The organism is Actinoplanes sp. NPDC049118, from assembly GCF_040648555.1.
GTDB lineage: Bacteria > Actinomycetota > Actinomycetes > Mycobacteriales > Micromonosporaceae > Actinoplanes.
Genome location: NZ_JBEZDY010000002.1, coordinates 306,335 through 364,005, shown reverse-complemented (window position 1 = coordinate 364,005; position 57,671 = coordinate 306,335). Strand labels below are relative to the sequence as shown.

Here is a 57,671-nt window from a genome sequence, read left to right as displayed (position 1 = left end):
TTTGTGCCACTCGCCGGGCCTAGTTGGGTGATTCGGCCCACCTCCGCTGCATCGCCTGGCACACACACCGCCGCATAAGCCCCCGTCCGGCACACACCCGGCTCTGAGTCCACGCTCCGGCACACCCCACCCGGCGATCGACCGCACCCAGCCTTAGGGACCACGCCCGGTCCGCACCCAGCCTTAGCACGCCCGGTCCGCACCCAGCCTGAGCACGCCCGGTCCGCACCCAGCCTGAGCACGCCCGGTCCGCACCCAGCCTTTAGGAGCCGCGCCCTCTCCACGCCGGGAACTCAGGTCTCGTTCGGCGCTTTGGGGGCCGTCAGGAAAGCGAGTCGGTGGCTTCGTCTGCCAGGGCGTCTGGGTCGATCTGGTCGGCGAACTCGGCCGCCTCGGCGTCGCGGGCCGCCAGGGCGTCCTTTACCGCACGGATTGCCAGGCCTGCCGGGTAGCCCTTGCGGGCGAGCATGCCCACCAGGCGACGGAACACCTGGTCGGGGGTGCCTCGCGCCGACCGCAGCTTGCGGTCGACCAGGGCGCGCGCGGTGGTGGCCTCCGCGTCGTCGTCGAGCGTCTCCAGGGCCTCCGTGGCCACCTCGGCATCCACCCCGTGCCGGCGTAGCTCGTCGGCCAGCGCCCGGCGGGCCAGCCCTCGGCCCTGATGGCGGGTCGACACCCACATCCGGGCGAACGCGGCGTCGTCGATGATGCCGACCTCGTCGTAGCGGTCGAGGACCTCGGCGATCACCTCGTCGGAGATCTCCTTGCGGGCGAGGGTCTTGGCCAGCTCCGCCCGGGTGCGCGGGCGCACAGCCAATTGGCGTAGACAGATTTCGCGCGCCGTCTCAGACTCGCTGCGCGGTGGCTCGGGCGGCCGCTCCGCGGCCCGGCCACGACGATCGCGGCCTGGCGCTTTCCCGCGCTGCGCGTCACCGCCGAGCGGATAGCCGCCGGGCCGGCCTCCATCGAGCGGATGGCCGCCAGGCGCATCCTGGCCACGTTCAGGACGGCCGGGGTCGGCGAACAGATCGCCGTCGCCCGGACCGGATCGGCTTCCGCTGCTGCCGAAGGCACCACCGCCGCCCGAACCCGAGCGACTCCCGCTACTCCCGAATGCGCGGCCGCCGCGGCCCGCGTCGCGGGTGTCGTAGGGCGGTCCGCCCGGCGAGCTCCGGCGGCGCCGGCCCGTCACGTTGCCGCGTTCCGGGTCGTCGGGCCGGAGCTCGCCACCAGGGTGGTCATCTTCTGCGGGTCGGGGCGGGATCGCATCCCAGCCCCGCCCTGACCGCGCGCCACGTCGTCCAGCCACCCGGGCTCAGCCCTTCGCCGAAGCGAGCGGACGGGCAACCCGTGCGGGCCATGAAGCGGAGACCCTCGAAGCGGAAGCCCTCGAAGCGGAGACCCTCGAAGCGGAAACCTTCGGAGCCGAAGCCCTCGATGGTCTCGGTCCGTGGATTCGCGGCGAGGGGTCACCCGGCCCGTGCGGGCCGGGCGCATCGGATCGCCTCGTCGTCGGAGGTCGCATCGGTCAGAAGTCGACCGGGGGCAGCTCCGGACCGCCGGCGGCGTCACCGGTGGTCTGACCCACGCCGAGTTTCTCCAGGATCTTCTTCTCGATCTCGGCGGCGACGTCGGGGTTCTCCTTCAGGAACTCGCGCGCCTTCTCCTTGCCCTGGCCCAGTTGGTCACCGTCGTAGGTGTACCAGGCGCCGGACTTGCGGACGATGCTCTGCTCGACGCCGACGTCGATCAGCGAGCCCTCGCGGGAGATGCCCTTGCCATACATGATGTCGAACTCGGCCTGCTTGAAGGGCGCCGCGACCTTGTTCTTCACGACCTTGACGCGGGTGCGGTTACCCACGACGTCGGTGCCGTCCTTCAGGCTTTCGATGCGGCGCACGTCGAGACGCACCGACGAGTAGAACTTCAGCGCGCGACCGCCCGTCGTCGTCTCGGGCGAGCCGAACATGACGCCGATCTTCTCGCGGAGCTGGTTGATGAAGATCGCCGTCGTGCCGGAGTTGTTCAGGATGCCGGTGATCTTCCGCAGGGCCTGGCTCATCAGGCGAGCCTGCAGACCCACGTGGCTGTCGCCCATCTCGCCCTCGATCTCGGCGCGCGGCACGAGGGCCGCCACCGAGTCGATGACGATGATGTCGAGGGCGCCGGAGCGGATCAGCATGTCCGCGATCTCGAGCGCCTGCTCGCCGGTGTCCGGCTGGGAGACCAGCAGGGCGTCGGTGTCGACGCCGAGAGCCTGGGCGTAGTCGGGGTCGAGCGCGTGCTCCGCGTCGATGAAGGCCGCGATGCCGCCGTTGCGCTGGGCGTTGGCCACCGCGTGCAGGGCGACCGTCGTCTTACCGCTGGACTCCGGGCCGTAGACCTCGATGACCCGGCCGCGCGGCAGACCGCCGACGCCGAGCGCGATGTCGAGGGCGATTGAGCCGGTGGGGATGATGGCCATCTGTGTGACAGGCCGCTCCCCGAGGCGCATCACCGAGCCCTTGCCGAACTGCTTGTCGATCTGCGCGAGAGCAAGGTCTAGCGCCTTGTCCCGATCAGGTCCTGCCACCATGTCCGCCACCCCTGTACTCGACTTCCCAGGCGTCTTCGCCGAAGCGTTTCTGTTCACCACGCGGGTCACGCTAGACGTTGGGTCTGACAGAAAACGACCGCCCGGCCGTGAGCTGCGGATGACCTCGCCGCTGAGGACGATAGCCGAACAGGTGTACGACTACGAGTGACACGCCAGAACAAACGTACGAAAGGCGGGTCAGTGCAGGCGCGAAGGCACCCGATCGGGGTACTCGGCCACCACGGCGCGCCAGATGGTAGCGGTGTCCACACCCTGAGCGATGGACTGGTCGATCGTGCGTCCCTGCAACGCCGAGAAACTCTGATCGGTGGCAAGGCTCCTCGCATACGCGGGGCCGAACGCCTGCTCGAGGCGCTCCCAGAAATCCGTCAACCGCACGGGAAAAAGCCTACCCGCGGGCCGCGGGCCACCTCGTCGCGCACAACGCTGAGACACACATCACTACGCGAGAGAGACAGTGGACGCGGCGCCGACCCCGGCCCGCCCGCTTCGCCCCGGATCATCAACTCGTGCGGCCGCCTGGGCGGCCTGCGGGACGGCAAGGCCGGGTCGCGCGGGCGGGCCACCGCGCTAGGGGCGGGCGAGCAGGCAAGCGGCGGGGCAAGCGAGCGAACTAGCGGGCCGACGGGCGGGCGAGCAGGCCGGCGGGCCAACCCAGCGAGGGCAGGCCAATCAAGCGAGGGCAGGCCAGCCGGGAGGGGCGGGCGGGCTTCCCGTCTGCCCACAAACCATGGCGACCAGCACACTGTAGCGACAGACGCGCCGCGAGCGGCTGAGAAGGCTCGTGCGGGACGCATCGGGGAGCGGTTGGTGGTCCGCGTACCGCTCAGGCCAGTGCCGCCGCCGCGACCTTGAGGTCGTCGACCAGGCCCTGGTAGGCCGCGTCCCGGTCGTCGGCCCGCAGCACCGCCGACGGATGGATCGTCGCGAGTGCCTGGGCCTCGGCCGGCGGGAAGTCCTGCGGGCGCTGCGCCGCGGCCGGCCACGGGAGTAGTTCGCCGCGGGATCTCGTGACCCGGAACGAGGGTCCGAAGAGGGTCTTGGCCGCGGTCGCGCCGAGCGCCACGACCAGGTCCGGCTTGAGCAGCGAGAACTCGGCGACCAGCCAGGGGCGGCAGGCGGTGATGTGCGCCGGTCCGGGGGTCTGGTGGATGCGTCGCCGGCCGCGCAGTTCGAAGCGGAAGTGCTTCACGGCGTTCGTCAGGTAGATCACCGACGGGTCGATGCCGGCGTCGCCGACCGCGTCGCGCAGCAGCCGGCCGGCCGGGCCGACGAAGGGCAGGCCCTTCTGGTCCTCGATGTCGCCGGGCTGCTCGCCGACCAGCACGAGCCGGGCATGAGCGGCGCCGCGTCCGAAGACCACCTGGGTGGCGTCCTCGTACAGTTCGCAGCCACGGCAGCCGGGCGCGGCGGCCTTCAGCTCGTCGAGGTCGTGCACATCGGCGGGAATGAACCCCTGGGCGCCGGGCGGGGCCTGCGTCATTGCCATGCAGACGTTTTACCCCCTGCCGTCCCATCCACGCGCGGGGCCTCACCCGAACGAGCATGATCCGACACGCCGACACGACATGTGGGGTTGCGTGTTTGGAGTCGCACCTAGATATGGTGTTGCCCGCAGCTGGTTCGGCCGTCCCTCCAGGACGGCCGAGGCAAGAGGGAATCCGGTGGAAGACCGGAACTGCCCCGCAGCGGTGAGTGGGAACGACCGCCGTCATCAGCACTGGGCCCCGGCCTGGGAAGCGACGGCCAGTAGGAGACCGGAGACCGGTCAGGCCCGCGAGTCCGAAGACCTGCCAGCGCGCCGCACGCTCCGCGTGCGGCGGTCCGAGGCCGCGTGGGACGGCCGACGCCATTCAGGTGTGCGCGCACAGCCGCGTCCACCGGCGTCCTCCTGCGCGCCCGGAGACCACTTCGGAACGGGCTCGCGAGGAGAGAGAGTTCATGACGGTCACGCAGGAGCAGACTGCGTCCGATCCAGCCGTACCGGAGCAGCGCCGACACGCGATGCAGGTGCGCAAGCGCAACGGCGACCCCGAATCGGTCGACGTCAACAAGATCGTCAAGGCGGTCGAGCGGTGGGTCGCCGACCTGGACGAGGTCGACCCGTTGCGGGTGGCGACCAAGACCATCAGTGGTCTCTACGACGGCGCGACCACCGCGGAACTGGACAGGCTGTCGATCCAGACGGCGGCGGAGCTGATCGGCGAGGAGCCGCAGTATTCGCGGCTGGCGGCCCGGCTGCTCGCGGCGTTCGTCGACAAGGAGGTCCGCGGCCAGGGCATCGCGAGCTTCAGCCAGTCCATCGCCCGCGGCCACGCGGAGGGGCTGATCGGGGACGAGACGGCCGAGTTCGTGGCGAGGAACGCCCGCAAGCTCGACGACGCCGTCGACCCGGGCGGCGATCTGCGGTTCGAATACTTCGGCCTGCGTACGGTCGCCGACCGTTACCTGCTGCGGCACCCGCGGACGCGCCTGGTCGTGGAGACGCCGCAGTACTGGCTGCTGCGGGTCGCCTGTGGCCTGTCGACCAGCGCCGGCGAGGCGATCGCGTTCTATCGGCTCATGTCGTCGCTCGCCTACCTGCCGAGCTCGCCGACGTTGTTCAACTCGGGCACCCGGCACACCCAGATGTCGTCGTGCTTCCTCGTGGACTCGCCGAAGGACGAGCTGGATTCGATCTACGAGCGCTATCAGCAGGTGGCGCGGCTGTCGAAGTTCGCCGGCGGCATCGGCATCTCCTGGTCGCGGGTGCGCGGCCGGGGCGCGCTGATCCGCGGCACGAACGGCCGGTCCAACGGCATCGTGCCGTTCCTGCGCACGCTCGACGCCAGCGTCGCGGCGGTCAACCAGGGCGGCCGGCGCAAGGGCGCGGCCTGCGTCTACCTCGAGCCGTGGCACCCGGACATCGAGGAGTTCCTCGAACTGCGGGACAACACGGGCGAGGATGCCCGCCGCACCCACAACCTGAACCTGGCCAACTGGATCCCGGACGAGTTCATGCGCCGGGTCGAGGCCGACGAGGACTGGTCGCTGATCGACCCGTCCGACGCCCCGGAGCTGCCGGACCTCTACGGCGAGGAGTTCGAGGCGGCGTACCGGATCGCGGAGCGGAAGCCGGTCAAGACCGTCAGGGCGCGTGACCTGTACGGCCGGATGATGCGCACGCTGGCACAGACCGGCAACGGCTGGATGACCTTCAAGGACCCCTCGAACCGGCTGAGCAACCAGACCGGCCACCCCGGCAACACCATCCACCTGTCGAACCTGTGCACCGAGATCCTCGAGGTCAGCTCCGACGAAGAGACGGCGGTCTGCAACCTCGGCTCGATCAACCTCGGCGCCCACCTGGCCGGGGACGACGTCGACTGGGCGAAGCTGCGCGAGACCGTGCGGACCGCCGTGGTGTTCCTGGACCGGGTCATCGACATCAACTACTACCCGAGCGAGCAGGCGGCGGCGAGCAACCCACGGTGGCGTCCGGTCGGGCTCGGGCTGATGGGCCTGCAGGACGCGTTCTTCGCGTTGAGGCTGCCGTTCGACTCCGCCGAGGCACGCGAGCTCTCGACCCGCGTCTCGGAGGAGATCTATCTGACGGCGCTGGAGACCTCGGCGTCCCTCGCCGAGCGCTGCGGCCCGCACCCCGCTTACCCCGAGACCAGGGCCGCTCGCGGTGACCTGCAGCCCGATCTCTGGAACGTGACCCCCACGCAGTCCGCCCGTTGGGCGGCGGTGCGCGCGCGGATCGCCGACACCGGCCTGCGCAATTCGCTGCTGATCGCGATCGCGCCGACGGCGACGATCGCCTCCATCGCCGGCTGCTACGAGTGCATCGAGCCACAGGTCAGCAACCTTTTCAAGCGCGAGACCCTGAGCGGCGAGTTCCTTCAGATCAACACCTATCTGGTACGCGAGCTGAAGGCGCGCGGTCTCTGGACGTCGGCGGTGCGCGAGCAGATCAAGCGCGCCGAGGGCTCGGTCCAGGGCATCGAGGCGCTGCCCGCGGACGTCCGGGAGCTCTTCCGGACCGCGTGGGAGCTGCCGCAGAAGGCGCTCATAGACATGGCCGCCGCCCGGTCGCCCTACATCGACCAGTCGCAGTCGCTGAACCTCTTCATGAGCGCCCCCACCATCGGCAAGGTCTCGTCGATGTACCTCTACGCCTGGAAGGCCGGGCTGAAGACCACGTATTACCTGCGCTCGCGGCCCGCGACGCGCATTCAGCAGGCCACGGTCTCCGCCGCGCCGCCCGTGGCGCCGATGCTGTCGGCGCCGGTGCTCGCCGCGCCGGTCTCGGACGCGGATGCCCTGGCCTGTTCCCTCGAGAACCCCGAGTCGTGTGAGGCGTGTCAGTAGATGCTGCTCGATCCTGGAATGGACCTGACCCTGCGGCCGATGAGGTACCCGCACTTCTTCGACCGCTTCAAGGACGCGATCAAGAACACCTGGACCGTCGAGGAGGTCGACCTGCACTCCGACCTCGCCGACCTCGCCGAGCTTTCGGCCGCCGAGCAGCACCTGGTCGGCCGTCTGGTCGCCTTCTTCGCCACGGGCGACACCATCGTCGCCAACAACCTGGTGCTCAACCTCTATCAGCACATCAACTCCCCCGAAGGGCGGCTGTATCTCTCCCGGCAGCTGTTCGAGGAGGCGGTGCACGTCCAGTTCTATCTGAATCTGCTGGACACCTACGTGCCGGATGAGGCCGAGCGGGCGGCCGCCTTCGACGCGGTGGAGAACATCCCGTCGATCGCCCGCAAGGCGGACTTCTGCTTCCGCTGGATCGACTCGGTATTCGACCTGCGCGAGCTGCGGACCAAGGACGACCGGCGTGCCTTCCTGCTCAACGTCATCTGCTTCGCCGCCTGCATCGAGGGGCTGTTCTTCTACGGCGCCTTCGCCTACGTCTACTACCTGCGCTCGCGTGGGTTGCTGCACGGGCTCGCGTCCGGGACCAACTGGGTGTTCCGCGACGAGTCGATGCACATGGCGTTCGCCTTCGACGTGGTCGATCAGGTGCGTGCCGAGGAGCCGGACCTGTTCGACGACAAGATGGAACGGCAGGTCCGCGACATGCTGGCCGAGGCCGTCGAGTGTGAGGTGCAGTTCGCGGCGGACCTGCTGGAGCAGGGCGTCTCGGGTATGTCGCTTACTGACATGCGCACCTATCTGCAGCACGTGGCGGACCGCCGGCTCATCCAGCTCGGCATCGCGCCGCTCTACGGTTCGCAGAACCCGTTCGCCTTCATGGAGCTGCAGGACGTGCAGGAGCTGTCGAACTTCTTCGAGCGCCGGGTGTCGGCATATCAGGTCGGCGTCTCCGGCACCGTGAGCTTCGACGACGACTTCTGACGGTTGGGGCCGGCGCCGCCCGCGGCACGGCTGGGACCGGCAGCACCGCTCGCCGCACGGCGGGAGGTGGTGCCGGTCCGCACCGGCCGTCGAGGTCATCGCGACGGGACCGGCACGGTCGCGGGGTAGGCCGCGGCCGCCACGTCATCGGCGAGGCTGTCGATGGAGCCGTCCTCGATCTGGCTCACCGTCATCCGGATGCCGGGCGGCGCCTCGACGCGGAACAGGGAGCCGGGCGCCACCGCATATCCCGCGTCGCGCAGGGCCGTGACCATGCGGGTCTCGTCCTCCACGCCCACCCAGATATTGATGCCTGTCGAGCCGTGGGCCCGCAGGCCCCGTGCCGCGAGGGCGTCACGCAGCGCGAGGCGGCGGCGGTCGTAGCTCTCGCCCGCCGCGGCGATCTGGGCCGCGACGTCCTCGTCGCGCCACAGCCGGAGCAGCAGACGTTGCAGCACAGTGGACACCCAGCCGGTGCCGATCCGCATGCGGCCCACCACGCGGGCGATCGTCGCCTCGTCGCCCGCCAGGACCGCGATGCGCAGATCGGGTCCGAACGGCTTGGACGCCGAACGGACGAACGCCCATGACGTCGTCGCTCCGCCGAGGCTGTGCAGCGGCACCCCCGACAGCTCCGCGGCGTGGTCGTCCTCGATGAGCAGAACGTCGGGACCTGCGCCGAGGACCGCACGCAACTCCGCGGCGCGGGCGGCGCTGATGGCGGCGCCGGTGGGATTCTGCGCGCGGGCGGTGACCACGACCGCGCGCACGCCCTTGGCCAGGGCGGCGGAGAGCCGGTCGGGCAGCGGGCCCTCGTCGTCGACCGCGACCGGCACCGCGGTGATGCCGAGGGCACCCAGGAGATCGAACAGACTCGCCCAGCCCGGATCCTCGACCGCCACCGAATCCCCCGCCCGCAGGTGTGCCGTGAGCAGGCGCTCGATCGCATCGAGCGTGCCGCTGGTCACCGTGATGGCGGCGCCCTCGACCGGCACGCCGTCGGCCGCGAGGCGGGGGCGGGCCGCGTCGATGAGCTCCGGCATCGCGCCGGCCGCTGCATAGCCCATGGGCGGGCCGACCTCCTCCGAGACCGCGCGGAGGTGCGGAGCGAGACCCGGCAGCAGGCGGGTGTCGGGGTCGCCGGCCGACAGGTCGAGCGCACCGGGCGGCACCGGCAGGCGCAGCGCGGATCGCGGGCTGGCGACCGCGGGCCGGGTGCGGATGCGGGTGCCGCTGCGCCCGACGGACTCGACGATCCCCCGCTGGCGGAGCTCCTGGTAGGCCTTCGACACCGTGGCGGGACTGACGTGCAGCTCGAAGGCCAGGACACGGATCGGCGGCAGTCGCTGGCCCCAAACCCAGTCGCCCGCGCGGACGCCCGCCTCGATGCTCGCGGAAATCGAGGCGGCGGAGGAACCGGTGACCTGATACTGTCCTGACACAGAAGTGATTGTGTACTAGTACAGCATCGTTGGCAAGGAGGGTCCCGTGACCGACCTCTACCAGCCCACCGCCCGCACCACGGCGACCCGCAACCGTGACCGCATGCGATACGACCGCGAAGCGGCGCACGCCATCCTCGACGAGGCGTATGACTGTTCGGTGGCGTTCGTGGTCGACGGGGAGCCGCGCGTGCTGCCGACGCTGCACGTCCGGGTCGAGGACACCCTCTACGTGCACGCCTCGACCGGCGGGCGGCTCGGTCTCGAGGCACGCGCCGACGGCATCCCGGTCGCGGTGTCGGTGACGCTGCTCGACGGCATCGTCTACGCCCGCTCGCAGTTCCACCACAGCGCCAACTACCGGTCCCTGGTGGCGCACGGCTGGGCCCGCCCGGTGACCGACGACGCGGAGAAGCGCGCGGCGATGGTCGCCCTGGTGGAGAAGGTCGGCCGCGGCCGGGAGGCCGAGAGCCGGCCGCCGACGAATCGCGAGCTGGCGACGACCAGCGTGCTGGCGCTGCCCCTTGCGGAGGTCTCCGTGCGGGCGCGGACCGGTGGCGTCGCGGACGCCCCTGAGGACATGACGCTGCCGCATTGGGCGGGCGTGCTGCCCATCTGCCGCGTGACCGGGCCGCCCGAGCCGGACGCCGGCGTCGTCGTGCCGCCGCCCGCCTACCTGCCGGGGCCTGCGTCGCCGTGGCGCACCGCCGTACCGATGCGGGGCCGGCACGTCTCGCTGGAACCGCTGGCGCCCGGGCATGCGGACGGGCTGCTGGCGGCGATCGGCGACGACGAGGTGTGGCGGTTCCTGCCCAGCCTCCGTCCGCAGACCTCGGACGAGATGGCCGAGCACATCGCCGTCGCGGCCCGGCAGCAGTGGACGGGCGAGCGGGTCTCGTGGGCGCAGTGCGACCCGGAGACGGGCGAGGTGATGGGCATGACGAGCTACCACGACATCGACCCGGTGAACCGGGCCGTCGGCATCGGCCACACCATCCTGGGGCGACGGTGGTGGCGCACGGGTGTGAACACTGAGGCGAAGCTGCTGCTGCTCGAGCGGGCCTTCGACGTGCTGGAAGCGGAGCGGGTGTTCTGGTACACGGACGTACGCAACGAGCGATCGCAGCGGGCGATCGCCCGGCTGGGCGCCACCCGGGACGGGATGATCCGGCGACACCGGCTGCGACCGGACGGCACGTGGCGCGACACGGTGATCTTCGCGATGACGATCGACGAATGGCCGGCCGCGGCCGATCGGCTCCGCGCCCGGCTGGCGGCGGGCTGAGCGCTTCGAGCCCCGGCACGTCGCGGCGGCACGCTCAGACGACGGCCCCGCTCGCCGGCCGGGCGACCGGGCCCGACCGGCCGCCGGACCAGCGGATCCGCGCGGTGTGCAAGGCCACAGGTTTCTGTCCGCACGACCACTGCCGGACCGACGGCCGTGCGAACAGGATGGGGATCGTGCTGGGTATCACCGACTTCTGGACGTACGTGCTGGGCACCGTGGCGATCGTGCTGCTTCCGGGGCCCAACTCGATCTTCGTGCTGACCGTGGGCGCGCAGCGCGGGGTACGGATGGGTTATCGGGCCGCCGCCGGTGTGTTCGTCGGCGACACCGTTCTCATGGTGCTCGCGGCCGCCGGCGTCGCGTCGCTGCTCCGGACGTATCCGCCGGTGTTCATGGTCATCAAGTACGCGGGTGCGGCCTACCTAGCCTGGGTCGGGTTCGGCATCATCCGGAGCGGCTGGCGCAGGCTGCGCGACCGCGGCGCGGACCCGGCCGCCCGGGCAGCGAGCGGTCCCGCCGGCGAAACCAGCGGCCCGGCGAGCGGAACAGGCGGCCCGGCGCACGCAACGGGCGGCCCGGCCGGGATGCGGCGGCCCTTCCGGCGTGCGCTGGTCGTCAGCCTGCTCAACCCGAAGGCCATCCTGTTCGTGGTCTCGTTCTTCATCCAGTTCGTGGAGCCCGGATACGCGCATCCCGCGCTGTCGTTCCTGATCCTCGGCGCGGTGCTACAGGTGTTCAGCGTGCTTTATCTGACCGCGCTGATCTTCGGTGGGCAGTTCCTGGCGGGACAGTTCCGGCGGCGGCGCCGTCTCGCCGCGGGAGCCTCCACCGGCATCGGTGCGGTGTTCGTCGGCTTCGGCATCAAACTCGCCACGGCCAGCGTCGGCTGAGGCGCCAGGCCCGCCCGCCGATACCGGCATGAGCAGCGGACCCGACCTGTGAGCGCCAGCGAACGGCGGACACGACCGCATTGACGCCGGCGAACAGCGGACGTGATCGGCATAGGTGCCAGCGAACGGTGGGCATGACCGCATCAATACCGGCGAACAGCGGACCTGACCTGCATGAGCGCCAGCGAACAGCGGACCCAAACCAGCATCAGTACCGGCGAACAGCGAACCCAACCAGCGTCAGTGCCAGCGAACAGCGGACCCGACCAGCATCAGTACTGGCGAACAGCGGACCTGACCTGCGTAGGCACCAGCGAATGGTGGACGCGACCGGCGGGCCGACGCCCGCCGTCACCACGCAGGCAGGTCAGCGAGCCACTGACAGATCACGTCGGTCGCGGGCGACACGGGTCGTGCACCTCCGCGGGATGGACGGCGTCAGGAACTGCCCGAATGCGACGCGAGCGCCTCGTGGACCCACCCCTGCACCAACGAGTCCCAGTCCGTGGCCTCCGCCTCGGCGTGCTCCACGCGGTACCGGGCGTAGGTGTCCCGCCCCTCCGCCAGCAGCCCACCGCGCTTGTCGAACTCGAGGATCACCTCCGTGCCCGTCGAATCGGCCACGAAGGTCACTTCCACCTCGTCCATCGACTTCGCGTACTCCGCCGGGGCCACGAACTCGATCTCCTGATAGAACGGCAGCTCCTGGCGTACCCCATAGATGCCGCCGCGTTCGAGATCGGCGTGCCGCAGCCGGAATCCCAGGCGGTCGAAGGCCGCCAGGATCTGCTCCTGTGCCGGCAGCGGATGGATCGCGACCTCGTCCAGGTCGCCCTGGTCCACGGCCTTCGCCACCGACAGTTCGGTACGCACGCCCATGGTCATCCCCGCGAGCCGCTTGCCTTCCAGGTGCGTCACCGGCGTCTCCCACGGCACCGAGAGCCGGAACGGGATGTCCTCCCGCTCGCCCGCGGCCAGCGTGAAGTTGCCGGCGACGGAGGCCCGGTGGAATTCCAGCAGGGCGTCGCCGTCACCGGCCTCGACCCTCGTGACCAGGCTCAGCACGATGTTGTCGATCACCACGTCGTAGTCGCCGCCGGCGATTCTGACCTCGCCCGTCAGCCTTCCGCCTGGGCGGCCGGTGGGGTCGGGCAGGACCGTGTCCACCGTCGGGCCGCCCACCCCGAACGCCCGAAGGACCCTCCTGAAGACCAATCGACTGCCTCTCAGCGCATGCGCCGGCCGACCGGCACCGGATCCGTCTCGTCGTCGAACTCGCCGATCACCTGTTCCAGCAGGTCTTCCAGCGCGACGAAGCCGACACGCTCCGCCCCCCGGACGACTATCGCCAGCTGGACGCGGGCGGCGCGCATCTGTGTCACCGCGTCGGTGACCGTCACCAGCGCGTCCAGGATGAACGGCGGGTCCATCAGGTCCGCGGCCGTCGCGTCCCGGGCGGCGGTCGTGACGCGGACCGCGTCGCGGACGTGCACCACGCCGACGACCTCGCCGGTCTCCGAGACCACCGCGAGGCGGGAGCGCCCGCTGCTCAGCGACGCCGCCTCGATGTCCAGGGCCGGCGACTGCGGCGTCACCGTGACCAGTTGGTCGTCCGGGATCAGGACGTCGGCGACCTTGGTCTCCTGCAGCTTGAGCATGCTGGTCAGCAGCTCCGTCTGCTCCGCGCCGATCAGGCCCTCCGCCCGGGACCGCTCCAGCAGGATGTGCATCTCCTGCGGGCCGTGCGCCTGCGCCAGCTGGTCCTGCGGGTGGACGCCGAACGGCTTCAGGGCCGCGTTCGCCAGGACGTTGAGGCCGAGGAGCGCCGGGCGGACCATCCGCACGTACCCGCGGAACGGCAGGGCCAGCAGCGTCGCCGAGCGTTCCGGGTCGGTGATCGCCCACGACTTCGGCATCATCTCGCCGATGACCAGGTGCAGGAATGTGACGACGGTCAGCGCGAAGAGGAACGCGATGATCCCGCTCGGCACGTCCGACAGGCCGAGGTTGTGCAGCAGCGGATGCAGCAGGTGCTCGATGGCCGGCTCGGCCAGTGCGCCCAGGCCCAGCGAGCACAGGGTGATGCCGAGCTGGGCGCCGGCCAGCATGAGGGACAGCTCGCGGCTGCCGTCGAGGGCGGCGCGGGCGGCGCGGCTGCCCTCGGCCGCGGCGTGTTCGAGCCGGTAGCGTTTGCTCGCGACCAGAGCGAACTCGGCGGCCACGAAGAAGGCGTTCCCGGCCAGCAGGAGGAGTGAGAAGGTCACCGCCCAGGTCGTGCTCATCGGGATCTCCCCTCGGCGGCGGATCCGGCCGAGGCGGTGAGGCGTACGGAGCCGGGCACGTGCCGGCTCACCGAGAGCACGTCCAGCGCCGCGCCGGAGGGCAGCCGCACGGAGTCGCCGACCTGCGGCACGCGGCCGAGCTCGGACATCACCAGCCCCGACACCGTGTCGTATTCGGGGCTCTCCGGCAGCTCGACGCCGGTCGCGTCGGTGACCTCGTCGATGCGCCAGCGGGCCGGCACTATCCACGAGCCGTCGTCCTGGCGGGCCGGGGACGGCTCGGGCAGGTCGTCCTCGTCGCGGATGGGCCCGACCAGTTCCTCCGCGATGTCCTCGAGGGTGATGATGCCGGCGAAGCCGCCGAATTCGTCGACGACGCAGGCGAGCTGCCGGTGGTCGCCGCGCAGCCGGTCCAGCACGGCCGGCAGCCGCAGCGACGCCGGCACGAACAGCGGCGGGGCCATCAGCGACTCCGCCTCGACGGTCGCGCGTGCGGCCGGCGGCACCGGGAGCACGTCCGTGATGCCGACGACGCCGATGATCTCGTCGACGCCGGTGCCGGCGCGTACGGGAAAACGCGACCGCCCGGTGTCGAGCAGCGCGACGACCCGCGTCGCCGGGTCCGTTGCGCGGACGGTGACGACGTCCACCCGCGGGACCATGACCTCGGACGCCGTACGGCGGCGGAAGTCGAGGCCGCGGTCGAGCAGCGCCGACAGCTCCGGGTCGAGGTGCCCCTCGGCCCTGGACTCGGCGATGATCTGCTCGAGGTCCTCCTCGGTGGCGCCCTCGGGGAGCTCCTCGATCGGCTCGATGCCGACCCGGCGCAGCAGCCCGGCCGCCGCCTTGTCGAAGAGCTTGATGATCGGCCCGAAGACGGCGAGGTAGATCAAAGTCGATCGGCCGAGCGCCTTCGCCAGGGCCTCCGAGCGGACGATCGCGAGGTTCTTGGGCGCCAGCTCGCCGAGGACCATCTGCACGACGGTGGCGATGAGCAGTGCCAGCACGAACGAGATCGGCCGGCTGACCGCGGTGGGCACGCCGGCCACGCCGAACAGGTCGGCCAGGCCCGCACCGAGGAACGGCTCGGCGACGTAGCCGACGATCAGCGCGGTGACGGTGATGCCGAGCTGCGCGCCGGACAGCACGAAGGAGAGGCGTTCGGTGACCTTCAGGGCTCGTTGCGAGGCCTTGTCGCCGCGTTCGGCCTGCTGGCGCAGGCGGCCGCGGTCGACGGCGACGTACCCGAACTCCTGGGCGACGAAGTAGCCGGTCACCGCCGTGACCAGGATGACGAGCAGTAGACCGACCAGGATCAACATGGCGGTTCCGAAAGAACAACAAGCCGGGCCGGGCCCGGCCGGATACTGCCGATCATGCGAAAAAGATATCAGCGATTGCTGGACACCCGCTGTGAGAAACCCGGGCGAGGGTACGGCCCGCGCAGTACCCTCGCCCGGCGCACGATCAGCCCTGCGTGATCAGGACGTTGTCAACGGCCGCCTCGACGAGGCTGGCCGTGCCGGTGTCCGCGGACTCCACTTGCAGCCGGATGGACTGCCCGGCGTACGCGGAGAGGTCGACGGCCGCGCTCTGCCAGGAGGCGGCCCGGTTGGTGGCCGCGCCGGCCTGGTTGAACACCGTGGTGGTGGTCGTGCCGGAGATCACCCGGACCCGGAAGTAGTCGCCGCTGCTGGAGTTGTTCAGGTGCGACAGGTACCAGGAGAACGACAGGCTCAGGTCGCCGCCGGTGGGCAGCGTGATCGCGGGCGACCGGATGGTCGTGGCGCCGCCGTCGACGTCGTTCGCCCCGGCGCTGGCGCCGGCCGTGGCGCCGGTGACCAGGTCGTAGGTGCCGCTCACCGCGGTGCCGAGCTGGGTCGCCACGCCGGAGCTGGTCGCGGCCGGGTCACCCCGCTCGAACAGACCGGAGGTTGCGGTGTCGGTGGCCCCGGCGTTGCGGGTCCAGGCGGTCGCGGTCTCGAACGTGTCCGAGTAGACGGTCTCACCGGGCGGCTCGGTGGTGCCGCCGTCGGCCAGCGTCCACACCGCGTACGCGATGGCGTCCGAGTTGCGGTTCAGCGCGGTGTCGTTGATGTTCGAGGTGGTGTCGCACGACGCGTGGTAGCACGGGTCGAACGTGCTGGCGGTGCCGCCCCAGAGGGTGACCTGTGCCGCGGTCTTGCGGCCCTCCGCGCCGGTGAAGATGCCGCCGGCCGGGATGCCCGCCGCGATGAACGGACCGTAGTCGCTGCGGCCGTCGAAGTCGGTGCCGCGGGTCGGCACGCTGATCGACGTGAAGTACGCCTCCAGCGTGTCCTCGATCTCCGCGGAGCCCGCGGGGCCGGGGCCCGAGCCGGTGCCGTCGGAGTTGTCCCCGTCGTACAGGAAGTAGCCGGGGTTCGGCGAGCCGACCATGTCGAAGTTCAGGTAGCCGGTGATGGCCGCCTTCTGCGCCGAGCTCAGCGAGTTCACGTACGCGGTCGAGCCGCGCAGGCCCAGTTCCTCGGCGCCCCACCAGCCGAAGCGCAGGTGCCGGTCGGGCTGGAAGCCCGAGCGGGCGACCTCGAGGGCGACCTCGAGGTTGGCGGCCGAGCCGGAGCCGTTGTCGTTGATGCCGGGCCCGGCGGTGACGCTGTCCAGGTGCGCACCGATCATCAGGGTGTCGGACGTGTCGCCGCCCGGCCAGTCGGCGATCAGGTTGTAGCCGGTCGCGCCGCCGTAGGTGAACGACTGCTGCTGCGTCGTGAAGCCGGCCGCGTCGAGCAGGCCCTTCACGTAGGTGACGGACGCGAGGTAGCCGGGCCGGCCGTGCGCACGGTTGCCACCGTTCGCCGTGGCGATCGACTGGAGCTGTGTCAGGTGGGCCTTCACGTTCGCGACCGGAATGTCCGGCGGGGCCAGGAGCGCGGCCGGGGCCGCCTCAGCCGGGGCAGCGAAAAGCGCGGCGAGCAGGGCCGTCGCGCCTATGAAGGGAACTGCTCTCACGGGGGTCCTCCGCGGGGGCTCGAGGGTGCGCCGTCGCCGAGGGTGTAGCGGCGGCCACGCCGAGCATTGCAGAGAGAACAGTCTATGGACTCATATCGGTTGAGCCATAATTCAGCCGTCTGTGTAAAACGTGCTCTGGATCATGCCCCATTTCTCGAAATTGCCCGGCCAGTCCAGTTCGCGGGTCATCAGGCCGATTGCGTACGCCTTGCCATCGTTCGCCGCCCGCCACCGGGTCATCGCGTGCATCCGCCCGCCCGCACGACCGTCGTATGTGTACTCCCAGTCCGCCGCCCGGGCCAGGCCGGGCACCCGGTCGATCCGCAGCTGCCGGTACCCCGGCAGGTCACCCGCGGTGCGCAGCCGGCTCGCCTCCTTGCGGCAGGCCTGCACCGGGTCGCCCTGCGGGCTGCGTGCGGGATCGACGCTGAGGATCCGGACGCTGCCCGGATCGCGGAAGCAGATCGTCGTGCCGATGGTCTCGTAGGTCCAGCCGTCCGGAACCGCGATGTGAAAGCCGGAGGGGTCCGCGAAATAGGACCAGCCGTCGTAGAGCGCCCACCCGCCGCGCAGCTTCCGGGCGCCCGGCAGGGGCGTAGTGGGCAGACCGGCGCGGACCGCGCTTTCGCAGTTGACCGGGCTGAACCCGCCCGCGCCGCCGCCGGTGCCGGAGGACGTCACGACGCTCGGCGTCTCGCTGCCGGCAATGCCGGACTGCGCCTGCGACGGGTCCGCGTCGCCACGCAGCGTCATCGCGGCGGCCACTCCGCCCCCGGCGAGCATGACCATCGCCACCACCCCGGCCATGGCGAGGCGCCGCCGCGGACGAGGCGTCACCCGCGACGGCGCGTTGCGCTGTGCCGGAATGTGCGGCCCGCCCGGGTGCTCACCCTCCGGCTCCGCGGCGGGTCCGGGCGGATCGACCACGCCGGGCCGGGCCGCGGCGGGCGGTCCCCGCTCGGCCTGCGGCGCGGGCTGGTCGTCGGGCGCCCTCCTCGGCGAGGGTACGGCCGCACGACCGCTCGTCGGCTGCGCGGCGAGCACGACGGCGGCCTCCGCAACGACCACGCGGAGCAGCACCGCCGCCTCGGCTGCGGTCAGCCGCTCGACCGGTTCCCGCCGCAACAGGCCGGTGAGGATCGGCGCCAGCGCCCCGGCCAGGCGCGGCGGATCGGGATCCTCCGTGGCCAGGGCCATCAGCGTCGCCATGGCGTTGTCGCGCGCGAACGGCGAGCGGCCCTCGACGGCCGCGTACAGGGTCGCGCCGAAGGACCACAGATCGGACTCCACCGTGGACGCGCCGTCGCGGGCGCGTTCCGGCGAGACGTACTGCGGCGAGCCGACGACCAGGCCCGGGCCCGTCACCGAGCCGTCGTCGACGAACGTGGCCAGGCCGAAGTCGGTCAGCACCACCCGGCCGTCGTGACCGATCAGGACGTTGTGCGGCTTCACGTCGCGGTGCAGCACGCCGGCCCGGTGCGCGGCGGTGATCGCCTCGAGCACGTCGAGGCCGATCCGGGCCGCCTCCGCCGGCGCGAACGGACCGTCCTCGCCGAGTACCTGGTACAGCGAGCGCGACGGCACGTACTCCATCACGATCCAGGGCAGGTCACGGGCGTGCACGACGTCGTAGATGCGGACCACGTGCGGGTGGTTGAGGCGGGCGGCGCTGCGGGCCTCGCGCAGCGTACGGGTGCGGAGCCGGGCCTTCTCGTCGTCGGTCATCCAGTTCGGAGGAACAAACTCCTTGACCGCGACGTCGCGGTCAAGCATCTCGTCGCGGGCGAGCCAGACCCGGCCCATGCCACCGGAGCCGACCGGCTCGAGGAGACGATACCGACCGGCGATGAGCATTCGCCTGACCGCCATCAGCCTCCACCCGTCGCTTCCTGACCAGGATAGTCACGGCGCACTGCCGGGGGAACGCCGATCACCCGGCCACCGCGTAGACCACCAGGTTGTCCTTGTACGACCGCAGGCTCCGATCGAAGACCCCGCCGCAGGTGATCAGACGCAGCTGCCGGTCCGGGGTGGGGCCGTAGACCCGGTCCGTCGGGAAGTCCGTCTTCGGATACCAGGCCGTCGTGGTGACCGTGAAGCTCACCGTACGGCCGCCGCGGACCACCTCGATCCGGTCGCCGGCCCGGAGCTCGCGGAGCCGGTAGAAGACGGCCGGTCCGCGCTTCGAGTCGACGTGACCGGCGAGGACCGCGGGGCCGAGGTCGCCGGGGGCGGTGCCGTCGGCGTACCAGCCGGCCTTGTCGCCGTCGCGGGGCGGCCGCAGCTCACCGCCGGCGCCGAGGCGCAGGGTCTCCAGGGCGGTGTCGACGCCGATCGCACCGACCCGCAGCCGGGTGGGCGGGCCGCGCAGCTCCGGGGCCGCGGTACGGAACGGGTTGGAAGCCGCCGTCGCCGTCTCCCCGGCCGGCCGGGGCACGACCGGGGCCGGGCTCGCGGAGCCGGGAGCGCGGGCCGTCAGGCAGCCCGCTGCCACGACGAGACCCACCAGCAGCGGGACCGCGAGCGCCCGGACGACGCGCAGCGCGGAGGCAGAAACCGACATCGGGTACGCCGTCAGCCGTCGCGCGTCTGCCGCCTGAGCGCCGCCAGCACCGCGCCGGTGAGCGCCGCGGCGAGGCCCGCGAGAACCAGCGTGGCCGGCAGCGGGGACCGCGGCTGGCTGCCGCCCGCGCCGGTGGCGACGCCGCCCCGCGGCACCTTTCCCTGGCGGGCGGCATCGATGTGCAGCTTGGGCTTCAGGCCGCCGCCCTTGTCGTCGAGGACGAGCAGGGAGTAGACGTTGCCGGCGCCGAGCGTGCACGGCAGGTCGCTGGTCCGGCCGCCGCCGCTTGGCGTCACCCGGACCGTCCACCTACCTGGGTTGACCTCGCGGTATGCGGTCGTGGTGGCGAACTGGACGGCGTCCGCGATGGACTTGCCGTTCGCGCCGCCGACGTCGAGGACCGGCGCCTTCACCGACGCCTGGATGATGCGGATCTTGGACTCGCCGGCGTCCGGCAGCCTGAGGTCGTCCTTGAGGACGCGCAGGCCGAGATCGGCATAGCGGCCGACGCCCGCGACCGTGTACGCCGCGCCGTCGGCGACGGTGACCTGCGTGGTCAGCACCGGCGGGGTGCTCGCGGCCGCGCCGGCCCGGCGCATCGCCACCGAGTACGTGCCGGTGGGCAGGCGCAGGTAGTCGGACATCGCGCCGTACGCGACGCCGTCGAACTTCTGGTCCTTGACCGCACCCGCGTCGGACTTGAGGTAGACGTCGACGGCGGGCGTGTCCGGCGAGAGGTGCGCCAGTCGTACGTAGCCGTCGCCGGCCGCCCGCGCCGGGGTGGCGGCCAGGAGGACGGCGGCGGGCAGGGCGAGCGCGGCCGCCGCACCCGCGAGGCGCCGTACGGGGGAAACGTGGTTGGACACGGTGCCTCCTGTCGTTCGGCCTCGGCGGCATCGTCGGTGGCGGCCGTCGATGCGTGTTTACGAGCCCTCAATGTGCCGTACGTCACCGGACGACCACCATGGTCCGTCCGGTCACGCGAAAGCGCCTTTCCAGTGCCCGTCCTGTGCCATGACGTCTGGTTGATGCCCGTCTCGATGGTCGGCCTGCCCGTGGGTTCGGAACCGTCACACGGACGGATGTTTCGCCGGGCCGCCGGTTTCTGTCACACCCCGGGAGCACCATGGGATCCGTGCCAGACGTGCTGGAGCAGTTCGGCCTCGCGACCCGGGAGTGGTTCCGGGCCGCCTTCGCCGCGCCCACCGCCGCGCAGGCCGGCGCGTGGCGGACCATCGGCGCCGGGCGCAACGCGCTGGTCGTGGCGCCGACCGGATCCGGCAAGACGCTGGCGGCGTTCCTCTGGTCGATCGACCGGCTCGCACACGAGCCCGCACCCGCCGATCCCCGGCGCCGCTGCCGGGTGCTCTACGTCAGCCCGCTGAAGGCCCTGGCCGTCGACGTCGAGCGCAACCTGCGCGCGCCGCTGACCGGCATCCGGCAGGCGTCCGGCCGGCTCGGCCTGCCCCCGCCGGACATCACCGTCGGCATGCGGACCGGTGACACGCCGGCCGAGGAGCGGCGGCTGTTCTCCCGCACCCCTCCGGACATCCTGATCACCACGCCCGAGTCGCTGTTCCTGCTGCTCACCTCGGCCGCCAGGGATTCGCTGCGCGGTGTCGAGACGGTGATCATCGACGAGGTGCACGCCGTCGCGGCGACCAAACGCGGCGCACACCTGGCGCTCTCCCTCGAGCGGCTCGACGCCCTGCTGGGCCGGCCGGCACAGCGGGTCGGGCTGTCCGCGACCGTGCGGCCGATCGACGAGACGGCCCGCTTCCTGGTCGGTGCCGGCGACGTCGAGATCGTGCAGCCGCGCAGCGCCAAGACGATCGAGGTCTCGGTGCAGGTGCCAGTCGAGGACATGACCCGGCTGGACGAGGTGCCCGACGACCCGGACGATCCCGGTGCGGCGCGGCATTCTCCGTCCATCTGGCCCGCGGTCGAGGAACGCGTGCTCGACCTGATCTCCGCGCACAACTCGACGATCGTCTTCACCAACTCCCGGCGCGGCGCGGAACGGTTGTGCGCCCGCATCAACGAGCTCGCCCTCGAGCGGGCCGAGCCGGGTGCCGCTCCCCCGGCGTCGCCGCGCCCGCCGGTGTCGCGGCCGCCGGCGCAGGTGATGGCGCAGTCGGGCGAGGCCGGCGGCGCGCCGCCGGTCATGGCCCGGGCCCACCACGGCAGCGTCTCGCGGGAGGAGCGCAAGCAGATCGAGGAGGCGCTCAAGTCCGGGCAGCTACCGGCCGTGGTCGCCACCTCCAGCCTGGAGCTGGGCATCGACATGGGCGCGGTCGACCTGGTCGTCCAGATCGAGGCCCCGCCCTCGGTCTCCGCCGGGCTGCAGCGCATCGGTCGCGCCGGGCACCAGGTCGGCGCCGTCTCCCGCGGTGTCGTCTTTCCGAAGCACCGCGGTGACCTCGTCTCCTGCGCGGTCGTCGCCGAGCGGATGAGCGAGGGCGCGATCGAGGAGCTGCGCTATCCGCGCAACCCGCTCGACGTGCTGGCCCAGCAGATCGTGGCCATGGTCGCGCTGGACGCCTGGCAGGTGGACGAGTTGGCCGCGCTGGTCCGCCGCGCGGCGCCCTACGCGGAGCTGCCGGACTCCGCCCTGCACGCCGTGCTCGACATGCTGTCGGGGCGTTACCCGTCGACGGCCTTCGCCGAGCTGCGGCCCCGCCTGGTCTGGGACCGCACGACCGACGAGCTGACCGGTCGGCCCGGCGCCCAGCGCCTCGCCGTGACCAGCGGCGGCACGATCCCCGACCGCGGCATGTTCGGCGTCTTCCTGGCCGGCTCCGAGCGCGCGTCCCGGGTCGGCGAGCTCGACGAGGAGATGGTCTACGAGTCCCGCGTCGGCGACGTCTTCCTGCTCGGCTCGACGTCCTGGCGGATCGAAGACATCACGCCCGACCGGGTGCTGGTCTCCCCCGCGCCGGGCGCACCGGCCCGGATGCCGTTCTGGAAGGGCGACGCCCTCGGCCGCCCGGTCGAGCTGGGCCGAGCGATCGGCGCCCGGCTGCGCGCGCTGACCCGCGCCGGGGACACGGCCGCGATCGAGTCGCTGCGCGCGTCGGGGCTGGACGAGTGGGCGGCCGACAACCTGGTGGCCTACCTGCGCGAGCAGCGCGAGTCGACCCGCAACCTGCCCGACGACCGCACGATCGTGGTGGAACGCTTCCGCGACGAGCTTGGCGACTGGCGGATGACCGTGCACTGCGTGCTCGGCGCCCGGGTCAACGCGCCCTGGTCGCTCGCGATCGCCCGCCGGCTCTCCGAACGTTACGGCGTGGACGGCCAGGTGATGCCCTCCGACGACGGCATCGTGGTGCGCCTGCCGGACACGGCCGAGGAGCCGCCCGGCGCCGAGCTGGTCGCGTTCGACCCCGAGGAGATCGCTCAGCTGATCGAGGAGTCGGTGGGCAAGTCGGCGCTGTTCGCCTCCCGGTTCCGCGAGTGCGCGGCCCGTGCCCTGCTGCTGCCGCGCCGCGACCCGCGCCGCCGCCAGCCCCTCTGGCAGCAGCGCCAGCGCTCGGCGCAGCTGCTCGACGTGGCCCGCGAGTTCGCCGACTTCCCGGTGACGCTCGAGGCCGCGCGGGAGTGCCTGCAGGACGTCTTCGACGTGCCCGGCCTGGTGGGACTGATGCGCGAGATCGCCGGCCGCAAGGTGCGCCTGGTCGAGGCCGAGACGCCGCGGCCGTCGCCGTTCGCCCGGTCCCTGCTCTTCGGCTACGTCGGCGCCTTCCTCTACGAGGGCGACGCGCCCCTGGCCGAGCGCCGGGCCGCCGCGCTGGCGCTGGACTCGACCCTGCTCGGCGAGCTACTCGGCCGCGTCGACCTGCGCGAGCTGCTCGACCCCGCGGTGGTGGCCGAGACCGAGAGTCAGCTGCAGTGGCTGACCAGCACGCGGAGCCCCCGCGACGCCGAGGACGCGGCCGAGCTGCTGCGGCTGCTCGGCGACCTGTCCCCCGCCGAGCTGACCGCCCGCGGCGTCGACCTCGACTGGCTGGACGCCCTGGCCCGGCGCGCCATCCGGGCCCGGGTCGCGGGCGAGGAGCGCTGGATCGGCGTCGAGGATGCGGGCCGCTACCGCGACGCGCTCGGGGTGGCCCTGCCGGTTGGCGTGGCGGAGGCCTATCTGGAACCGGTCACGGACCCGCTCGGCGATCTCGTCGCCCGTTACGCCCGCACCCACGCGCCGTTCGCCGCGGCGACCTGCGCGGCCCGCTTCGGCCTCGGCGTGTTCGTCGTCGAGCAGGCCCTCAAGCGGCTCAGCGCCACCGGACGCGTGGTGTCCGGCGAGTTCTCGCCGGGCGGGGCGGGCACCGAGTGGTGCGACGCCGAGGTGCTGCGCATGCTGCGAAGGCGTTCGCTGGCCGCGCTGCGCCGCGAGATCGAGCCGGTGCCGCCGCGCGTGCTGGCGGCGTTCCTGCCGCGCTGGCACCAGATCGGCGGCAACGCCCGGGGGGTCGACGCCCTGGCCGCGTCGATCGAGCAGTTGCAGGGGGTGGCGGCGCCCGCCTCGGCGTGGGAGCGGCTGCTCCTGCCTGCGCGGGTCGCCGACTTCGCGCCGCCGCAGCTGGACGAGCTCTGCGCGAGCGGCGAGGTGCTGTGGGCCGGCTCGGGATCCATCCCCGGCGGCGACGGCTGGGTCACCCTCGCATACGCGGACAGTGCCCCGCTGCTGCTCCCGCCGCCCGACGACGAGCTGGCGCTGTCACCGCTGCACCACGCGGTGCTGGCGGCGCTCGGCGACACCCAGGCGCTGTTCTTCCGGGACCTGTCCGACCGCGCCGGGTCCACGGACGATCCGGAGCTGGTCTCGGCCATCTGGGACCTGGTGTGGGCGGGACATCTCACCAACGACACGTTCGCGCCGCTGCGCGGGCTGCTGGGTGGCAGCGGCGCGCACCGGGCGAAGGCGGCTCCCGCCCGGACCCGCTACCGCCGCCCCGGACGCCCGGCGATGCCGAGCCGATCGGGCCCACCGGCGATGGCCGGCCGCTGGTCCCGGCTGCCCGAGCGGGACCTGGACCCGACGCGGCGCGCGGCGGCGCTCGCGGATCTCCTGCTGGAACGGCACGGCGTGGTCACCCGCGGCGCGGTGATGGCCGAGGGCGTCACCGGCGGCTTCGCGGCGGTGTATCCGGTGCTCGGAGCCCTGGAGGAACGCGGCGCGGCCCGGCGCGGGTATTTCGTGGAGGGGCTGGGCGCCGCACAGTTCGCGGTGCCGGGTGCGGTCGACCGGCTGCGCGCGCTGGCCGAGCCCGCTGAGCTGGCGAAACGCGCGGGCACGACGGCGCTGGTGCTGGCCGCGACCGACCCGGCGAACCCGTACGGCGCGGCGCTGCCGTGGCCCGAGCGGGTGGTCGACAGCGGCAACGGCGAAACGGTACCCGCCACAGGCCACCGGGCGGGCCGCAAGGCGGGCGCCCTGGTGGTCCAAGTCGGCGGCGACCTCGTGCTCTACGTGGAACGGGGCGGAAAGACGCTGCTGTCCTTCATGGACGATGCCGACGCCCTGGTCGCGGCCGGACAGGCGCTGGCGGCGGCGGTGCGCTCGGGCGCGCTGGGTGCCATGTCGGTGGAGCGGGCGGACGGGGAGTCGGTGCACTCCTCGCCGTTGCGGGACGCGCTCACCGCAGCCGGCTTCCGGACCACCCCCCGGGGGCTGCGGCTGCGCGGCTGAACTGCCGGCGAGCGCGACCGCCGGCAGGCCCCCAGACCAGCAGCCGTCCGGGCCCGCAACCGCCCGGACCCGCAGCCGGCTAGACCCCGCAGCCACCCAGACCGACAGCCGCCCGGACCCGCAGCCGCCCAGACCCCGCAGCCGCCCAGACCCCGCAGCCGGCCAGACCCCGCAGCCGGCCAGACCCCGCAGCCGGCCAGACCCCGCAGCCACCCAGATCCCGCAGCCGTCCAGATCCCGCAGCCGTCCAGATCGGAATGCCGGTCACCCCCGCCGGCGCGGCCCGACCGCGTGGACGAGCCGACCGGCCGGTCAGCCCCCTGCCGTCGGCGCGATCGGGTCGTAGGGCCAGCGGAGCACGAAGATCCAGTCGATGCCGTCCTCGCCCTGGTCGTCGAGGTGCTCGGCGCGGACCAGCCCCGACCGGACCGCCACCTGCTGGGAGGCCACGTTGTCCGGGCGGACCCGGGCAACGACGGTCCACTCCGGCAGGTGCTCGCCCGCCCAGGCCACGACGGCCCGGGCCGCCTCGGTGGCCACGCCGGCGCCCCACGCCGACGGGTCGAGGCGGTAGAACAGGTTCAGCACCTCGATCTCCCGGAAGCGGACCACCTTCACTCCCGCGAACCCCAGGATCTTCTCCGACTCACGGTCCCGGACGACCCAGTATCCGAAGCCGTGCCGGCGCCAGTGCTCGTCCCAGCGGCTGTACAGGTGCTCGGCATCCGCGCGGGTGGCGACCAGGTCAGAGGGGTTGTGCAGGCAGGCCTGCGGATCGCGGTGGATCGCGAAGATCGTTTCGAGGTCGGCGGGAACGGGCCGGCGCAAAGCCAGTCGCGCAGTGACAATCTCCACGCAACAGACTTTACGAGACGACCCGGGTCAGTCCAGCCGCGACGTCACCCCTCCCGCGATCCGGCCACCCGCCGCCAGGTCAGAGCCGGAAGACCGCCCGCGTTCCGGAAGCCAGAGACATTCACAGCCAGGAGATCAGGCCGCAGACCCGATGGGCCACGAACCGACCGGCAAGGCCGCGAACCAACCGGCGAGGCCACGCAGCAACCAGCCAGACCGCGAACCGACCAGCCAGACCACGGAGCAACCAGCCAGACCACGAACCGACCAGCGAGGCCACGCAGCAACCAGCCAGACCACGAACCGACCAGCCAGACCACGGAGCAACCAGCCAGACCACGGAGCAACCAGCGGGATCAGGGGACGAACCTACCGGCGGGACCAGGGAACAAGCGCCGGGGCCTCGGATCCGGCCCGTCGCGGCGGGCCCGCGACCTCTCAGGCCAGCTGCGGCGCCACCGCCGCGGCTACCAGCTCGACGTGTTGCAGATCGTCGAGGTCCAGCAGCTGCAGGTACATCCGCGACGCTCCGGCCTCGGCGTACCGGCCGAGGATCTCGACCGCCTGGTCCGGCGTGCCCACCACGCCGCCGTTGCCGCGCATCTCCTCCACGTCCCGGCCGATCGCCGCCGCCCGGCGCCGTACCTCGGCATCGTCCCGGCCGACACACATGACCGCCGCCGCCGAGAATGCCGGGGGTTGCGGGCGGCCGATCGCCGAGCTCGCCGTGCGGACCCGGTCGTACCGGGCAGGCAGGTCTTCGATCTTGGTGAAGGGCGCGTTGAACTCGTCCGCGAACCTCGCGGCCAGGGCGGGGGTGCGCTTCTTGCCGGAACCGCCGACGATGATCGGCGGGCGGGGCGACTGGACCGGCTTCGGCAGGGCCGGGGAGTCCACCACCTGGTAGTGCTTGCCCACGAAGGAGTACGCCTCTCCGACCGGGGTCGTCCACAGGCCTTCGATGATCTCGAGCTGCTCCTCGAGGCGATCGAAGCGCTCGCCCAGCGGCGGGAACGGGATCGCGTAGGCCTCGTGCTCGCGTTCGAACCAGCCGCCGCCCAGGCCCAGCTCCACCCGGCCGCCGCTCATCGCGTCGACCTGGGCCACGCCGATCGCCAGCGGGCCCGGCAGGCGGAACGTCGCCGAGGTCACCAGGGTGCCGAGCCGGATGGTAGAGGTCTGCACCGCCAGCGCCGCGAGGGTCAGCCACGCGTCGGTGGGACCGGGCAGGCCGTCCCCGCCCATCGCGACATAGTGGTCGGAGCGGAAGAAGCCGTCGAAGCCCGCCTCCTCGGCGAGTTGGGCCACCCGCCGCAGGTCGTCGTAGCCGGCACCCTGCTGGGGTTCGGTGAAGATGACAAGACGCATGAATCCCAGCCTGCCAGACGCCGCGCGACGCGCCCGGGCACCTGCCGCACACAGAGCGTGCCAGGGCAGTAACGTTGACCACCATGGGCGGCTATAAATGGATCAGCCTCACCACCGACTACGGCACATTCGACGGTTTTGCCGCGGCGTGCCACGGTGCGATCGCGCGCATCGCCCCCGATGTGCGAGTCATCGACGTCACACATCACGTGCCGCCCGCCGACGTGGCGCGGGGCGCGGCGGTGCTCGCGCAGACCGCGCCGCACCTGCCGGCGTCCGTGCATGTCGGGGTCGTCGATCCGGGCGTCGGCTCGGACCGCCGCGGGATCGCGATCGGTTCGCCGGGCGGCGTGCTGGTCGGTCCCGACAACGGACTGCTGGTCTGGGCCGCGGACGCGCTCGGTGGCATCGACACCGTGGTCGAGCTGACCAATAAGGACTGGCTGCTCGGCGACGTCTCGCGGACCTTCCACGGCCGGGACGTGTTCTCGCCGGCCGCCGCCCGCATCGCCCTCGGTGCGCCGCTGAGCGACGCCGGTCCCCCGGTCGACGCCGCCACCGTGGTCCGGCTGCCCGACCCGATCGTGGCGGTCGGCGACGGCTGGCTCGAGGCCGAGGTCGTCACCGTCGACCGGTTCGGCAACGTGCAGCTCGCCGCCGGCGGCGCGATGCTCTCCGGCCTCGGCCCCGAGCTGGTGGTCGGCGGGGTGAAGGCCCGCCGGGCACAGACCTTCGCGGACGCACAGCCCGGCGAACTGATCGTCTACGAGGACTCGGCCCGCCGGGTGGCGATCGCCGTCAACGGCGGCCGCGCGGTCGTCGTCCTCTCGGTCCGCCCCGGCGACATCGTCCGGGTCGCCGAGCGCTGACCCGAACACCGACGGACGGACCGGCCCACTCGCCGAGCGCCGACCCGAACACCGACGGACGGACCGGCCCACTCGCCGAGCGCCGACCCGAACACCGGCGGGCGGACCGGCCCACGGGCCCCGGCCGGGCAGGATGGAGTGCATGCCCGAGGGTGACACCGTGTGGAACACGGCGCGGGTGCTGGAGCGCGCGCTGCAGGGTGACGTGCTCACCGGCTCCGACTTCCGCGTGCCGCAGCTCGCGACGACCGACCTGACCGGGTGGACGGTCGCCGAGTCCGCGAGCCGGGGCAAGCATCTGCTGCTGCGCCTGACCGACGACGAGCGCGCCATGACGCTGCACTCGCACCTGCGGATGGACGGGGCCTGGCGGGCCTATGCGACCGGCGAGCGGTGGGGCGGGCGGCCGGCGCACCTGATCCGGGTGGTGCTGCGGACCGGCCGCTCGGCGGCGGTCGGCTACCACCTGCACGAGGTGGCGCTGCTGCCGACGGCCGAGGAGGCGGCCCTGCTGGCGCATCTCGGCCCGGACCTGTTGGGCGCGGACTGGGACCCGGCCGAGGCCGTCCGGCGGATCGCCGCGCGGCCCGACGCCCCGATCGGCGAGGCGCTGCTCGATCAGCGCAACCTGGCCGGGATCGGGAATCTCTACAAGGCCGAGGTCCTGTTCCTGCGCGGTCTGTGGCCGTGGACGCCGGTCTCGGCGGTGCGGGACCTGGAGGGCACGGTGCGGCTTGCGCAGAAGCTGGTGGCGTCGAACCGCGGCCGCTGGACGCAGACGACCACGGGTTCACTGCACCGCGGTCAGACCAGCTACGTCTATGGCCGTCGCGCGCAGCCGTGCCGGCGATGCGGCTCCGCGATCCAGAAACGCTCCGCGACCCGGGGCGTCGACCGGGACGGGGATCAGGAGGAGCGGATCACCTACTGGTGCCCGCGCTGCCAGCCCGAACCGGCATGACGATCCCGCCGGCCCGCGCGGTCCGGAAGGACGGGCGTCAGGCGGCCGGCGTGCTGGGCCGCCGCAGCTCCGACAGGCCCTCGGCCACCCCGCGGAGGCGATCGGTCGCCTCGACCAGGCCGGTCAGCGCCGGGTGCTGGTCCGCCACCGGGTGGCCGTCCTCGGCGACGTAGCTCGCCGCGGCCGCGACCAGCCGCTCGTATGCGGTGACGCCCTCGGTGAACTGCCTCGCGAGGCTCTCGTGGGCATGCGTGATCCCCGGTCGCTGGTCGGGCGGGCTGAGCGGGATCGCCCGCTCCACGCTCGCCACCCGCTGGCCGAGGTCGCGCAGCCACTGCTCGGCGACCGCCGCCTCGAGCATCGCCGACTCGCCGGGGCCGGTCAGCCGGCCGGCCAGGCCCACCAGCGTCGTGGACGCACGGTCCAGCCGGTCCCAGGCCTGCGCCACGGCCGAGCCCCTCAGGGCGTAGCGGTCCTTATGGCGGCGCACCTCCTGCAGGACCTGCCGCCCGGCCGGGAAACGCTCGACGGCGGCCAGCAGCCGCTGTCCGGGGATCGCCGGCTCGGGAGGGGGCGGCGCGGGCAGCGCGGCCAGCGCACGGTGGTCGCTCCAGCGCCACCAGGCCAGTGCCGCGGAAGCCCCCGCCGTCGCCGCCCAGACCGCGTCGGCAAGACCGATCCCCGCGTACGGGGTGAGTACGGCGGTGGCGGCGACCAGCCCGCCCCCGACGACGCTCCACCGCCGCGCCGAACCGCGCAGCCTTTTGAGCCGCCGGAAGTACCGGGTCCGCTCATCCACCGTCTGGTCCCCTCCCGCGAACGCGTCGTCAGCCGGCGGCCGACGTGTCCCCGCGCTTGGAATTCATGCTGGCCCGGATCTCGTCGAGCCGGGCGACGCTGGCCGGGTCGGCGGCCGGTGCCGCCGCCTTGCCCTGCTCCACGGCCGGCTGGGCCGGGGTGCCGCCGAGCTTCTCGCCGGCCATGCTGGCCCGGATCTGCTCAAGCCGGGACGAACCGGCCATGTCGAGGCTCGACTTCTGCACCTCGAGCATGCGGCCCTCGACGGAGTTCGACGCCAGCTCGGCGCGGCCCATCGCGTTCGCGTAGCGCTGCTCGATCTTGTCGCGCACCTCGTCCAGCGACGGGGTGTTGCCGGGCGCCGAGAGCGACGACATCGACTCGAGCGACCTGGCGACGGTCTCCTGCATCTTGGCCTGCTCGAGCTGGCTCAGCAGCCGGGAGCGCTCGGCGATGCGCTGCTGCAGCACCATCGCGTTGTTCTCCACCGCCTTGCGGGCCTGGCCGGCCGCCGAGAGCGCCTGGTCGTGCAGCGTCTTCAGGTCTTCCATCGACTGCTCGCCGGAGACCAGCTGGGTGGCGAGCGTCTGTGCGGTCGACTCGTACTTCTGCGCCTCGGACTCGTCACCGCCCGCCCGGGCCCGGTCGGCCAGCACGAGGGCCTGGCGCGCCATGCCCTGCAGCTTCTCGACCTCGGACATCTGCCGGGACAGCTTCATCTCGAGCTGCCGCTGGTTGCCGATCACGGCCGCCGCCTGCTGCACGAGGGCCTGGTGCTGCCGCTGCGCGTCCTCGATGGCCTGCTGGATCTGCACCTTGGGGTCGGCGTACTCATCGATCTTCGCGCCGAAGAGCGCCATCATGTAACGCCAGCCCTTGACGAACGGGTTCGCCATATCCGCGGTATCCCCTCAATGTCGCTCAGTCGGACGCGCCACCGACGCGGGACCGAGGGGTCTTCACGATGGCGCGGAGTCCATCGTGTCAGCTCCATGCCACCGGCGTCACGTGACCTCGGGGGGATCTCAGGGTCTTGCGAGGGTTCCCCCGAGGTCGAGGCTACGCGCCGACAGGCGTTCCGGCGACGCCGGAACGCGAGCGGGCGGTGTGAGCGATCAGGCTGCGTAGACGATGTCGCGGTCGCGCTTGCGCGTCGTGCGCAGGGTCGCCCTGAGCGGCGAATCCTGGCGCACGGAGACCGAGACGGCTCCGTCCGAGGTGAGCTGGCGCACGGCCGGGGCTTCGGTGCCCTTGACCGGGCTCGGGGTCTTGACTCCGGCGGACTTGGCTGGGGCGGTCTTGACCGCGCCGGCGCCGCTGGAATCGAGCGGGGTGGGCTCGAGTGGGACGAGCACACCTTCCATGCCCTCGGCGAGCGCGAGCGTGCCGCTCACTTCGCCCAGAACCTCGGAAAGGCGGGCACCCAGGGCCTCGCAGATCGCCGCGAGCAGCTCGCTGGACGCTTCCTTCTGGCCACGTTCGATTTCGGAGAGATACCCGAGGCTGACGTTGGCGGCGGTCGACACCTCACGCAGCGTGCGATGCTGACCCTGCCGGCGCGCCCGAAGTGCGTCACCGATAACCCGGCGTAGCAGGACCATGGCACCTCCTCCTGCGGCGGGGCCGCCGGCAACCGCCGGAGGCTTCCCGCAACCGTACCCGTTGCGGGCGAGACCGACATCCCGCCCCGCCGAATTCCGGGGCCGCCGGGAACGGGGTCGGCCCGCGGGGCTGCTGATACTCGCCCGGGCACCATCGGGCCCGGTCACCCGCACGGGAAGACGTGGCAGGTCAGCGCGCCACTCCCGCGGTGGATCCGCGCACCTCGTCGACCAGGAGGCCGAGCACCGAGGTCACTGTCGCGGTGCGGACTTCGTCCCGAGAGCCGGACAGCCGGAGCTCCCGCACGGTGGCGCGACCCGGCCCGGCGACCGCGATGTAGACCAGCCCGACCGGCCGGCCGTCCTGCGGCTCGGGCCCGGCGACGCCGGTCGTGGCCAGGCCCCAGTCGGCGCCGCAGCGTGACCGCGCACCCTCGGCGAGCGCGAGGGCGACGTCGGGATCGACCGGTCCGCGGTCGGCCAGCAGCTCCTCCGGTACGCCGGCGAGCGAGTGCTTGAGGTCGGTGGCGTAGACCACGAGCCCGCCCCGGAACACCCTGCTCACCCCGGCGATCTCGACGAGCGTAGTCGCCAGCAGGCCGCCGGTGAGCGACTCGGCCACGGCGAGGGTCTCCCGCCGCTCGACCAGCGCGTGCACGACCGCCGCGGCGGCAACACCCCTGTCCAAGGCCCTCTCCCCCTCATCGATCATGGGTTCAGTGTCGCCCGGCGGGAGCGCGGTCAGGCGTGCAGGGCCCGGCGGCGCAGGCGCAGCGCCTGCACCACGTAGTCGGCGCCGGTCACCACCGTCACGATAAGGGCGGCGACCATGAGGACGGTGCCGATCATGTCGAACGGCTCGGGTACCGGCCACAGGAACCAGGCGATCGCCGCGATCTGCAGCGCCGTCTTCAGCTTGCCGCCCCGGCTGGCCGGGATGATCCCGTACCGGATGACCCAGAACCGCAGCGCGGTGACGCCCCACTCCCGGACCAGGATCAGCACCGTCACCCACCAGGGCAGCAGGTCGTAAGCCGACAGCAGGATCAGCGCGCTCCCGGTGAGCGTCTTGTCCGCGATCGGGTCGGCGACCTTGCCGAACGAGGTCACCAGTTCGTATCGGCGCGCGATCCAGCCGTCGGCGAAGTCGGTGGCCGAGGCGACGCAGAAGGTCAGGCAGGCCGCGATCCGCCAGCCCGGCTCGGTCATCTCGGAGACGATCACGAAGGCGACGAAGACCGGGACGAGCACGATGCGGACGGCCGTGAGCAGGTTGGCCGGGTTGTAGAGCGAGACCGGCCGCGGCGCGGCCACCGGTACCGGCTCGTCGGTCACGATGCGGCCGTCGCTGCCACTGCCGAAGGGGCGGCGGAGATCATCCCGACCGGCACGGCGACCAGGTCGACGCCCTCGGTGGCGGTGACCCGGGCCCGGACGAAGTCACCGGGGCGCAGCGCGGCGAGGTCGACGCCCTCGTCGCCGGCGACCAGCGTGGTGGAGCCGTCGACCTCGGGCGCCTGGTGCGCGGCCCGGCCCTCGACCTCACCGTCGGCGACGGTGTCGACCAGCACCTCGACGACCGAGCCGAGCCGGTCCTCGGCGCGCTGCGCGCACAGCTCGTCGGCGAGGTCGCTGATCCGGCCGAAGCGCCGCTTGATCGTGTCCTCGCTGACCTTGTCGGGCAGGCCGGCGGCCTCGGTGCCGTCCTCGTCGCTGTAGTCGAAGACACCGATGGCGTCGAGCCGGGCCTCGGTCAGGAACCGGACCAGTTCGTCGACGTCCTGGCGGGTCTCGCCGGGGAAGCCGACGATGAAGTTGCTCCGGGCGCCGGCGTCGGGCGCGAGCGCGCGGGCCGACGCGAGCAGGTCGAGGAAACGGTCGGTGGAGCCGAAACGCCGCATCCGGCGCAGCACGGGCTCGCTGGAGTGCTGGAACGAGAGGTCGTAGTAGGCGGCGACGCCGGGCGTGGTGGCGATGACCTCGACCAGGCCGGGCCGCGTCTCGGCCGGCTGGAGGTAGCTGGCCCGCACCCGCACGATGCCGTCGACGGCGGCGAGCTGCGGCAGCAGCTTCTCCAGGGCGCGGGGGTCGCCGAGGTCCTTGCCGTAGGAGGTGCTGTTCTCGCTGACGAGAACGAGCTCGCGGACGCCGGACCGGGCCAGCCATTCGGCCTCGGCCAGCAGTTCCTGCGGATCCCGCGAGACGAACGCGCCCCGGAAGGCGGGGATGGCGCAGAACGAGCACCGCCGGTCGCAACCGCTGGCCAGTTTGAGACTGGCGACGGGCCCGTTGTCGAGCCGGCGGCGCAGCACCTGCCGCAGGTGTGCGGGCGTGTGCTCGTCGACGGTGGCGTGGCCGGGCACGACGACCTTGGCGGCCTGCCGCGCGACCGGGGTCAGCGGCAGCAGCTCACGCCGGTCCCGCGGGGTGTGCGCGTCGAACCGCTCCCCCGCCAGCACGCGATCGAGCCGGTCGGCGATGTCGGTGTAGTCGTCGAACCCGAGCACGGCCTGCGCCTCGGGCAGGCTCTCCGCGAGCTCCTTGCCGTAGCGCTCGGCCATGCACCCGGCGGCGACGACCTTCGCCCCGGTGTCGGCGGCGGCCAGCAGGGTCTCGATGGAGTCCTGCTTGGCCTTCTCGACGAAACCACAGGTGTTGACAAGCACCACATCGGCGCCGTCGGCATCAGTGCTGACCTGCCAGCCCCCGGCGTCGAGGCGGGCGGCCAGCTCCTCGGAGTCGACCTCGTTACGGGCACACCCGAGAGTCAGAAGCGCAACACGGCGCGGAGCGGGAGTCATGGACACTCTGCAAAGGTTACCGGGCTACGGACGGTGACCCGTCCCCCGCACGGCCGGTATGCCATCGCACGGTAACTCGACGGGCAGCCCACGTTCACCCGGGCTGGGTAGCGTCCCGGGCTCGGGTCGACATGGGGGATGATCGTGCGCCGGGTGCAGCCCGAATGGATATTGATCGCCGTGCTCGCCGCACTGGCCGTGGCGATCCGCTGGGTCGGCCGGCACGAGCTCACGCCGGACATGCGGATCTTCTTCGTCTGGTACGCCAAGCTCGACGCGGCCGGCGGCTGGTCCGGGCTGAGCCGGGAGATCGGCAACTACAACGCGCCGTTCCTTTACCTCCTGGCGACCCTGACCCTGCTGCCCGGCTCGACGCTCCTGAAGATCAAGCTGACCTGGGCCGTCTTCGACGTGCTGCTGGTGTATTTCGGCTACCGAATCGTGGCCCTGCGCTACGCCGGGTGGCGGATCCCGACCCTGGCGGCGCTGGTCCTGGCGTTCCTGCCGACGGTGGTGATCAACAGTTCCTTCTACGGCCAGTGCGACGCGATCTGGGCGGCGTTCGCGCTCGGCGGCGTCTACCACCTGCTCCGGGGCAGGCAGTGGTGGGGCGTCGGCCTGTTCGCCGTGGCGCTCGCGTTCAAGCCGCAGGCGATCTTCGTCTTCCCGCTCCTGGCGCTGCTGCTCGCGGCGGGACGGTTGCGCCTGCGGTCGCTGCTGATCGCCCCGGTGGTCTACGTCGTGCTCGACCTGCCGGCCATCATCGCGGGTCGCGACGCGGTCGAACTGCTCACCCTCTACAGCCCGGCCCGGCAGTCCGCATACGTACCGGAGCTGACCTCTAGCGCCGCCAGCGTCTACGCCTTCCTGCCGGTGACCTCACGGCTCGACTCGCTCAGAACCCTCGGGTACCTGTTCGCGGCGGCCCTCGTCGTCGGAGTGATCTACACGCTGATCGCGAGCCGCGTCGAGCTGGACGAGACCCGGATCGTGTCCGCCGCGACGTTCTTCGTGATCCTCGTCCCGTTCCTGCTGCCGGGCATGCACGAGCGCTACTTCTTCCTGGCCGACGTGATGACCGTCGTGCTGGCCTTCTACCGCCCACGGCTGTGGCTCGTCCCGGTGCTGGTGCAGGCGGCGTCGCTCCTGTCGTACCTGCCGTTCCTCTTCTCGGAGGCGCCGCACGGGCCCTTCGTGCCGCTCCCGGTGCTGGCCACGATGATGCTCGCGGCCCTGCTGATCTCCGGCCACGCCCTGCTCGGCGACCTGCGGCCGCGCCCGGCCGCCCCACCGCCCGCGCCGGCCCCGGAGCTCGTGATCAGTCGACGCGCAGGGCGGCGAGGGCCTCTTCCAGCTCGTCGGGCTTGATCAAGACCTCCCGCGCCTTGGAGCCCTCGGACGGGCCGACGATGCCGCGGCTCTCCATCAGGTCCATCAGCCGTCCCGCCTTGGCGAAGCCGACCCGCAGCTTGCGCTGCAGCATCGAGGTCGAGCCGAACTGCGAGGTCACCACCAGGTCGATCGCCTGGATCAGCACCTCGAGGTCGTCGCCGACCTCCTCGTCGATCTGCTTCTTCTTGTTCTCCGGCGGCGCCGTCACGTCCGGGCGGAATTCCGGCTCGCGCTGGTCCTTGCAGAACTTGACGACGTCGGTGATCTCTTTTTCGTCGACCCACGCGCCCTGGAAGCGTGCCGGCTTGGAGGCGCCCATCGGCAGGAAGAGGCCGTCGCCCCGGCCCAGGAGCTTCTCCGCACCCGGCTGGTCGAGGATGACCCGGGAGTCCGCCAGCGAGGACGTCGCGAACGCCAGGCGGGACGGGACGTTTGCCTTGATCAGGCCCGTCACCACGTCGACCGACGGGCGCTGGGTGGCCAGCACCAGGTGGATGCCCGCCGCGCGGGCCAGCTGGGTGATGCGGACGACCGAGTCCTCGACGTCGCGCGGCGCGACCATCATCAGGTCCGCCAGTTCGTCGACGATCACCAGCAGGTACGGGTACGGCTTCATCACCCGGTCGACGCCGGGGGGCGCCGTGATCTCGCCGCTGCGGACCTTGCGGTTGAAGTCGTCGACGTGGCGTACCCCGTTGGCGGCGAGGTCGTCGTAGCGCATGTCCATCTCGCGGACGACCCACTCCAGGGCGTCCGCCGCCTTCTTGGCGTTGGTCACGATCGGGGTGACCAGGTGCGGGATGCCCTCGTAGGCGGTCATCTCGACCCGCTTCGGGTCGACCAGCAGCAGCCGCACCTCATCGGGGGTGGCCCGGGTGAGGATCGACACCAGCAGCGAGTTCAGGCACGAGCTCTTGCCCGCGCCGGTCGCGCCCGCGATCAGGATGTGCGGCATCTTCGCCAGGTTGGCCACCACGAAGCGGCCCTCGATGTCCTTGCCGAGCGCCACGAGCATCGGGTGGTGGTCGGCGGTCGCCGCGTGCGAGCGCAGCACGTCGCCGAGCGACACGTTCTCCGGGTCGGTGTTGGGGATCTCCACGCCGACCGCGCTCTTGCCCGGGATCGGGCTCAGGATGCGCACGTCCGGCGACTTCACCGCGTACGCGATGTTGCGCGAAAGCTGGGTGATCCGCTCGACCTTGACGCCCGGGCCGACCTCGACCTCGTAGCGGGTGACCGTCGGGCCGCGGGTGAAACCGGTGACCGCCGCGTCGAGATTGAACTGGTCGAAGACGCCGGTCAGCGCCATCATGATCTCGTCGTTGGCCTTGCTGCGGGACTTCGGCGCCGCGCCCTTGCCGAGCAGGCTCGGCGGCGGCAGCCGGTAGTCGCCCTCGAGCGCGGAGATGTCCAGTTGCTCGGCGCGGGTCGGCAGCGGCGAGTGCTCGGGAGGCTCGGGGGTCTTGCGGCTGGCCGGCACCTTCTTGCCGCGCGGCACCAGGATGGTGTCGTGCACGATCGGGTCCTCGCCGTCCGCGTCGTCCGCGGCGTCGGACCCGGGCGCCAGGCCGATGTCGGAGAGCGAGCCCTGGCGGCGCCGGGACGGCGCGCGGCGCTTGGGCCCCGCCTCGGCGGCCGCGTCGTCGGTGTCGGGCAGGTCGGGTCCGGGCAGCGGGGCGCGGGGCGACGAGCGGCCCAGCAGCACGTCGACAAGCAGCATGAGCCGCTCGGGGATCCGGTTGATCGGCGTCGCGGTGATGACCAGCAGACCGAAGATCAACAGCAGGACCAGCAGCGGTACGGCGACCCAGCCGGTCACCGCGCGCTCCAGCAGCGAGCCGACGCCGTACCCGATGAGCCCGCCGGAGCTGTCCATCTCGACGTCGTCGGCCGGGCGCTGTGCCAGGTGCAGCAGGCTCGCGGCCGACACCACCAGGGCGGTCCAGCCCACCAGCGACCTGCCCCGGTGTTCCGGGTCGGCGGGCGTGCGCATGAAGCGGACGGCGCCGTAGAGCAGCAGCAGCGGGAGCAGCACGGACAGGCCGCCGAAGAAGAGCCGCACGGCGTCGGCGAGGCGGGCGCCGACCGGTCCCGCCGAACCGGCCCACACGGCGACCCCGACGAGGATCGCGAGCCCGAGCATGAGCAGGCCGGCGCCGTCGCGGCGATGCTCCTGATCGATCTCCCTCGCCGTCGCCGCCTGGCGGCCGACGCCGCGGGCCACCCAGCCCACGCCGTGCGCGACGCCCATCCAGAGGGTGCCGAAGCCGCGGCCGAGGCCGGCGACGAGGACCGCGCCGACGCTGGGCCGGGCCCGGGTCGCGCTCCTGGCCCGGGTGCGCGCGGCGGGCCGGGCGGCGGCCTTACGGGCGGTCTTGCGGGCGGGCTGCCGGGCACGCGTCGTCGCGGCACCGCGCGTGCTGGACGCGGCGCGGCCCCGGCTCGCCGGAGGAGTTCGGCCCGCCATGCCCAATACCGTAACGGCGCCACGCCCGCGAGCCCGCACGCCGCACCGAGGCCGGGTTTCGCTTTTTCCCCCGTTTAGGATCAATACCATGTCCGTACTGCCAAAGCCGCTCAGCCACGAGATGATCGTCGAGGCTCTGGACGCCCGCGGGTTCGCACACTTCGTCGATGCCGACGGCGACATCGGCGGCAACTGGCCGGACTGCCTGATCTACTTCTTCCGGCTGGGCCGGGATCAGGAGGTGCTCCAGGTCCGCGCGCTGACCCGGACCGTCTTCAGCACGGACGACGTCCCCCGGCTGTACGCGTTCTGCAACGCCTGGAACCACGACCGGCTCTGGCCCAAGGCGTACGTGCACACGGCCGACGACGGGGCGGTGCGGGTGGTCGGCGAGGTCGCCGGCGACTGGGAGCACGGCGTGACGCCGGAGCAGCTCGACCAGGTGCTGATCTGCGGGATCGCGACCGGCTGCGAGCTAGCCGACGCGGTCGCGGACCTTTAGCCGCCGGCGCCTCAGCAGGAGCCCGGCCCACGAGGTCAGGATGATCACGGCGACCACGATCCGGGCCGCCCACTCGTAGCCGTGCGGATAGAAGACGCCCTCGACGTGGTTGTCGAGGAAACCGCCCTCCAGCGGTGCCAGGCCGGCGCCCTCCCGGCCACGGTCCTCGAGCCAGGTCAGCGGGCAGGTCATCTCGGTGACGACGATCACGAGGAGCCAGGTGGCGCTGAGCACCTGCAGCCAGATCAGCCGCGGCCGGTACCAGGCCAGGAAGCCGCCGAAGATGCCGAAGGCCAGGAACGCGAAGTGCGCGCACACGGCCGCGGCGATCAGGATCCGGTAGCTCACCCGGTCACGGTATCCAGATGCAGCGCTGCCCGCGCAGGACGGAGGATGACCTGCGCGGGCAGCACGTCTTTCGGCGTCGCGTCAGCCGCGGCGGTGGTGACCGCCGCCCTGCTGCTGACCGGCGTCGTCGTCGGCCGGCGGGGCGGTCGCCTCGGCGGGCGGCGCGGTGGTGGCCTCGGCCGGCGGCACGGCGGCGGCAGCGGCCGCACCCTGTGATCCGCCCGTGGTGATCAACGTGAGGTCGAAGGTCTCGAGGATCTCGGTGATCGGCTGGAAGAACGTCTCGCCGCCGACCCTGCAGTCGCCGGAGCCGCCGGAGGTCACGCCCTGCGCCTGGTCACCCGAGAGCCACGGGCCGCCGGAGTCACCGCCCTCGGCGCAGACGTCCGTACGGGTGAGGCCGGTGACCGCGCCCTCGGGGTAGTTCACCGTCTGGTTCTTCGCCAGGATCGTGCCGCAGAACGTGCCGGTGGTGGAGCCGGAGCGGCACACCGCGGCGCCGACGGGCGCCTCCGTGCTGCCGCCGACCGGCAGCGCGTTGCCGTCGAAGTCGTTGACGAACGGCTGCAGGTCCTCGCCGTTGGTGATCTGCACCACGCCCATGTCGGCGGTGCCGGGGAAGACGGAAGCGACGACCTCGCCCTGGTCCAGGTTCTGCCGGTCGGCGGTGTCGACGCCCTCGGTGCCGCAGTGCCCGGCGGTGACGAAGCCACCCTGGACCGCGAACCCGATGGAGCACCGCGCCTGGCCGCCGCCGATGTTGACGAAGTAGGGCTCGGCGCCGATGACGTCCGCGAGCGGCCTGGGCGCCCGCTTGGTGACGACGACCTTCAGCGCGTCGCGCGGGATGCCGGCGTCCTCGGCGAGTTCCAGCGCGTGGTCCGTGTCGCCCGGCAACGCCTGCACCACGACCTTGTTGGCCGCGACGTCGACGTACCAGCCGGGCAGGTCGCGGTCGGCCCGGGTGGCCTCGCCGTCCAGCGCCTTCTTCGCGCTGTCCAACTCGCCCACGCTGCGCTCGACCAGCCTCGGTACGGCACCCGCCGCGCGTACCCGGCCGGCCAGGCCCGCGTCGGTGATCCCGATGTTCAGCGTCGTGCCGTCCCGGCCGAGCCAGGAGCCGGCGTAGGAGTCACCGGCGGCCCCGCGCAGCTGGGCGGCGACGCCGCTGGCCCACGCGGCCCGACTGACCCGGGCCTCGGCCTCTTCGGTGCTCAGGCCGAGGTCCCGCTTCATCGCGGCGAGCAGCTGTGGGGCCACCGCGCCGGTCGCCTGCGGCGCGGTGCGGCGCGACGGGTTGGTACCCGCCATCGACGGCAGGGTGAATGCCACCGCCGCGCCCGCTGCCGTCACCGTCGCCGCGAGTGCGACGACCGTTCTCCGCTGCATCCGAAACTCCCCTCGCATCGAGTGCCGTGGGGGCGGCACCGTGCCCTCAGATACGGAGAGGGGTCGCGGCCGGATCAAAAAATCCGGTATTCACAGAAAACAATGCCTCCGGGTTACACCTCGACCACGGTCGGCACGATCATCGGACGCCGCCGGTACGCGTCGTTCACCCAGCGCCCGACGGTGCGCCGCACCACCTGCTGCAGCTGGTGCGTGTCGGTGATGCCGTCCTCCGCCGAGCGGTGCAGCGCGGCGGTGAGCAGCGGGATGACCGGGTTGAACGCCTCGGGATCCTCCGAGAACCCCTTCGCCGAGATGCTCGGCTCGCCGACCACCTTGCCGGTCACCGAGTCGATCACCACTGTGGCCGAGATGAAGCCGCCGTCGCCCAGGATCCGCCGCTCGGTGAGCAGCGACTCGCTGACGTCGCCCACGGCGAGACCGTCGACGTACACGTAGCGGTTCTTGACCCGGCCCACGTGCCGGGCGTGGCCCTCGACGAGGTCGACGACGTCGCCGTCCTCGCAGAGCACCACCCGGTCCGGCGCGACGCCGGACTCGATGCCGAGCTGTGCGTGCGCGCGCAGGTGCCGCCACTCGCCGTGCACCGGCATCAGGTTGCTGGGGCGTACGACGTTGAGCAGGTAGAGCAGCTCGCCGGCCGGGGCGTGCCCGGAGACGTGCACCTTGGCGGTGTCCTTGTGCACGACCGTGGCGCCCGCCCGGGCCAGCTGGTTGATCACCCGGTAGACCGAGGTCTCGTTGCCGGGCACCAGCGAGCTGGCCAGCACGACGGTGTCGCCGGACTCGATGGTGATGTGCCGGTGGTCGCCGGTCGACATGCGACCGAGCGCGCTCATCGGCTCGCCCTGCGAACCGGTCGACATGAAGACGATCTCGTCGTGCGGCATGGAGGCGGCCTCGTCGAGGCTGACCAGCAGCCCGTCCGGGATGCGCAGCAGCCCGAGATCGCGGGCGATGCCCATGTTGCGGACCATCGAGCGCCCGATCAGTGCAACCTTGCGCTCGTACTCGTACGCGGCGTCCATCACCTGCTGCACGCGGTGCACGTGTGAGGCGAAGCTGGCCACGATGATCCGGCCGCGGGCCTTCGCGAAGAGGCCGCCGAGCACCGGGCCGATGTCGCGCTCGGGCGTCACGAAACCGGGGATCTCGGCGTTTGTCGAATCGGAGAGCAGCAGGTCGACGCCCTCGGCGCCGAGCCGGGCGAAGCCGGCCAGGTCGGTGATGCGCCCGTCCAGCGGCACCTGGTCCATCTTGAAGTCGCCGGTGTGCAGCACCAGGCCGGCCGGCGTGCGCACGGCGACGGCGAGCGCGTCCGGAATGGAGTGGTTGACCGCGAAGAACTCGCACTCGAACGGGCCGAGCCGCTCGGTCTGCCCCTCGCGCACGGTCAGCGTGTACGGGTCCAGCCGCCGCTCCGCCAGCTTCGCCTCGACCAGCGCGAGGGTGAACTCGGAGCCGACCAGCGGGATGTCGGGCTTGAGCGCGAGCAGGTAGGGCACCGCGCCGATGTGGTCCTCGTGCCCGTGGGTGAGCACGATCGCCTGCACGTCGGCGAGCCGGTCCCGGATCGGCGTGAAGTCGGGCAGGATCAGGTCGACGCCGGGCTGCTCGACATCGGGGAAGAGCACGCCGCAGTCGATGATGAGCAGCTTGCCGTCGTACTCGTACACGGTCATGTTGCGGCCGATGGCACCGAGACCTCCCAGCGGGGTGACGCGCAGGGCGCCCTCCGGCAGCGGTGGTGGCGGTTCCAGTTCGACGTGTGCCTGGCTCAAATGCGAGGCCTCTCTAATTGGTGCCGAGGGGCTGTCCCGCCGCGGCGGCGTCCTCGTGCAGTTGGTTCGTCTGGGCCTCGGTGGCGTCGACAAGCGGCGAGCGCACGGGGCCGGCGGGCAGCCCCAGTGCCCGCAGGCCGGCCTTCACGAGGATGGTGCCCTGGGTCCGGAAGATGCCGGTGAACAGCGGCAGCAACTGCCGGTGCAGCGCGAGCGCCCCGGCGTTGTCCCCGCGCTCGTACGCCTCGATCATGGCCTTGGTCTGCGGGCCGATGAAGTGGGTCGAGGTGCCGACCACGCCGACCGCGCCGATCGACAGCAGCGGCAGGGTGGCGGCGTCCTCACCCGAGTAGTACGCGAGATCGGTGCGGCGCAGCACGTCGGCGCTCGCGGCGAAGTCTCCCTTGGCGTCCTTGACGCCGACGATGTTGGGGTGCTCGGCGAGGCGCACCAGCGTCTCGGTGGCGATCGGCACGCCGGAGCGGTGCGGGATGTCGTAGAGCATGACCGGCAGGCCGACGGCGTCGGCGACGGTCGTGAAGTGCCTGATCAGACCCGCCTGCGGCGGCTTGTTGTAGTACGGGGTCACGACCAGCAGGCCGTGCGCGCCCGCCTTCTCGGCCGCGCGCGACAGCTCGACCGTGTGTGCGGTGTTGTTGGTGCCGACTCCCGCGACGATCCGGGCGCGGTCGCCGACGGCCTCGACGACGACGCGGAGCAGGGTCTCCTTCTCAGCGTCGGTCGTGGTCGGCGACTCGCCGCCGGTCCCGCTGATCACCAGAGCGTCGTGGCCCTGCTCGTCCACCAGCCACGTGGCCAGCCTGGCCGCGCCGTCGACATCGAGGGAGCCGTCCGCGTTGAACGGGGTCGCCATGGCCGAGAGCAGCCTGCCGAAGGGCCGCGGGTGGTCGTGCGTCATACCGAACAACTTATCGGACGCCCGGAGTCCTTTCCCCGTCGCCGGTGTGCGGGGGCCCCGGGCTCAGACGTAGAACGCGGTGAAGGGCGCCCAGGGCAGGTTGCGCAGCACGCTGAAGACGCCCCAGGCGGCGATGAAGATGCCGATCACCGCGGGACTCAGGTTGAGCTGCGGGACCTTCCAGCCGAAGAGCCGGCGCCCGGCCCAGGCGAAGTACATGTAAAGGAGGAAGGGGACGGCGAAGACGAACAGCGCATGGTGCCGTGCGGCCGCCGGTAGGTCGCCGTGCAGCAGATACCAGGCCGCGCGGGTGCCGCCGCAGCCCGGGCAGATGAAGCCGGTCGCGTACTTGAGCAGGCAGCTGGGTGCCGCGCCGGCGTTCGCCTCGGTGGGGCTGGTGACGAACGTGTAGCCGACCGCGCCGGCCATGCAGACGAGCATCGCGGCCGGAGCGACCCAGATGGGCGAAGTGCGCCATTTGCGCTGGATGAAGCGGGTCACGCGATCCTGCTGGGGCTCCTGATACTGCGGGTACGGCGGAGGCCCCGTGACCGTGCTGCTCATGCCATCGCCTCCGCTGACGCTCCGGCGCAGTCATGAGCCGAAAGCCGAGCCGATGATTCGCCCGCACGCTCGCTCATGGGCGTCACGGTACACCGGCGGGGGCAACCTTCAGCGCGGCCGTCAGCGGGCCGGCGAGGTCGCCACGATCCGGCGCCGCGATGGCGCCCAGGCCCAGCCAGCCGGCCAGCCGGCGCAGCTCGGCCGCCAGCGCGGTCGCCGTCTCCTCCTGGTCGGCGGCGGGCTCGATCCAGGCCGCCGGGATGCGCAGCACGCCGGCCTTGCGGTCGGCCTTGAGGTCGACCCGGGCGGCGAAGGCGTCGCCGAGCAGGAACGGAAGCACGTAGTAGCCGTAGAGCCGCTGCGCGGCCGGCACGTAGATCTCGATGCGGTACTTCATGTCGAAGAGCCGCTCGGTGCGGGCGCGCTCCCAGATCAGCGGGTCGAACGGGCTGACCAGCGTCGCGGCGCTCACCCGGCGCGGCAGCCTCGCCTCGTGGTGCAGGTAGGCCGGGCCCTTCCAGCCGCGCACCGTGACCGGCAGCAGCACCCTGTCCTCGATCAGCTCGGCGACGGCCTGCTTGAAGCCGGCCGCCGGCAGCCGGAAGTAGTCGCGCAGCTCCGGCTCCGCGGCGACGCCCAGCGAACGGGCCGCGAGCCCGACCAACGCCCGGAAGGAGTCCTGCGGATCCGGGGTCGGCGCGTCGATCACCTGCTTGGGCAGGACCCGCTCGGTCAGGTCGTAGCGGCGGGCGAACGAGGTCGTGCGGTCGGCGGCGGTCACCTCGCCGCTGTAGAAGAGGTATTCGAGGGCCATCTTGGAGGTCGACCAGTTCCAGCCCCAGTTGTCCTTCTTGCGGGGAACGTCCTGCTCGATCTCGGCGGCGGTCAGCGGGCCCCGGTCGGCCACCTCGTCACGCACCCACGCGACGAGGTCGGGCTGCTCGTCGATGACGCGCCGGATGCTGCCCCACGCGTAGTCGCGCGCGTTCGCCATGCGCCAGCGGAAGAGCGGCTGGAGCTCGACGTTGATCAGCGAGGCCTCGTGGCCCCAGAACTCGAACAGCTCGCGGGGAGAGCGGTAGGCGGCGCGGTCGAGCAGCGCCGGCGGGTAGGGCCCGAGCCGGCTGTAGAGCGGCATGAAGTGCGCCCGCTGCAGCACGTTGACCGAGTCCATCTGGATGAGGTGCAGGCGGCGCAGCACCCGGCGCAGGTGGCGCATGTCGGTGGCGCCGCCCGGTGCGGGATCGGCGAAACCCTGCGCGGCCAGCGTGATGCGCCGGGCCTGGGCGACGGAGAGACTCTCAGGTACTGCCACAGCTGAGCACGCTAGCCCAGGGGTCTGACAGAACGCGCGTCTGTAGGCTGCCGGGCATGGCACTCGGCTTCGTCCGTCCGGCCCGTCCCGAGGACGCCGGAGAGATCGCCCGCATCCAGCTCTCCACCTGGCGGACCGCGTACCGGCGGATGTTCCCGGCGCACGTGCTGGCCAATCTCGACGAGGCCTACCTGGCCCGGGGCTGGTCCGAGGCGATCACCGCCGCGCCCTCGCCGCGGCACCGGGTCCTCATCGCGGTCGAGCAGGGCGAGTCCGCGTCCCATGTGGTCGGCTTCGTGGCCGCCGGCCCGGCCGACGACCAGGCGCTGGCGCCCGAGGAGCCCCCGCTGACCGATGACGTCGCGGCGATCACGGACCTGCTGGTCGAGCCGCGCTGGGGACGGCGCGGGCACGGCAGCCGGCTGCTCGCGGCCACCGTCGACCTGTGGCGCGAGGACGGCTTCAAGGCCGCCGTGGCCTGGGCGTACGACGCGGACGAGGCGATGCGGAAGTTCCTGGTCTCGACCGGCTGGGAGCCGGACGGCGCCGCCCGCGCGCTGGACGTGGACGACATGCTGGTACCCCAGCTACGCCTGCACGTGTCAGTCGACCAGCAGCCGCCGGGCTGACGTCCCGGTGCGGGGATCCCGTTGAGCAGCCTCCAGCCGCCGACGCTCGACCTCGTCGTCACGCTCGCCGCGCCCACCTTCGCGCTGGCGGACACCGACGGGCAGATCCGCGCGGCCGGCGCGCAAGGGGTCTTCCACGCCGACGCTCGGGTGCTCAGCTCGGCGGTACTGCGCCTGGACGGCCGCGAGGCCGCGCTGGTCGCCCAGGCGGACGCCGGGCCCGGCACCACGCACTTCGTCTCGCCCGCCGGCCCGGACCGGGCCCTGCGGATCCGGCGGACCCGCAACGTCGCCGCGGGCCGGATAGCCGAACAGATCAACCTCGCCTCGCTGGCGGCGCCGGTCGGCGTCACGGTCACCGTCGACCTCGCGGTGGACCTGGCGCCCATCGACGTGGTCCGGTCCGGCGGCCGGGCCACGCCGGTGGCCGCCCGCCGCGCCGCGGACGGCGCCCTGGTCTTCCGGCGCGACGGCATCACCGTCACGGTCACCGCCGACCGGGCCGAGCTCGACGACCGCGGGCGGCTGGCCTGGGCGGTCACCCTCGAGCCGGGCACGGACACGACCCTGGCCTTCACGGTACGGGTGGAGGACCCGGCCGCCGTCGTGCACGCGAGCGCCCGCGCCCGCGACTGGAGCGCCGCCGAGGTGCGGTCCGGCGACCGGCGCCTGGGCCGGCTCGTCGCGCGCTCGCTGGACGACCTGAGCGCACTGCGGCTGGCCGACGGCGACGACGTCTACCTCGGCGCCGGGGTGCCGTGGTACCTGACCCTGTTCGGCCGCGACAGCATCTGGGCGGCCCGGATGCTGCTGCCGCTGGGCACCCGCCTCGCCGCCGGGACGCTGCGGGTGCTCGCCCGGCGGCAGGGCACCCGGGTCGACCCGGGGTCCGGCGAGGCGCCCGGCAAGATCATGCACGAGCTGCGCCGGCGGGAGTTCGCCCTCGGCGGCCACGGCCCGCGCCTGCCCGCGGCGTACTACGGCACCGTCGACGCCACCCCGCTCTGGATCAGCCTGCTGCACGACGCCTGGCGCTGGGGCCTGCCCGAGGCCGAGGTCGGCGGGCTACTGCCGCACCTGGACGCCGCGCTCGGCTGGCTGGCCGGGCACGCCGACCCGGACGGCGACGGCTTCCTGGAGTACCTCGACGCCAGCGGTCAAGGCCTGGCCAACCAGGGCTGGAAGGACTCCGGCGACGCGGTCCGTTACCGCGACGGACGGACGGCCGAGCCGCCCATCGCGCTGGCCGAGGTGCAGGGGTACGCCTTCCGCGCGGCCCTCGACGGCGCCGCGCTGCTGGACGCGTTCGGACGCCCCGGCGGTGCGAGGTGGCGCGACTACGCCGCCGCCCTGTCGGAGCGTTTCCGCGCAAGGTTCTGGGTCGACGCGGGCCACCCGGCGCTCGCCCTGGACCGCGACAAGCTGCCGGTCGACTCGCTGACCAGCAACATCGGCCATCTGCTCGGCATCGGCATGCTGACCGCGGCCGAGGAGCGGGCGGTCGCCACCGCGCTGGGCGGCGAGGCGATGTCCGGCGGGTACGGGCTGCGCACGATGTCCGCGCTCGACGGCGGCTTCGCGCCGCTGTCGTACCACTGCGGTTCGGTCTGGGCGCACGACACCGCGATCGTGGCGGCCGGGCTGGCCCGCTCGGGCTTCCCGGCCGAGGCGACGAGGCTGATCGACGGGCTGCTGGCGGCCGGGGAGGCGTTCGACCACCGGCTGCCCGAGTTGCACGCCGGTTACCCGCGCGCGGCGCGGAGCCGCCCGGCGCCCTATCCCGGCGCGTGCCGACCGCAGGCCTGGTCGGCGGCGGCCGCGGTGCTGATGCTGCGGACGGCGATCGGCCTGGAGCCCGACGTCCCGGGCGGCACGGTGCGGCTCAGCCCGCTCGCCGGGCTACCCTTCGGCCGCCTCGAAGCCCGCGGCCTGGAGATCGCGGGCCGGCCGATCGACGTCACCGTCGACGGCACCGCCACGATCGACGGCCTACCGGCCGGTCTGACGGTGTCCTGACCCGGGCGCCGGGCGCCCGGGCACGGATCAGCCGAGGAGCGAGTCGAGGCCGATCGTGAGTCCCGGGCGGCTGTCGATCGAGCGGACGGCCAGCAGCACGCCCGGCATGAAGGAGGCGCGGTCCAGGCTGTCGTGCCGGATCGTGAGCGTCTCGCCCTGCGTGCCGAAGAGGACCTCCTGGTGTGCGACCAGGCCCGCCGCCCGCACGGCGTGGATCCGCACGCCGTCGATCTCCGCGCCGCGCGCCCCCGCGACCTCGTCCTCGGTCGCGTCCGGCATCGGGCCGCAGCCGGCCGCGGCCCGGGCCGCGCCGATCAGCCTCGCCGTGTGCGTGGCCGTGCCGCTCGGCGCGTCCAGCTTGCGCGGGTGGTGCTGCTCGATGATCTCGACGGACTCGAAGTAGCGGGCCGCCTTCGCCGCGAACTGCATCATCAGCACCGCGCCGATGCCGAAGTTCGGGGCGATCAGCACGCCGACCCCGGGCTTGTGCGACAGCCAGGACCGCACCCGGTCGAGTCGCTGCTCGGTGAAGCCGCTGGTGCCGACGATCACGTTGATGCCCTGGTCGACTGCCCAGTGCAGGTTGTCCATGACCACGTCTGGGGTGGTGAAGTCGACGAGCACCTGTGCGCCCGCGTCGGAGGCGTTGAACAACCAGTCGCCCTGGTCGACCATCGCCACCAGCTCGAGATCGGGGGCGGCGTCGACGGCCTTGCACACCTCGAGGCCCATGCGGCCCCGGGCGCCGAGAACGCCGACGCGGATCGGTTCTACGTCTGTCACGCCGACAATTTAACGTACCGGCGCGGGGGCCGAGGCGCTGACCGCGCGCCTCGCCCGCCACCAGCGCTCGGCGAATCCGACGGCCAGGAAGACCCCGGCCACGTAGGCCCACCCCACCAGCACGTCGATCACGTAGTGCTCGCCGGAGTAGACCAGCGTGAACGTCATGGCCAGCGGATATGCCAGCAGCAGCGGCCACCAGCGCTTCGCCACCATCGGCAGGAAGAAGACCACCGCCATCAGCGCGTACGCGGTGTGCAGCGACGGCATGGCCGCGACCGGGTTGGAGGCCTCGACCTGCAGGGCGTTGAGGGTGTTGCCGGCGCTGTGCAGCCCGATCGCGTTCCACCCGCTGGTGGAGATGCGCTCGACGTGCTCGGGCAGGAAGCCGTACTTGTACGCCCACCACGGCGGCGCGGCCGGGTAGAGGAAGTAGGTGATCAGCCCGGCCACGCTGAGGGTGAACCAGCGCCGCATGAAGCGGCCCCACTGCTCGCGCCACCGCAGCCAGAGGATCACGCCGATGGTCGGCACCGCGAGGAAGTGCGAGACGTAGATCAGGGAGACGACCACCTCCCACCACTGCACCACGTCCGGGGTGTACAGGTGCTGTTGCAGCCAGACCGTCGGCACCTCGCCGCCGGTGAACCAGCCGAACATCGCCTGGTCGGCGTGGATGAGCTCGGTGACGTGCGGATCGAACAGGTCGTCGGCGTACCCGCGGGAGACGTTGTAGACGACCAGCAGCAGCGAGATCGGCAGCCAGTCGCGCAGGAACAGCAGGTGCCGGCGCCACGGCAGGTCGCTGCGCCAGGCGATGGTGGCCAGCCACAGCCAGCCGAAGGCGATCAGCGGGTCGCTGGTCGGCACGCCGATGAAGTACGTGCCGACCGCGAACGCCGCCGCCCAGATCAGCATGCCGACGATCCGGCGCCGGCGCGGTGCCGGCGTCGCGGTTTCCTGAACGGGCGGTGGGCTGAGGATGGTCACGGCGTCCCAGGTTAGCGAGGGTTGGCGAAGGCGGATTCGTCGAACGGCCCGACGACGGCGAGGGACATCGGGCGCTTCAGCAGGTCGGCCGCGAGCAGGTTCACCTCGTCGAGGGTGACCGCGTCGACCCGGGCCAGCAGCTCGTCGACGCCCATCAGGTCGCCGTGCAGCAGCTCGGACTTGGCCAGCCGGCTCATCCGCGAGCCGGTGTCCTCCAGGCCGAGCACGTACGAGCCCTTCACCATGCCCTTGCCGCGGGCCAGTTCGTCGGCCGTGATGCCCTCGGCCGCGACCACCGCCAGCTCGGCGCGGATCAGGGCCAGCACCTCCTCGGACTTGCCGGGCGCGCAGCCCGCGTAGACCGCGAACAGACCGGCGTCGGCGTACTGGCTGCCGTACGAGTAGACCGAGTACGCCAGGCCGCGCTTCTCCCGGATCTCCTGGAAGAGCCGGCTCGACATGCCGCCGCCGAGCACGTTGTTGAGCACGCCCAGCGCGAAGCGCCGCTCGTCGCCCCGGTTGATGCCCGCGCAGCCGAGCACGATGTGCGCCTGCTCCGTGTCGCGGTGCCGCACCACCGTGGCCGGCTTCCGCGGCCGGGGTCCGCCGCCCGCGCCCCGCTTGGGCGCCGGCGATGCCTGCCCCTCCTCGAACGGGCTGCCGGCCAGCCCCGCCCGGATCAGCCGGACGACCCGGGAGTGGTCCAGGTTGCCCGCGGCGGTGATGACGATCTGCGGCGCCTTGTACCGGGTGCGGTAGAAGCGGTTGATCTGGGTGCGGGTCATCGGGGAGATCGTCTCCGCCGTGCCCGAGATCAGCCGGCCCAGCGGGGTCTCCGCTCCGAAGACGGCCTCGGTGAAAAGGTCGTGCACCTCGTCGCCGGGCTCGTCGTCGTGCATCGCGATCTCTTCGAGGATCACCCCGCGCTCGGTCTCGACGTCCGCCGGATCGAGGATCGACCGGGCGACGGCGTCGCAGAGCACGTCGACGGCGAGCGGCAGATCGACGTCGAGCACCCGCGCGTAGAAGCAGGTGTACTCCTTCGTGGTGAAGGCGTTGGTCTCGCCACCGACGGCCTCGATCTCCGCGGAGATCTGCAGGGCCGTGCGCTTCTCGGTGCCCTTGAAGAGCAGGTGCTCGAGGAAGTGCGAGGCGCCCGACATCGCCGGTGTCTCGTCGCGGGAGCCGACACCCACCCAGACGCCGAGCGCGGCGCTGCGGGTCGTCGGGATCGACTCGGTGAGGATGCGCAGGCCACTGGGCAGGACTGTGCGGCGTACGCCGCCCTGCAGGGTCCGGGTGACAACGCGGGCCGGCCTCTCGGCCGGCCCGCGGGAACTCGCTGTCATTCGTTAATCAGCTGCGGTCGCCGCTGGGACGCTGCCGGCGCCGGCGGGGCTCGCCGCCGCCCTCGCCACGGGGACCGCGGTCCTCGCGCGGCGGGCGGCCGCCGTTGTCCGCGGCGTCGGCGGCCGGGGCAGCCGGGGCTTCCTCGCCCTCGGGGCGGACCTTGTCCAGGTAGATCTTGCCGCGGTTGTCGATGTCCGCGATCGATACCTCGACCTTGTCGCCGACGTTGAGGAAGTCCTCGACCTTGTCGACGCGCTTGCCGTCGCCGACCTTCGAGATGTGCAGCAGACCGTCGCGGCCCGGCAGCAGCGAGATGAACGCGCCGAACGCGGCCGTCTTCACCACCGTGCCGAGGAACTTGTCGCCGGCCTTCGGCATCGTCGGGTTGGCGATGGCGTTGATCCGCTCCACCGCCGCCTCGGCCGCCGGGCCGTTGGTCGCGCCGACGTAGATCGTGCCGTCGTCCTCGATCGAGATGTCGGCGCCGGTCTCGTCCTGGATCGCGTTGATCGTCTGGCCCTTGGGGCCGATGACCATGCCGATCTTGTCGACCGGGATCTTCACGCTGGTGACCCGCGGCGCGTACTCGGACATCTCAGCCGGGCTGTTGATGGCCTCGTCCATGACGCCGAGGATCGCCGCCCGGGCCTCGTGCGCCTGCTGCAGGGCGGCGGCCAGCACGTCCGACGGGATGCCGTCGAGCTTGGTGTCGAGCTGCAGCGCGGTGACGAACTCCGGCGTGCCGGCGACCTTGAAGTCCATGTCACCGAACGCGTCCTCGGCTCCGAGGATGTCGGTCAGCGTCACGTACTGGGTCTTGCCGTCGACCTCGTCGGAGATGAGGCCCATCGCGATGCCGGCGACGTGCGCCTTCAGCGGCACACCCGCGCTGAGCAGGGCCAGCGTCGAGGCGCAGACCGAGCCCATCGAGGTCGAGCCGTTCGAGCTGAGCGCCTCGGAGACCTGCCGGATCGCGTACGGGAACTCCTCGCGCGTCGGCAGCACCGGCACGAGGGCGCGCTCGGCGAGCGCGCCGTGGCCGATCTCGCGCCGCTTCGGCGAACCGACCCGGCCGGTCTCACCGGTCGAGTAGGGCGGGAAGTTGTAGTTATGCATGTAGCGCTTGGACTTCTCGGGAGCGAGGGTGTCCAGCGACTGCTCGAGGCGCAGCATGTTCAGCGTGGTGACGCCCAGGATCTGGGTCTCGCCGCGCTCGAACAGGGCCGAGCCGTGCACCCGGGGCAGGACGCCGACCTCGGCGCTCAGCGGCCGGATGTCGCGCGGCCCACGGCCGTCCATGCGGACCTGGTCGCGGAGCACGCGGTTGCGCACCTCGGTCTTGGTGACCGAGCGGAACGCGGCGCTGATCTCCTTCTCGCGGCCCTCGAACTGCGGGCCGACGGCCTCGACGATCTTGGCCTTGATGCGGTCCAGGGCCTCCTCGCGGTCCGCCTTCTGGACGATCTTCAGCGCCTCGACGAGCTCGCCCTTGGCGGCCTCGGAGACGGCAGCGTAGACGTCGTCCTGGTAGTCCAGGAAGACCGGGAACTCCTGCACGGGCTTCGCGGCGACCTCGGCCAGCTCGCTCTGCGCGCGGCAGAGCTCGCGGATGGCCGGCTTGGCGGCCTCGAGGCCGCTGGCGACGACCTCCTCGGTCGGCGCGACGGCGCCGGCCTGGATCAGCTTGATCGCGTGCGGGGTGGCCTCGGCCTCGACCATCATGATCGCGACGTCGCCGTCGGCGAGCACGCGGCCCGCGACGACCATGTCGAAGGTGGCCCGCTCGAGCTCCTCGAGAGTGGGGAACGCGACCCACTGGCCCTCGACATGCGCGACGCGGGTCGAGCCGACCGGTCCGCTGAACGGCAGGCCGGAGAGCTTGGTCGACATCGAGGCGCCGTTCATGGCGACGACGTCGTACGGGTGCTGCGGGTCGAGCGCGAGGATGGTCTCGACGACCTGGACCTCGTTGCGCAGGCCCTTGGTGAACGACGGGCGCAGCGGCCGGTCGATCAGGCGGCAGGTCAGGATCGCGTCCTCGCTGGGGCGGCCCTCGCGGCGGAAGAACGAGCCGGGGATCCGGCCCACGGCGTACATCCGCTCCTCGACGTCGACCGTCAGCGGGAAGAAGTCGAAGTGCTCCTTCGGCTGCTTGCCGGCGGTGGTCGCGGAGAGGACGGTGGTCTCGCCCAGCTGGACGATGACCGAGCCGGCGGCCTGGCGGGCCAGCTTGCCGGTGGAGAACGTGATCTCTCGCGTGCCGAACGACCCGTTGTCGATGACGGCGGTGCGAGATTCGGTGCCGAGAGCTTTCTGCTCTGTCATGTGGTGCGGTACTCCTTCGTCGAGGACCCGGCGGTTCACACAGCGCGGAACGGGCTGGCCGGTCTTCGATCGAAGTGCCCGAGCAGAGCCTGTGGAAATCGGGCAGGCTCGGGAACCACTACCGAGGACCGGGGCCGTGGCCTGGTGCCGCGCGGGTCCGTGGGTAAAGCTCCGGGGGAGCGGCCAGGCGGCCACTCCCCCGTCAGTTCAGCGGCGCAGGCCGAGACGCTCGATCAGCGTCCGGTAGCGCGCGATGTCCTTCTTCTGCACGTAGTTGAGAAGGCGGCGGCGACGGCCGACCAGGAGCAGCAGACCACGACGGCTGTGGTGGTCGTGCTTGTGAGCCTTGAGGTGCTCGGTGAGGTCGGCGATCCGCTTGGTGAGCATCGCGACCTGCACCTCGGGCGAACCGGTGTCGCCCTCGAGGGTCGCGTACTCGGTCATGATCTTGGTCTTGGTCTCTTGATCGAGCGCCATGTTCTCCGTGATTCTGTGTTGCCGGTGAATTCGGTGCCCCGCGCTGCGGGGCCAAGCTCGCGGCCCGCGGCGTCGGGCAGGCAGGCGAGTCCGGTCGTCGGATGTGCCGACGTCCCGGCAAGCTTATCAGCAGCTTAGATCCCGGGTCAGGCGAGCACGCTCCGCGTCTGTTCGACGTCCTCGCGGATCTGCGCGACCAGCGGCTCGATTCCCGGGTAGACCCGCTGTTCCCGCAGGTGGGCGACGAAATCGAGGCTGACGCGCTCGCCGTAGAGGTCGCCGGCGAAGTCGAGGACGTAGGCCTCGACCCGGCGCTCGCGGCCGGAGAACGTGGGGTTCGTCCCGATCGACACCGAGGCGGGCAGCGGGCCGCCGTGCCGGCCGCCGCGGATCAGCCGGGCCGCGTAGACGCCGTCGGCCGGGATGGCCGCGTACCGGTGGCACATGAGGTTCGCCGTCGGGAAGCCGATCTCGCGGCCGCGCTGGTCGCCCCGGACGATGACGCCACCCACGCGGTGCGGCCGGCCGAGCGCGGCGGCCGCGGCCGCGACGTCCCCGGCGTCGACACAACTGCGGATGTACGTGGAGGAGAAGACCAGCCCCTCCTCGGCCACCAGGGGCGCCTGCTCGACCGTGAAGCCGAACGTGCGCCCGAGGTTGGTGAGCATGGCCAGGTCGCCGGCCGCCCGATGACCGAAGCGGAAGTTGTCTCCCTCGACCACGACCGCCGCGTGCAGCGCCTCGACCAGCACGTCATGCACGAAGGCCTCGGCACTGAGCTGGGAGAACGCCGGAGTGAACGGCACGACGCAGAGCGCGTCGACGCCGAGCTGCTCGATCAGCTCGGCCTTGCGCACCGGCTCGGTCAGCACAGCCGGGTGCGAGCCGGGGCGCACGACCTCGGCCGGGTGCGGGTCGAAGGTCACCACCACCGACTGCAGACCGAGATCGCGGGCCCGCTTCACGGCGTGCCCGATGATCGCCTGGTGGCCGCGGTGCACGCCGTCGAAGACGCCGATCGTCACCACCGATCGGCCGAGCCCGCCCGGCACCGCCTCGTAGCCACGCCACCGCTGCATACCGCCGCCTCCCCTGCCCCAGATCTCGCGGGTAAGCGTATCGGTCATGTTCCGTGCCTGAAACGCTACAGTTGATCCCGATATGAGCATCGACTGGAGTCCCCTAGTCCTGCTCGCGGCCGAATTCATGTTCGCCGTGCTCTTCGCGCGCGCCCTGACCGGCTACCTCCGCCGCCGTGACCCGCTGCAGCGCGACGTCACCCTGGTGTTCGCGCCGTTCGTGGTGCTGCTCTGCATCGATGTGATCCGGCGGATCATCGGCGGGATGCTGCCGTACTGGGTCGGCGTGATCGCGCTGCTGGCGATCCTGATCCAGCCCTATCTCATGGTGCGGCTGGCCGCGCGGCTGCGTACGGTCCCGCGGTGGCTGCACCTGACCGTGCTGGGCGTGTTCGTCGGCACCGCCGCCCCGCTGGCGTTCGCGGAGCGGCCGCGCCCGATCGAGGTGTGGGCGGTCGCCGTGGCCGGCTTCGTCGCCTGCGAAGTCGTCGCCGCCTGGCTGCTCTTCGGCAAGGCGCGGACCCGTTCCGGCGCCAACCGGGCCCGGCTGATGACCGCGGCCTTCGCCACCCTCACCTTCGGGGTGATGATCACGCTGTTCGGCATCGGCTCGCTCGAGGGCAGCGACCCCGCCTTCCGCACCGCGAGCCGGGTGCTCGCGCTGGTCAGCGCCGCCGGCTACCTGATCGCGTTCCTGCCCCCGCGCTGGCTGCGGCGGGCCTTCTCCGCCTCGGCCGCCCAGTCGGTCACCGAGCGCCTGCTGCGCACGCCGGTGGAGTCGCCCGAGCAGGTGTGGCAGACCTACGCCGAGATCATGCGGGTGCAGACCGGCGCCGACGCGGTCACCGTGCTCATGCCGCGCGCCGACGGCCTGCTCGCGCCCGCCGCGTACTCCGGCCCGCCGATCGCCGCACCTTACGCACTCAGCTTCGCGGACATCACGGCGCTCATCCGCGCCGGCCAGCCCGCCCGGCTGCGGGAGGGCGGCAGGGCCCTGGTCACGCACTACGGCGACGACCTCGGCGACGACTTCGTGACCGTGCTGAGCATGCCGGTGCCACCGGACGCCGAGGGCGCGGTGCTGCTCTTCAACCGGCACCGCAGTCTGTTCCGGGACGACGACCTGCGGTTGCTGGCCGCGCTGGGCGGCCAGGCCGGCATCATCGCGGAACGGCAGGCCGTCACCTCGGCGCACCGCCGCATGGCCGTCGAGCTGAGCGCCTCCGTCGAGGCGCTCACCCGGGCCAGCCAGGCGAAGAGCTCGTTCCTGGCGAACATGAGCCATGAGCTGCGTACCCCGCTCAACGCCATCATCGGCTTCAGCGACCTCATGCGGCTCGAGGAGCCGGACGGCGACCGCCGCCGGGTGCCGGCCGACTGGATCGACCACATCCACAGCAGCGGCCGGCACCTGCTCGGCCTGATCAACGACATCCTGGACCTGGCCAAGATCGAGGCGGGCCGGCTCGATCTGCGGCTCGCGCCGCTGCGGGTCGACACCGCGATCGTCGACCTGCTGACCGGGCTCTCGCCGTTGCTGACCTCCAAGCACCTCACGGTCACCACGAAGCTGCCCGAGGCCACCGTCCTGGCCGACCGGGTGCGCTTCCGGCAGATCGTGGAGAACCTGCTCTCCAACGCGATCAAGTTCACCCCCGAGGGCGGGTCGATCTTCGTCTCGGCGGCCACGGCGGGCGACGACTTCGTCGACATCACGGTGGCCGACACCGGGGTGGGCATCGCAAAGTCGGACGCCGAGCGGGTCTTCGAGGAGTTCCAGCAGGTCGGCGACCCAGAACGACATCGCTCCGGCACCGGGCTCGGGCTGGCGCTGACCAAGCGGCTGGTCACCGCGCACGGTGGCGAGATCACCCTGGTCTCGGCGCCCGGCGAGGGCAGCGCCTTCACCGTGCGGCTGCCGGCCGCGGCGATCCTGAGCTTCGAGGAGGGCCCGGCGGCGGGCGCCCGGGTGCTGCTCGTCGAGGACGATCCGCAGTCGGCGGAGCTGCTCAGCACCCAGCTGGTCGGCGCGGGGTACCACGTCGACGTCGCCGGCACCGGCGAGGCCGGGCTCACCGCGGCCGGCGCCCACCCGCCGGACGCGATCGTGCTGGACGTCGCGCTGCCCGGCATCGACGGCTTCGAGGTCATCCGCCGGCTCAAGGCGGACCCGCGGCTCGCCCCGATCCCGGTCTTCTTCGCCACGATCATTGACGAGCGCCAGGCCGGCCTGGCGCTGGGCGCGCACGACTACTTCGTCAAGCCGGTCGACCAGGCCGCCCTGCTGGGCGCCCTGGCCAAGGCGATCGCCCACCGGCCGACGCCCCGGGTGCTGGTCGTCGACCACGACGACGAGGTACGCCAGGCGATCGAGCAGGGCCTGCGCGCGGGCGGCGCCGACGTGGTCGCCTGCGCCGACGGCCGCGACGGGCTGGCGCTGAGCCGCGAGGGCCACTTCGACCTGATCGTCTGCGACATGCAATCGCCGGAGGTGGACGGCTTCAGCATGCTGGCGGCCATCGAGCAGGACCCCGCCACCCGCCACACCCCGGTGCTCGGCCTGACCGCGGCGGCCGGGGTCGTACGCGCGCCGGGCGACGCCGGCGCGCTGGTCGCGACGGCGATGGCCGGCGGCGTGGTGGCGACCGCGATGGCCGGCGGTGCCGGTTGGGAGACCCTGGCGCCGCTGCTGTGCGGCTCCGCGAAGGCCGCGAAGGACGAGGAGGAGATCCCGTGACGGCAGAGAACCCGCGCATCCTGCTGGTCGAGGACGAGGAGCTGAACAGGACCCTGGTGAAGGCGGTGCTCTCCCGGGCCAGCATCGACGCGGTCCGCGAGGCCGAGGTGCTGGACGCGTCGTCGATCGCCGCCGCGCGCGAGCAGCTCGGCACCGAGGACGTCGACCTGGTGCTGCTCGACATGAACCTGCCGGACGGCAACGGCCTGACCCTGGCCAGCGAGCTGGCGGCCGGCACGGTGACGCC

At 72.2% G+C, this 57,671-nt stretch carries 46 protein-coding genes and 1 riboswitch (1 of these 47 cut by a window edge); of the genes, 13 read left to right on the top strand and 33 right to left on the bottom strand.

What is annotated here, in order from left to right; translation table 11 throughout:
- Positions 1–322: 322 nt before the first annotated feature.
- The 4 genes from AB0B58_RS04175 to AB0B58_RS04160 all read right to left on the bottom strand — a co-directional run bounded on the left by AB0B58_RS04175 (position 323) and on the right by AB0B58_RS04160 (position 4,085).
- Complete coding sequence (locus AB0B58_RS04175; protein ID WP_360217503.1) at positions 323–1,027, bottom strand: regulatory protein RecX; 705 nt, start codon at positions 1,025–1,027, stop codon at positions 323–325.
- Between the two features lie 501 nt (positions 1,028–1,528).
- Positions 1,529–2,575: a recombinase RecA gene (gene recA / locus AB0B58_RS04170; RefSeq protein WP_360217137.1), complete on the bottom strand. Its 1,047-nt coding sequence runs from the start codon at positions 2,573–2,575 to the stop codon at positions 1,529–1,531.
- A 198-nt stretch (positions 2,576–2,773) separates the two neighbouring features.
- Complete coding sequence (locus AB0B58_RS04165; RefSeq protein WP_360217134.1) at positions 2,774–2,974, bottom strand: DUF3046 domain-containing protein; 201 nt, start codon at positions 2,972–2,974, stop codon at positions 2,774–2,776.
- A gap of 448 nt (positions 2,975–3,422) precedes the next feature.
- Positions 3,423–4,085: a UdgX family uracil-DNA binding protein gene (locus AB0B58_RS04160; RefSeq protein ID WP_360217131.1), complete on the bottom strand. Its 663-nt coding sequence runs from the start codon at positions 4,083–4,085 to the stop codon at positions 3,423–3,425.
- A 113-nt stretch (positions 4,086–4,198) separates the two neighbouring features.
- A riboswitch (cobalamin riboswitch) is annotated at positions 4,199–4,409 on the top strand.
- A 128-nt stretch (positions 4,410–4,537) separates the two neighbouring features.
- On the opposite strand from AB0B58_RS04160, the gene AB0B58_RS04155 reads away from it, so the two are divergent.
- Positions 4,538–6,949, top strand: coding sequence for a ribonucleoside-diphosphate reductase subunit alpha (locus AB0B58_RS04155; protein WP_360217128.1), 2,412 nt, complete (start codon positions 4,538–4,540; stop codon positions 6,947–6,949).
- A complete protein-coding gene (locus AB0B58_RS04150) occupies positions 6,950–7,945 on the top strand; it encodes a ribonucleotide-diphosphate reductase subunit beta (protein WP_360217125.1) in 996 nt (331 codons plus the stop codon).
- A 95-nt stretch (positions 7,946–8,040) separates the two neighbouring features.
- Here the strand turns inward: AB0B58_RS04150 and AB0B58_RS04145 are convergent, their stop codons facing one another.
- Positions 8,041–9,387: an aminotransferase class I/II-fold pyridoxal phosphate-dependent enzyme gene (locus AB0B58_RS04145; protein ID WP_360217122.1), complete on the bottom strand. Its 1,347-nt coding sequence runs from the start codon at positions 9,385–9,387 to the stop codon at positions 8,041–8,043.
- Between the two features lie 46 nt (positions 9,388–9,433).
- On the opposite strand from AB0B58_RS04145, the gene AB0B58_RS04140 reads away from it, so the two are divergent.
- Positions 9,434–10,672: a bifunctional pyridoxamine 5'-phosphate oxidase family protein/GNAT family N-acetyltransferase gene (locus tag AB0B58_RS04140; RefSeq protein WP_360217119.1), complete on the top strand. Its 1,239-nt coding sequence runs from the start codon at positions 9,434–9,436 to the stop codon at positions 10,670–10,672.
- A gap of 167 nt (positions 10,673–10,839) precedes the next feature.
- Positions 10,840–11,565 carry a leucine efflux protein LeuE gene (gene leuE / locus AB0B58_RS04135; RefSeq protein WP_360217116.1) on the top strand — a complete coding sequence of 242 codons (726 nt, stop codon included), beginning with the start codon at positions 10,840–10,842 and terminating at the stop codon, positions 11,563–11,565.
- Between the two features lie 438 nt (positions 11,566–12,003).
- Here leuE and AB0B58_RS04130 read toward each other — a convergent pair whose 3' ends face one another.
- The 7 genes from AB0B58_RS04130 to AB0B58_RS04100 form a co-directional block, all read right to left on the bottom strand.
- Entirely contained in the window at positions 12,004–12,780 is a 777-nt protein-coding gene (locus AB0B58_RS04130; protein WP_360217113.1) for a sporulation protein, read from the bottom strand.
- A gap of 11 nt (positions 12,781–12,791) precedes the next feature.
- A complete protein-coding gene (locus tag AB0B58_RS04125; protein ID WP_360217110.1) occupies positions 12,792–13,847 on the bottom strand; it encodes a hemolysin family protein in 1,056 nt (351 codons plus the stop codon).
- Positions 13,844–15,169, bottom strand: a complete 1,326-nt coding sequence (locus AB0B58_RS04120) for a hemolysin family protein (protein WP_360217107.1) — start codon at positions 15,167–15,169, stop codon at positions 13,844–13,846. Before AB0B58_RS04120 ends, AB0B58_RS04125 begins: the two co-directional genes overlap by 4 nt.
- Before the next feature lie 145 nt (positions 15,170–15,314).
- On the bottom strand, positions 15,315–16,802 hold the full coding sequence (locus AB0B58_RS04115; protein WP_360217500.1) for a M28 family peptidase: 1,488 nt from the start codon (positions 16,800–16,802) through the stop codon (positions 15,315–15,317).
- 144 nt (positions 16,803–16,946) lie between these two features.
- Complete coding sequence (locus AB0B58_RS04110) at positions 16,947–18,704, bottom strand: protein kinase domain-containing protein (RefSeq protein WP_360217104.1); 1,758 nt, start codon at positions 18,702–18,704, stop codon at positions 16,947–16,949.
- Positions 18,705–18,765: 61 nt separating this feature from the next.
- On the bottom strand, positions 18,766–19,398 hold the full coding sequence (locus tag AB0B58_RS04105; RefSeq protein ID WP_360217101.1) for a class F sortase: 633 nt from the start codon (positions 19,396–19,398) through the stop codon (positions 18,766–18,768).
- 11 nt (positions 19,399–19,409) lie between these two features.
- Positions 19,410–20,264 carry a DUF4397 domain-containing protein gene (locus tag AB0B58_RS04100; protein ID WP_360217098.1) on the bottom strand — a complete coding sequence of 285 codons (855 nt, stop codon included), beginning with the start codon at positions 20,262–20,264 and terminating at the stop codon, positions 19,410–19,412.
- A 260-nt stretch (positions 20,265–20,524) separates the two neighbouring features.
- Between AB0B58_RS04100 and AB0B58_RS04095 the strand changes: the two genes are divergently transcribed.
- On the top strand, positions 20,525–25,087 hold the full coding sequence (locus AB0B58_RS04095) for an ATP-dependent helicase (protein WP_360217095.1): 4,563 nt from the start codon (positions 20,525–20,527) through the stop codon (positions 25,085–25,087).
- Between the two features lie 312 nt (positions 25,088–25,399).
- Here the strand turns inward: AB0B58_RS04095 and AB0B58_RS04090 are convergent, their stop codons facing one another.
- Positions 25,400–25,942, bottom strand: a complete 543-nt coding sequence (locus tag AB0B58_RS04090) for a GNAT family N-acetyltransferase (protein WP_360217092.1) — start codon at positions 25,940–25,942, stop codon at positions 25,400–25,402.
- Between the two features lie 438 nt (positions 25,943–26,380).
- Positions 26,381–27,310, bottom strand: a complete 930-nt coding sequence (locus AB0B58_RS04085; protein WP_360217089.1) for an LLM class F420-dependent oxidoreductase — start codon at positions 27,308–27,310, stop codon at positions 26,381–26,383.
- Between the two features lie 83 nt (positions 27,311–27,393).
- On the opposite strand from AB0B58_RS04085, the gene AB0B58_RS04080 reads away from it, so the two are divergent.
- Together AB0B58_RS04080 and AB0B58_RS04075 are read left to right on the top strand one after the other, a co-directional pair.
- Positions 27,394–28,179 carry an SAM-dependent chlorinase/fluorinase gene (locus AB0B58_RS04080; RefSeq protein ID WP_360217086.1) on the top strand — a complete coding sequence of 262 codons (786 nt, stop codon included), beginning with the start codon at positions 27,394–27,396 and terminating at the stop codon, positions 28,177–28,179.
- A gap of 142 nt (positions 28,180–28,321) precedes the next feature.
- On the top strand, positions 28,322–29,140 hold the full coding sequence (locus tag AB0B58_RS04075) for a DNA-formamidopyrimidine glycosylase family protein (RefSeq protein ID WP_360217083.1): 819 nt from the start codon (positions 28,322–28,324) through the stop codon (positions 29,138–29,140).
- Positions 29,141–29,177: 37 nt separating this feature from the next.
- Here the strand turns inward: AB0B58_RS04075 and AB0B58_RS04070 are convergent, their stop codons facing one another.
- The 6 genes from AB0B58_RS04070 to rimO all read right to left on the bottom strand — a co-directional run bounded on the left by AB0B58_RS04070 (position 29,178) and on the right by rimO (position 34,340).
- On the bottom strand, positions 29,178–29,939 hold the full coding sequence (locus AB0B58_RS04070; protein ID WP_360217080.1) for a hypothetical protein: 762 nt from the start codon (positions 29,937–29,939) through the stop codon (positions 29,178–29,180).
- Positions 29,940–29,967: 28 nt separating this feature from the next.
- Positions 29,968–30,834 carry a PspA/IM30 family protein gene (locus AB0B58_RS04065; RefSeq protein WP_360217077.1) on the bottom strand — a complete coding sequence of 289 codons (867 nt, stop codon included), beginning with the start codon at positions 30,832–30,834 and terminating at the stop codon, positions 29,968–29,970.
- 219 nt (positions 30,835–31,053) lie between these two features.
- Positions 31,054–31,539, bottom strand: coding sequence for a helix-turn-helix transcriptional regulator (locus AB0B58_RS04060; protein ID WP_360217074.1), 486 nt, complete (start codon positions 31,537–31,539; stop codon positions 31,054–31,056).
- Between the two features lie 190 nt (positions 31,540–31,729).
- Positions 31,730–32,227 (bottom strand): CinA family protein, encoded by a 498-nt coding sequence (locus AB0B58_RS04055; RefSeq protein ID WP_360217071.1) that lies wholly within the window; start codon positions 32,225–32,227, stop codon positions 31,730–31,732.
- A 53-nt stretch (positions 32,228–32,280) separates the two neighbouring features.
- Positions 32,281–32,874, bottom strand: a complete 594-nt coding sequence (gene pgsA / locus AB0B58_RS04050) for a CDP-diacylglycerol--glycerol-3-phosphate 3-phosphatidyltransferase (RefSeq protein ID WP_360217068.1) — start codon at positions 32,872–32,874, stop codon at positions 32,281–32,283.
- Positions 32,871–34,340, bottom strand: a complete 1,470-nt coding sequence (gene rimO / locus AB0B58_RS04045; RefSeq protein WP_360217497.1) for a 30S ribosomal protein S12 methylthiotransferase RimO — start codon at positions 34,338–34,340, stop codon at positions 32,871–32,873. Before rimO ends, pgsA begins: the two co-directional genes overlap by 4 nt.
- Positions 34,341–34,493: 153 nt before the next feature.
- On the opposite strand from rimO, the gene AB0B58_RS04040 reads away from it, so the two are divergent.
- Complete coding sequence (locus AB0B58_RS04040; RefSeq protein WP_360217065.1) at positions 34,494–35,708, top strand: hypothetical protein; 1,215 nt, start codon at positions 34,494–34,496, stop codon at positions 35,706–35,708.
- Here AB0B58_RS04040 and AB0B58_RS04035 read toward each other — a convergent pair.
- Positions 35,659–38,199, bottom strand: coding sequence for a DNA translocase FtsK 4TM domain-containing protein (locus AB0B58_RS04035; RefSeq protein ID WP_360217062.1), 2,541 nt, complete (start codon positions 38,197–38,199; stop codon positions 35,659–35,661). The two genes, AB0B58_RS04040 and AB0B58_RS04035, sit on opposite strands and share 50 nt — an antisense overlap.
- Positions 38,200–38,287: 88 nt before the next feature.
- Here AB0B58_RS04035 and AB0B58_RS04030 point away from each other — a divergent pair, with 88 nt between their 5' ends.
- Positions 38,288–38,701, top strand: a complete 414-nt coding sequence (locus AB0B58_RS04030) for a YbjN domain-containing protein (protein WP_360217059.1) — start codon at positions 38,288–38,290, stop codon at positions 38,699–38,701.
- On the opposite strand, the gene AB0B58_RS04025 is transcribed toward AB0B58_RS04030, so the two are convergent.
- The 6 genes from AB0B58_RS04025 to AB0B58_RS04000 form a co-directional block, all read right to left on the bottom strand.
- Positions 38,675–39,049, bottom strand: coding sequence for a DUF2784 domain-containing protein (locus tag AB0B58_RS04025; RefSeq protein WP_360217056.1), 375 nt, complete (start codon positions 39,047–39,049; stop codon positions 38,675–38,677). The two genes, AB0B58_RS04030 and AB0B58_RS04025, sit on opposite strands and share 27 nt — an antisense overlap.
- Before the next feature lie 81 nt (positions 39,050–39,130).
- A complete protein-coding gene (locus tag AB0B58_RS04020) occupies positions 39,131–40,438 on the bottom strand; it encodes a S1 family peptidase (protein ID WP_360217053.1) in 1,308 nt (435 codons plus the stop codon).
- A gap of 113 nt (positions 40,439–40,551) precedes the next feature.
- Positions 40,552–42,240, bottom strand: a complete 1,689-nt coding sequence (locus AB0B58_RS04015; protein WP_360217050.1) for a ribonuclease J — start codon at positions 42,238–42,240, stop codon at positions 40,552–40,554.
- 13 nt (positions 42,241–42,253) lie between these two features.
- Positions 42,254–43,159, bottom strand: coding sequence for a 4-hydroxy-tetrahydrodipicolinate synthase (gene dapA, locus AB0B58_RS04010; protein ID WP_360217047.1), 906 nt, complete (start codon positions 43,157–43,159; stop codon positions 42,254–42,256).
- Positions 43,160–43,222: 63 nt separating this feature from the next.
- Complete coding sequence (locus AB0B58_RS04005; RefSeq protein WP_360217044.1) at positions 43,223–43,723, bottom strand: DUF2752 domain-containing protein; 501 nt, start codon at positions 43,721–43,723, stop codon at positions 43,223–43,225.
- Between the two features lie 82 nt (positions 43,724–43,805).
- The gene (locus AB0B58_RS04000) at positions 43,806–45,038 is read right to left on the bottom strand and encodes a DNA glycosylase AlkZ-like family protein (RefSeq protein ID WP_360217041.1); all 1,233 of its coding nucleotides are present in this window, start codon (positions 45,036–45,038) and stop codon (positions 43,806–43,808) included.
- Positions 45,039–45,094: 56 nt separating this feature from the next.
- Here AB0B58_RS04000 and AB0B58_RS03995 point away from each other — a divergent pair, with 56 nt between their 5' ends.
- A complete protein-coding gene (locus AB0B58_RS03995) occupies positions 45,095–45,667 on the top strand; it encodes a GNAT family N-acetyltransferase (RefSeq protein ID WP_360217038.1) in 573 nt (190 codons plus the stop codon).
- A gap of 21 nt (positions 45,668–45,688) precedes the next feature.
- Complete coding sequence (locus AB0B58_RS03990; protein ID WP_360217035.1) at positions 45,689–47,683, top strand: glycogen debranching N-terminal domain-containing protein; 1,995 nt, start codon at positions 45,689–45,691, stop codon at positions 47,681–47,683.
- Between the two features lie 27 nt (positions 47,684–47,710).
- Here the strand turns inward: AB0B58_RS03990 and dapB are convergent, their stop codons facing one another.
- The 6 genes from dapB to AB0B58_RS03960 all read right to left on the bottom strand — a co-directional run bounded on the left by dapB (position 47,711) and on the right by AB0B58_RS03960 (position 54,687).
- Positions 47,711–48,466 (bottom strand): 4-hydroxy-tetrahydrodipicolinate reductase, encoded by a 756-nt coding sequence (dapB, locus tag AB0B58_RS03985; protein ID WP_360217032.1) that lies wholly within the window; start codon positions 48,464–48,466, stop codon positions 47,711–47,713.
- Positions 48,467–48,475: 9 nt separating this feature from the next.
- On the bottom strand, positions 48,476–49,384 hold the full coding sequence (locus AB0B58_RS03980; protein ID WP_360217494.1) for a phosphatase PAP2 family protein: 909 nt from the start codon (positions 49,382–49,384) through the stop codon (positions 48,476–48,478).
- Between the two features lie 83 nt (positions 49,385–49,467).
- Entirely contained in the window at positions 49,468–50,805 is a 1,338-nt protein-coding gene (locus AB0B58_RS03975; protein ID WP_360217029.1) for a pitrilysin family protein, read from the bottom strand.
- A 7-nt stretch (positions 50,806–50,812) separates the two neighbouring features.
- The gene (locus tag AB0B58_RS03970; RefSeq protein ID WP_360217026.1) at positions 50,813–53,131 is read right to left on the bottom strand and encodes a polyribonucleotide nucleotidyltransferase; all 2,319 of its coding nucleotides are present in this window, start codon (positions 53,129–53,131) and stop codon (positions 50,813–50,815) included.
- A gap of 207 nt (positions 53,132–53,338) precedes the next feature.
- Positions 53,339–53,608, bottom strand: a complete 270-nt coding sequence (gene rpsO / locus AB0B58_RS03965) for a 30S ribosomal protein S15 (RefSeq protein WP_360217023.1) — start codon at positions 53,606–53,608, stop codon at positions 53,339–53,341.
- Positions 53,609–53,754: 146 nt separating this feature from the next.
- Complete coding sequence (locus tag AB0B58_RS03960) at positions 53,755–54,687, bottom strand: bifunctional riboflavin kinase/FAD synthetase (RefSeq protein ID WP_360217491.1); 933 nt, start codon at positions 54,685–54,687, stop codon at positions 53,755–53,757.
- An 82-nt stretch (positions 54,688–54,769) separates the two neighbouring features.
- Between AB0B58_RS03960 and AB0B58_RS03955 the strand changes: the two genes are divergently transcribed.
- Both AB0B58_RS03955 and AB0B58_RS03950 read left to right on the top strand, forming a co-directional pair.
- A complete protein-coding gene (locus AB0B58_RS03955) occupies positions 54,770–57,424 on the top strand; it encodes a response regulator (RefSeq protein ID WP_360217020.1) in 2,655 nt (884 codons plus the stop codon).
- Positions 57,421–57,671 carry the 5' portion of a response regulator gene (locus tag AB0B58_RS03950; RefSeq protein ID WP_360217017.1) on the top strand. The gene runs 199 nt beyond the window's last position, so the window shows 251 of its 450 coding nt (coding positions 1–251); its start codon is at positions 57,421–57,423; its stop codon lies off the right edge, out of view. The genes AB0B58_RS03955 and AB0B58_RS03950 overlap by 4 nt, the downstream gene beginning before the upstream one ends.

Excerpts from the sequence above, each read along its gene's own strand:
- recA (WP_360217137.1), bottom strand. The coding sequence starts at position 2,575 with ATGGTGGCAGGACCTGATCGGGACAAGGCGCTAGACCTTGCTCTCGCG.
- AB0B58_RS04160 (WP_360217131.1), bottom strand. The coding sequence starts at position 4,085 with ATGGCAATGACGCAGGCCCCGCCCGGCGCCCAGGGGTTCATTCCCGCC.
- AB0B58_RS04155 (WP_360217128.1), top strand. The coding sequence starts at position 4,538 with ATGACGGTCACGCAGGAGCAGACTGCGTCCGATCCAGCCGTACCGGAG.
- AB0B58_RS04150 (WP_360217125.1), top strand. The coding sequence starts at position 6,950 with ATGCTGCTCGATCCTGGAATGGACCTGACCCTGCGGCCGATGAGGTAC.
- leuE (WP_360217116.1), top strand. The coding sequence starts at position 10,840 with ATGGGGATCGTGCTGGGTATCACCGACTTCTGGACGTACGTGCTGGGC.
- AB0B58_RS04125 (WP_360217110.1), bottom strand. The coding sequence starts at position 13,847 with ATGAGCACGACCTGGGCGGTGACCTTCTCACTCCTCCTGCTGGCCGGG.
- AB0B58_RS04120 (WP_360217107.1), bottom strand. The coding sequence starts at position 15,169 with ATGTTGATCCTGGTCGGTCTACTGCTCGTCATCCTGGTCACGGCGGTG.
- AB0B58_RS04110 (WP_360217104.1), bottom strand. The coding sequence starts at position 18,704 with ATGGCGGTCAGGCGAATGCTCATCGCCGGTCGGTATCGTCTCCTCGAG.
- AB0B58_RS04105 (WP_360217101.1), bottom strand. The coding sequence starts at position 19,398 with ATGTCGGTTTCTGCCTCCGCGCTGCGCGTCGTCCGGGCGCTCGCGGTC.
- AB0B58_RS04095 (WP_360217095.1), top strand. The coding sequence starts at position 20,525 with ATGGGATCCGTGCCAGACGTGCTGGAGCAGTTCGGCCTCGCGACCCGG.
- AB0B58_RS04085 (WP_360217089.1), bottom strand. The coding sequence starts at position 27,310 with ATGCGTCTTGTCATCTTCACCGAACCCCAGCAGGGTGCCGGCTACGAC.
- AB0B58_RS04080 (WP_360217086.1), top strand. The coding sequence starts at position 27,394 with ATGGGCGGCTATAAATGGATCAGCCTCACCACCGACTACGGCACATTC.
- AB0B58_RS04075 (WP_360217083.1), top strand. The coding sequence starts at position 28,322 with ATGCCCGAGGGTGACACCGTGTGGAACACGGCGCGGGTGCTGGAGCGC.
- AB0B58_RS04065 (WP_360217077.1), bottom strand. The coding sequence starts at position 30,834 with ATGGCGAACCCGTTCGTCAAGGGCTGGCGTTACATGATGGCGCTCTTC.
- AB0B58_RS04060 (WP_360217074.1), bottom strand. The coding sequence starts at position 31,539 with ATGGTCCTGCTACGCCGGGTTATCGGTGACGCACTTCGGGCGCGCCGG.
- rimO (WP_360217497.1), bottom strand. The coding sequence starts at position 34,340 with ATGACTCCCGCTCCGCGCCGTGTTGCGCTTCTGACTCTCGGGTGTGCC.
- AB0B58_RS04035 (WP_360217062.1), bottom strand. The coding sequence starts at position 38,199 with ATGGCGGGCCGAACTCCTCCGGCGAGCCGGGGCCGCGCCGCGTCCAGC.
- AB0B58_RS04030 (WP_360217059.1), top strand. The coding sequence starts at position 38,288 with ATGTCCGTACTGCCAAAGCCGCTCAGCCACGAGATGATCGTCGAGGCT.
- AB0B58_RS04020 (WP_360217053.1), bottom strand. The coding sequence starts at position 40,438 with ATGCAGCGGAGAACGGTCGTCGCACTCGCGGCGACGGTGACGGCAGCG.
- dapA (WP_360217047.1), bottom strand. The coding sequence starts at position 43,159 with ATGACGCACGACCACCCGCGGCCCTTCGGCAGGCTGCTCTCGGCCATG.
- AB0B58_RS04005 (WP_360217044.1), bottom strand. The coding sequence starts at position 43,723 with ATGAGCAGCACGGTCACGGGGCCTCCGCCGTACCCGCAGTATCAGGAG.
- AB0B58_RS03995 (WP_360217038.1), top strand. The coding sequence starts at position 45,095 with ATGGCACTCGGCTTCGTCCGTCCGGCCCGTCCCGAGGACGCCGGAGAG.
- AB0B58_RS03980 (WP_360217494.1), bottom strand. The coding sequence starts at position 49,384 with ATGCTGATCTGGGCGGCGGCGTTCGCGGTCGGCACGTACTTCATCGGC.
- AB0B58_RS03975 (WP_360217029.1), bottom strand. The coding sequence starts at position 50,805 with ATGACAGCGAGTTCCCGCGGGCCGGCCGAGAGGCCGGCCCGCGTTGTC.
- AB0B58_RS03970 (WP_360217026.1), bottom strand. The coding sequence starts at position 53,131 with ATGACAGAGCAGAAAGCTCTCGGCACCGAATCTCGCACCGCCGTCATC.
- rpsO (WP_360217023.1), bottom strand. The coding sequence starts at position 53,608 with ATGGCGCTCGATCAAGAGACCAAGACCAAGATCATGACCGAGTACGCG.
- AB0B58_RS03960 (WP_360217491.1), bottom strand. The coding sequence starts at position 54,687 with ATGCAGCGGTGGCGTGGCTACGAGGCGGTGCCGGGCGGGCTCGGCCGA.
- AB0B58_RS03955 (WP_360217020.1), top strand. The coding sequence starts at position 54,770 with ATGAGCATCGACTGGAGTCCCCTAGTCCTGCTCGCGGCCGAATTCATG.